The sequence below is a fragment of the Micromonospora sp. NPDC005367 genome, from assembly GCF_040606825.1.
In the GTDB taxonomy this organism is placed as follows: domain Bacteria; phylum Actinomycetota; class Actinomycetes; order Mycobacteriales; family Micromonosporaceae; genus Micromonospora.
On sequence record NZ_JBEXFP010000021.1, the window covers coordinates 1 to 54,034 of the forward strand.

The window sequence follows — 54,034 nt, forward strand, 5'->3', positions numbered from 1 at the left end:
TCTGGTGGAACTCCCGGGCCTTGAGCAGTCGGGTGCGCACCCCGTCGTACTTGGACAGGCCGGTGAAGAGCACGGTGCGGATCGGCACGTTGATGCCGACGCCGAGGGTGTCGGTGCCGCAGATGACCTTGAGTAGCCCGGCCTGGGCGAGGGTCTCGACCAGCCGGCGGTACTTGGGCAGCATGCCCGCGTGGTGCACGCCGATGCCGTGCCGCACCAGCCGGGACAGGGTCTTGCCGAAGCCGGAGGTGAACCGGAAGTTCCCGATGGCCTGGGCGATCATGTCCTTCTCGGCGCGGGTGGAGACGTTGACGCTCATCAGCGCCTGGGCCCGCTCCAGGGCGGCGGCCTGGGTGAAGTGCACGACGTACACCGGCGCCTGCTTCGTCTGCAGCAGCTCCTCCAGCGTCTCGTGCAGCGGCGTCATCGCGTACGAGAAGAGCAGCGGGACGGGCCGCTCGGCCGAGCGCACGACGGCGGTCGGCCGCCCGGTGCGCCGGGTCAGGTCGTCGACGAAGCGGGTGGTGTCCCCGAGGGTGGCGGACATCAGGATGAACTGGGCCTGCGGCAGCTCGATGATCGGCACCTGCCACGCCCAGCCCCGGTCGGGCTCGGCGTAGAAGTGGAACTCGTCCATGACCACCTGGCCGACGTCGGCCTTGGTGCCCTCCCGCAGCGCCAGGTTGGCCAGGATCTCCGCGGTGCAGCAGATGATCGGGGCGTCGGCGTTGACGCTGGCGTCGCCGGTGAGCATCCCGACGTTCTCGGCGCCGAAGACCTCGCAGAGGGCGAAGAACTTCTCCGAGACCAGCGCCTTGATCGGGGCGGTGTAGAAGGTCGTCCGGTCGTCGGCCAGGGCCGCGAAGTGCGCCGCGATCGCCACCAGGCTCTTACCGGAGCCGGTCGGCGTGTTCATGATCACGTTGGCGCCGGAGACGATCTCGATGACCGCCTCTTCCTGGTGTGGGTAGAGATCGAGGCCGCGCTCCTTGGCCCAGCCGGCGAACGCGTCGTAGAGGGTGTCGGGGTCGGCGGTCGCGGGCAGCGCGGCGGTGAGCGTCATAACCCGTCAATGGTGCCTGGATCATGGTGCTCCCCGCCAACCGGGGTGACGGATCGTAAGAAAGCGACCCATCGCCGCGGGGCCGCTCCTCAGCGGCGGCGGTAGATCAGGTCGGCGATCGGGCGGCCCGCCAGCAGGGCGCGCCGTTCGAACTTGGTCACCGGCCGGTGCGCGGGGCGCGGCGCGAAGCCGGCGTGCGGGTTGACCAGTTCCGGGTCGGCGTCGAGGGTCTCCCGCATCGCCTCGGCGTACTCCGCCCAGTCGGTGGCGCAGTGCAGCACGCCGCCCGGCGCGAGCCGGCTGCGCAGCAGGGCCACGTGCGCCGGCTGGATCAGCCGTCGCTTGTGATGCCGGGCCTTCGGCCACGGGTCGGGGAAGAAGACGTGCACCGCGTCGAGCGAGCCGGGCGGCAGTCGGCGTACCAGCTCCAGGGCGTCGCCCTTCGCCACCCGGACGTTGCGCAGGTCGTGCCGTCGCACCAGGTCGAGCAGGTTGGCGATGCCAGGGGTGTGCACCTCGACCGCCAGATAGTCCCGATCCGGATCGGCGCCGGCCATCGCCGCGGTGGTGTCGCCCATGCCCGATCCGATCTCCAGCACGACCGGCGCCGTTCGACCGAAGAGGCCGGTCAACTCGATCGGGGCGCCCGGCCCGTCCGGCACGTCCAGGCCGTACGCGCCGAAGAGCCGGTCCAGCGCATCGGTCTGCCGCCCGGTCATCCGGCCCCGCCGTGGATGGAAGGTGCGGATCGTCCGGACGGGTGGCCGCGCCGCGGCGCGCGTGGGGTCAGGGTCGATGGAGGTCACAGCCGTCCGAGCGTACGCGACCATCCCGCCGGATCGGATGTGATGTTCGCCCAGGAATGAGAGGATCCATCTCGTACGGCAGTCCGGGCAGCCCGCTGCCCATCCGGCCATCCGGCGTCGGGAGGAGGCATCGCGCATGACCCGCGGTGAATTCGTCCTGTCGGCCATGATCGCCGGCCTGCTGCTGGTGGTGGCGGCCGGCCGGGAGGCGGCCGTCGAGGGTCCGCCGCCGCAGGTCGCCGCCTCGCCCGCCGCCTTCGCCGCCCCCGATCCGGGCGACCCCGGGGATGCCGGCCCGCAGCCGGAGGCGGCCGCCGCGCCCCAACCGAACCCGGTCGTGGACGTCTTCGTCGAGGTCAGCCCGAGCACCGTGCAGCCGGGCTACCTGGTCGGCATCAAGGCCAGCTGCCGGGACAACTCGATCCCGGCGACCGTGGTGTCGGACGCGTTCGGGCGGGTCCAGGCGCAGCCGCAGCACGGGTTGCTGACCGCCGCGCCGATGGTGCGCGAGCGGACCTTCCCCGGCAACTACCGCGTCAAGCTCGAGTGCCGTGACGGCCAGACCGCCTCGACGATGCTCCAGGTGGTGAAGTCGGTGAAGCCCAGCCGCGGTCCGGCCACCGGGTTCGGCGGCACCGCGGGCGGCTTCCGCGGTGGCCTGCTGGTGCCCTTCGGAGTGGCGCTGGCCGTTGCCGGGCTGATCGTCGCCCTCGTCACGCTGCGCCGGCCGCGTACCGGGCGTGGCTCCACGAGAGGCTGAGCCGGATGCCGGCCCCGCGCCCCAGCCGTCCGCCGGTCGGATCACCGGCCGACCGTTCGGCGCTCGCCCAGCGGGTCTCCATCACACACGCGATCACCGCGCAGGCGCCTCCGCCGGTACGCCCCGCCGCCGGCCGGGGCACCGGCGTCCGGGCCGCACGGCCCCGCCGCTCGCCCTGGGCCCTGCCGCTGGCCGTGGTGCTGGTGCTGGCCGGGGTCTTCGCCACCGGGATGGGGCTGGGCCGCTCGGTCGAGCCCGGGGAGTGGACCGCCGGCGGTGGGGATCGGCCGGCGGGCGGCGACAACGGCGCGATGCGGGCGAGCCGTCCGGTGAGTCTCTCGATGCCGACGATCAAGGTGTCCGCGCCGGTGGCTCCGGTCGGGCAGGCCCGGGACGGTTCGATCGCGGTGCCGCCGTTGGAGCGGCACAACGAGACCGGCTGGTACGACCGGGGGCCCACTCCCGGAGAGTCCGGCCCGGCCGTGATCGTCGGGCACGTGGACACGAAGGACGGGCCCTCGGTCTTCTACGACCTGGGCAAGCTGAAGCCGGGCGACGCGGTCGAGGTGACCCGGGCGGACGGGTCGGTGGTGGCGTTCCGGGTCGACTCGGTGGAGCGTTTCCCGAAGGACCGGTTCCCGGCCGATCGGGTCTACGGCCACGACGGTCCGCCGGGCCTCCGGCTGATCACGTGTGGCGGTGAGTTCGTCGGCGGCCGCGAGGGCTACGCCGACAACATCATCGCCTTCGCCTCCCTGGCCGCCGCACCCACCTGACCCTCCCTGGCCGCCGCCCCCACCTGACCCTCCCTGGCCGCTGCCCCCACCTGACCCTGTCCGGCCTCCCGTCCCCTTGATCGACCAGAGACAGGGGGTGGGGTCAGGGGACCTGCTGGACCACTTCGAACTCGAGCAGGTTGGCGCCGGTGGCGACGGGGCGTTGCTGCCCGCCGTGCGCGGCGCGGGAGGGGCCAGCGGCCCAGGCCTGGTACGCCTCCTCCGACTCCCACTTCGTGTAGACGAAGTAGCGACTCTCTCCGGCGACCGGACGGAGCAGCTCGAACCCGAGGAAGCCGGGGGAGTTCTCGACGGCGCCGGCCCGGGCCGCGAAGCGCTTCTCCAGCTCCTCACCGGCACCCGGCGGGACGTCGATCGCGTTGATCTTCACAACAGCCATGTCCCCACCCTAACCAGCTCAGAAAGTCTCGACCGCCGGCACCAGTTCGGCGTCGACGACGATCGGTGCGTGATCGGAGGGCCCCTTGCCCTTGCGCGCCTCCCGGTCGACGTACGCGGAGCGGACCGTCCGGGCGAACGGCGCCGAGGCGTACACCAGGTCGATCCGCATGCCCTTGTTCTGGTGGAACATGCCGGCCCGGTAGTCCCAGTAGGTGAACGGGTGCGGCCCCTTCATCGGGGTCGGCACCACGTCGGTGAGACCCAGGTCGCGCAGCGCGGCCAGCGCCGCGCGCTCGGCCGGGGTGACGTGCGTGGAGTGGGTGAACACGGCCGGGTCCCAAACGTCGGCGTCGGTCGGGGCCACGTTGAAGTCACCGCAGACGGCCAGCGGCAGGCCACCGGTGAGCTGCTGCTCCAGCGCGTCGCGCAGCGCGGCGAACCAGGCCAGTTTGTAGGCGTAGTGCGGGTCGTCCGGCGTCCGGCCGTTGGGCACGTACACCGACCAGACCCGCAGCCCGCCGCAGGTGGCGGCGATGGCGCGGGCCTCGGGAGCGGGGAACCCCGGCTCGCCGGGAAACCCGACGGCCACGTCGACCAGCCCGACCCGGGACAGCAGGGCCACCCCGTTCCACCGACCGTCGCTGTGGCTGGCCACGGTGTAACCCAGCTCGCCCACCTCCGCCACCGGAAAGGCGCCGTCCGGGCACTTGGTCTCCTGGAGGCAGACCACGTCCGGCTCGGTGCTGTCGAGCCAGTCGAGCAGCCGGGGAAGCCGGGCTTTCACCGAGTTCACGTTCCAGGTCGCCAGGCGCATGCGTCCAGCCTGCCGCATCAACGGCCGGTACGCCGGTCCGGCACCCGGGTGTCGCGCTTCGCGGGGACGGCGCCACCACCTCCCGGGGTACGGTTCGACCCGTTCGCCCCGCGGTCGGGGGTCCGGATCAGCCGGGACGCCCCGACCTGCCTGATCCGTGCCGCCAGGGTGGACGCGTCTGCGCCCGGCAACCGGTCGGCGACCGGTGTCGGCACCGGGCGTGGATGGCCGGCCGGAGGACCGCGGCCGTCAGTTCCCGGTGTCGTTCGGGCGGCTCTGCTCGGCCAGGAAGCGCTCCAGTTCGGCGGCGAGTTCCTCGGCCGACGGCAGCGAGCCCATCTCCGGCGCGAGCAGGTTCTTCCCGCCCCGGCCCCGGGCGAACGCGTCGTACTGCTCCTCGAGCGCCTGCACGAGCGCCGCGGCGTCCTCGGTCTGCGCGACCTGCCGGTCGATCTCGACCCGGATCACCTCGGCGGCCGAGCGCAGCTCGTCGCTGGGCAGCAGCAGCCCGGTGGCGCGGGACACCGAGGCGAGCAGCACCTCCGCGGCGGCCGGGTACTCGGTCTGCGCCACGTAGTGCGGCACGTGGGCCGCGAAGCCGACCGCGTCGCGACCCAGTTCGCCGAGACGGAACTCGAGCAGGTGGCCGACACCGGCGGGCACCTGCACCCGCTGCAGCCACGGCTCGTGCCCGGCGATCAGCTCGCGGCGCGTGGCGTGGACGGTCACCCCGGTCGGTCGGGTGTGCGGCACGGCCATCGGGATCGAGTTCAGCCCGACGGTCAGCCGGACGCCCAGCCGGGCGCCGAGCCCGGCGACGGCGGCCACGAAGCGCTCCCACTGCACGTCCGGCTCGGGGCCGGTGAGCAGCAGGAAGGGGGTGCCGTCGTCGTCGCGCAACAGGTGCAGCTCGAGCTTCGGCGCGTCGTACGACTCCCAGTGGTCCTCGACGAAGGTCATGATCGGCCGACGGGACCGGTAGTCGAAGAGCTGGTCCAGGTCGAAGGTCGCGATGGGGCGAGACTCCAGCGAGGTGAGCAGCTGCTCGCGGGCGAGCCGGCTCGCGTTTCCGGCGTCGACGAACCCGGTCAGGGCCTGGATGAGGACCGGCTGACCGAGGTCGGGCAGATCGTCGGTGAGCTCGTAGAGCTCGTGTGGGTCGAGCACCGGTGCGGACCTCCCTGAGATGGTGCGTACGGAGTGCCGTCGCGTGCGCGGCACCCGGTTCCGGCAACGTACCCGCCATCCTGGTGCATTCCTTCGCCGGGCGGTCCGTTCTCAGGGAGTGATCAGGATCGGGCGAATGCGCCTATTCCGCCGGGCGTCCGGGGGTGGTCTGCCTGTTCGGGGGAGCATGCCATGGGCCTAACGGCCTAGTTTAGTGATCGTGGGCCGAGGAGCCGGTGACTGCCCGCTTCCGGCCGGGCGGGTTGCGCCTGGGTCGGCCGACCGGTTCGTCCCGGCCGCGAGGTCCGTCCATCGACCGACCGGTGGCTCCCCGGCTGTCCACCGACCCGGCCCGAATCTGTGGCGAGGGCCACGAGATCACCGACGGTAATCATCGGGTACGTCTGCCTAGCCTCGGCTGATGCGTGACGACGGCACCCTCGACGAACCGAACGCCCCCCACGATCCGAATGTTCGTACGGATGACCGGGCATCGGCCGAACGGACGATGATGCTGCGGCGCCTTCGAGCCGCCACCCCGGGCCTGCGGGCCGCCCGCGACCGCGTCGCCGGCTACGCGGCACCACGCCTGCGGTCCGGCTACGACCGGACCCGGCAGTTCGCGACGCCCGGACGGGCCCGGATCCTGCTCGCCACCGGCGTCGTGTGCTGCCTCGGCCTGGCGACGTACGCCCAGGTCAGTGACGACACCGCGGGCGTGGTGGCCCGGGTGGACCCGCTGGCCGCCCGCTCCGAGCTGGTCCGGCGCGCCGAGCAGGAGCACGCCTCCCGGTCCCTCGACCGGTCGGCGAGTGGGCAGCCCACGCCGCCGCCCCCGACCCAGCCGGCTGCCCCCGCCGGCCCGGACGCCGACCCGGATGTGCGGGCGATGAAGAAGCCGGCGGAGCCTGCGCCGGTGGCGGGGCTGACCCGGACGCAGATGAAGAACGCCGAGATCATCGTGCGCACCGGCCGGGGCATGGGAGTGCCGCGCCGGGGGCTGGTGATCGCGGTGGCCACCGCGATGCAGGAGAGCAACCTGTACAACCTCGCGAGCGGCGTGATCCCCGAGTCGCAGCGGCACCCGCACCAGGGGCTCGGCTGGGACCACGACTCGGTCGGGCTGTTCCAGCAGCGGTCGAGCAGCGGTTGGGGACCGGTGGACCGGTTGATGGATCCCGAGTTCGCCACCCGGCAGTTCCTCGGCGCGCTGGAGCGGGTCCCGGGCTGGCAGCAGATGCGGCTCACCGACGCCGCCCAGGCGGTGCAGGTGTCGGCGTACCCCGACCACTACGCGAAGCACGAGTGGCGGGCGAACGAGGTCGTCGACGCCATCCTGCCGACGGAGCGGTAGTCTACGGCCGCAGTGGACGGTTGACTGCCGGGTCGTCCCGGGTACATCCGTTGTCGGTTCCGGGTAGACATGAGTGGGGGCTAACCGACAGGAGGACCGAGATGTCTCTGTTTCAGCGGATCAGCACCTTCCTGCGCTCGCCCAGAGGACAGCAACTCGTCGCACGCGGCCGGCGGGAACTCGCCAAGCCGGAGAACCAGCGGAAACTGAAGGGACTGGCGGCGAAGTTCACCAACCGCCGCTGACCCCTGCCGGCCCTCCGCATCGCCCGCGTCGACCCTCGGGAGTACCCGTGTCAGAACCCGTGCCCGCCGACGGCCAGCCGCCCACTCCCGCGCCGCGGCCGCCCGCCCCGGCGGTGGCCGCCGGCCAGGAGGTCCCCGAGTCGCCGCCCGCCACGCTCTGGGACCGGATGCGTGGCGACCCGCAGTACGCCCCGGAGCACCTGGCGTTGGAGGCGGTGCGCCGGCTCGGGCCGGAGGCGGCGCAGTGGGTCGCGCAGGCCCGGGAGGAACAGCCCGGCATCACCACCGAGGCGCTGGCCGAGCAGGCGGTACGCCGGTTCGTGAACCGGGCCCGGCTGTCCGGCGCGGTCTCCGGCGCCGCCGGGCTGCCCGGCGCGGTGATCGACATCGGCGTGCTGGCCTGGACCCAGGCCCGCATGGTGCTGCACGTCGCGGCGGCGTACGGCGTCGACCCGCTGCACACCGACCGCGCCACCGACCTGCTCGTCCTCCAGCGGGTGCACAAGGTCGCCGAGAGCGCCCGGCTGGCGCTGGGCGTGGCCGCCGGCCGGGAGCGCGCGGGCGCCCTGTTCGGCATGGGTGGGCAGGGCCAGTTGGGCAAGGTCATGCTGCGGTTGGGCGTACGCCTGGCGCAGATGGCCGGGATACGGGTGGCCAAGCGCGTCTTCGCCAAGCTCGTGCCCGGCGCGGCGATCATCCTGGGCACCTGGGCGAACTCGTCCGCCACCAAGGACCTCGCCGAACGCTCCCGGGCGCTCTACCGGCAGCACGCGAGCGGCGTCTCGGGGCCACGCCGCGCCTGACAGGCCTCGTCAGGCGCGGGGACGCGGGAGGCCGCGGTTCAGCCGGCGAGCCCGGAAGCGTCCCAGGCCACGTCGGCGAGCCGGCCCTGACCGGCCGCGTTCGGGTGGAACCAGTCCAGCTGGTTCACCAGGTCGAGCGTGAAACGCACCCGGTGCACCGCGCCGCCGTCGTACCGGCAGCGCGACCCGTACGCCTTGCACGCCGCGGCCAGCTGACTGTTGTAGGCGTTGATCCGGGCGCGGAAGGCGGTCCGGCGGGCCCGGTCTGCCGGGGTGTTCGACGTCGCGTCGGCCAGCAGTGAGGGGCAGACGCCGTGCCGCCAGGCCCGGACCGCTCGCTTGTCGGTGTGCCCGACCTCCCACAGCCGGTGCAGGTCGGGGATGCTCACCACCAGCACCCGCGCCTTCGGGCGGCCCGCGCGCAGCGTACGCAGCGCCCGGTCCACGTCGGCCCGGAACTGCCGTACCGGGGTCATGTCGTCGATGCTGGACCGGCAGGCGTCGTTGGCGCCGATCAGCACCGTGACGTGGTCGACCCGGTCGCGCACCGCGGCCCGGGCCTGTTCCTCCAGGGCGGCGGCCCGCGCCCCGGGCCGGGCGTGGTTGTACGCGCGTTCCCGGACGTCCGGGTCGCGGTCGAGCAGGCGCCGGTAGAGGCTGCGTACCCGTAGCCCGTCCCCCGTCGACCAGGAGTTGCGTTCGCAGGAGGTGAGCACCAGGCACGAGCCGAATCCGGTGCTGATCGAGTCGCCGAGCGCGGCGATGCCGCCGGATCCGCCGGGCTGCGGGGTGCCACGGGTCGGGCGGGGTCCCGCCTCGCCGCCACCCTCGCAGGCGAGGGCGACCAGGGCCAGGAGGCAGGCGACGGTGGTGATCCAGCGGCGAGGCATGATCCCCCGATGTACAGCTCAGAGCGATGGCGCGATAACTCTATGCGCAGGACCGGTTGGGTCGGACTGACGCTGTCGGCTATGCGGCACATCCCGGCCGCTGCTCGGATCGATGTGGTAGCGCCCCGGTGCCGCGTGTCCGGAGCACTCCCGGTCGGCAATCCGGGTGAGCCCGCGGGAAGCCTTGACCTCGCGAGCGCTCGACGTGGAACGCTGAGCCGGACGCGCCGTGGACCACGGCGCCAGGCGGCGGGTTCCGCGCCGTGGCCGGGTGTCGAGTCCCACGGGACCCGGCGTCGTACCCGGTCCGTCCCGCCACGAAAGAGGGTGTGTTGTGAAACTCGGCCTGCACTACTGGACCTTCACCACCCCGCCGGAGCCGGAACTCATCGGATCCACCCTGGCCCGCGCCGCCGGGGTCGCGGAGTCGGGCGGTTTCGCCTCCTTCACCGTCATGGACCACTTCTTCCAGATGGAGGCCGTGGCCGGGGTCGACGAGCCGATGCTGGAGGCGTACACCACGCTCGGCTTCGTCGCCGGCAAGACCCAGCGGATGACGCTCGGTGTGCTGGTGACCGGCGTGATGTACCGGTACCCGGGACTGCTCGCGAAGACCGTCACCACCCTGGACGTGCTCTCCGGCGGTCGCGCCCGGCTGGGCATCGGCGCCTCCTGGTACGAGCGGGAACAGCGTGGCCTCGGCGTGCCGGTGGTGCCGGTGGCCGAGCGCTTCGAGCGGCTCGAGGAGACGGTGCAGATCTGCCTGCAGATGTGGAGCGAGGACAACGGGCCCTTCGAGGGGCGGCACTACCAACTGGCCGAGACCCTCAACTCACCGGCTCCGCTGCGCCGGCCGCGCCCGCCCATCATGATCGGCGGCAACGGCGAGCAGAAGACCCTCCGGCTGGTCGCCCGGTACGCCGACGCGTGCAACTTCTTCGGCGTGAGCGTTGACGAGGCACGCCACAAGTTCGACGTGCTCCGGTCGCACTGCGAGGCCGAGGGGCGTGACTACGACAGCATCGAGAAGACCCTCGCGATGCAGGTTCATCCCCTGGATGACCCGGACGCTTTCCTCGCCGCCGCGCAGGAGTACGCCGCACTCGGCGTGACCGAGCTCCAGGTGACGCCGGACCGGCACCCGGTCGAGTTCGCCGAGCAGGTCGCCGAGCGGATCGCGCCGCGCCTGGCCGAGATCGGCTGACGGCCGGCCAGGCCACCCGCGCTCGGCGCACGACGGCCCGGCCGTGGCGCGAAGCGGGCCGTGCGCCCGGCGGCGGCCACGAAGCCCGTCGTGCGTCCGATCGCGGCGACGAAGCCGGCCGTGCGTCCGATCGCGGCTCGCGGCCGCCCGTGCGCCCGGAAGCGGCGCGCGGCCGACCGCGCCGGTCGACCCGGTTAACCCGGTCCGTCCCGGGGTAGGTCGGGGGAATGACGAGATCGCAGCCCCGGCGCGCCCGTGGCACGGTCGGGCACGCGTACAGCGCGCTGAACCTCCGGCTCGCACTCGCCGGCTTCGGCCTGGTGATCATGGCCATCTTCGCCGTGCTGGCGTTCCTGGCCAACATCGTGTGGCTGGGCGTGGTCTGCGTGCTCCTCGCGCTGGTCGCCGTGGTCGACCTGATCATCATCCAGCGTCGCCGCGCCGCTCGTCGCCGCGAGGAGCCGGGCGCAAAGCACTCACTGTTCGAGTGACAGGAGGCCGAGATGTCCATCGCCACCACCAACCCCGCCACCGGACAGGTGCTCAAGACGTACGACCCGATGTCGACCGAGCAGATCGACGCCGCGATCGGGCGGGCCGACCTGGCGTTCCGGCAACTGCACGGCACCACCGTCGACCAGCGGGCCGGCTGGATGAACGCCGCCGCCGACCTGCTCGACGCGGAGCGCGACGAGATCGCCCGCATCATGACCACCGAGATGGGCAAGACGTACGCGTCGGCGAAGGCCGAGGTGACCAAGTGCGCCAAGGCCGCCCGGTTCTACGCGGCCCACGCCGCCGGATACCTGGCCGACGAGCCCGCCGACGCCGCGGCCGTGAGCGCCACCCGGGCCTTCATCCGCTACCAGCCGATCGGCCCGGTGCTCGCCGTGATGCCCTGGAACTTTCCGCTCTGGCAGGTGATGCGCTTCGCCGCGCCCGCGCTGATGGCGGGCAACACGGGACTGCTCAAGCACGCCTCGAACGTGCCGCAGACCGCGCTGCTGCTGGAGGACGTGTTCCGCCGGGCCGGGTTCCCCGAAGGCGCGTTCACCACACTGCTGGTGGGCTCGGACGCCGTCGAACAGATCCTCAGCGACCCCCGGGTACGCGCGGCCACGCTGACCGGCAGCGAGGGCGCCGGCCGGTCGATCGCGCAGATCGCCGGCCGGGAGCTGAAGAAGACGGTGCTGGAACTCGGCGGCAGCGACCCGTTCGTGGTGATGCCCTCGGCCGACCTGGACCAGGCCGCCGAGGTGGCCACCACCGCCCGCTGCCAGAACAACGGCCAGTCCTGCATCGCCGCGAAACGGTTCATCGTGCACACCGACGTCTTCGACGCCTTCGCGGAGAAGTTCGCCACCCACATGGCGGCACTTCAGGTCGGCGACCCGATGGACGAGCGGACCGACGTGGGGCCGCTGGCCAGCGAACGTGGCCGCGACGAGGTGCACGGCCAGGTCCGCGACGCGATCGACAACGGAGGCACGGTGCTGGTCGGCGGCGAGGTGCCGGACCGGGACGGCTGGTGGTACCCGCCGACGGTGGTCACCGACCTGACCCCGCAGATGCGGATGTGGCGGGAAGAGGTGTTCGGGCCGGTAGCGGGCCTGTTCCGGGTGTCGTCGTACGACGAGGCGATCGAGGTCGCCAACGGCACCGCCTTCGGGCTCGGCTCGAACGCCTGGACCCGGGATCCGGACGAGCAGGCGCGCTTCGTCACCGACCTGGACGCCGGCAACGTCTTCATCAACGGCATGACCACCTCCTACCCGGAGCTGCCCTTCGGCGGGGTGAAGAACTCCGGCTACGGCCGGGAACTCTCCGCGCTGGGCATGCGGGAGTTCTGCAACACGAAGGCGGTCTGGGTGGGCGGCGAGGGCGCCGGCTCGGTCGGGCCGGCCGGCGCGCACTCCGAGTAGCGGACGCGACCCGGCCGCCGCCGGCGGCCGGGTCGCTGCAAGGCGGTCGGCGAACGTCAGCTTTAGCCGGACACCGTCCTGGGTACGGAACGCAGCCATGACGGTGTTCGGCTTCCACGCGTCCCACGAACAGATCCACCCCCGAGCCCTGCTGGATGCGGTGGTCCACGCCGAACGGGTCGGCTTCGACGGCGCCATGTGCTCGGACCACTTCTCGCCGTGGAGCGCCCGGCAGGGGCACTCCGGTTTCGCCTGGTCCTGGCTCGGCGCCGCGCTCCAGGCCACGGGGCTGCCGTTCGGCGTGGTGAACGCCCCGGGCCAGCGCTACCACCCGGCGATCGTCGCCCAGGCGATCGGGACGCTCGCCGCCATGTACCCGGGCCGGTTCTGGGCCGCGCTCGGCACCGGGGAAGCCAGCAACGAACACATCACCGGCGACCGCTGGCCGCGCAAGTCCGTGCGCGCCGCCCGGCTGCGCGAGTGCGTGGACGTGATCCGGGCGCTGCTCGCGGGGGAGGAGGTCAGCCACGACGGGCTGGTCCGGGTGGACCGGGCGCGGCTGTGGACCCGCCCCGAGCAGCCGCCCGCCCTGCTCGGCGCGGCGGTGAGCGTACCGACCGCCCGCTGGTGCGCCGGCTGGGCCGACGGGCTGATCACCGTGAACGCGTCGGTGGAGCACCTGCGTCGGATGGTCCGCGCCTACCGGGACGCCGGCGGTCGGGGGCCGCTGCACCTGCAGGTGCACCTGAGCTGGGCGCCCGACCAGGCCGAGGCGGAGGCCGTCGCGTACGACCAGTGGCGCAGCAACGTCTTCGTCCCGCCGGTGTGCTGGGACCTGGAGACGGCCGAGCACTTCGACGCGGTCTCGGCCGACGTGCCGATGCGGCGGGTCACCCAGGTGGTCAACGTCTCGGCGGACCTCGGCCGGCATGTCGGCTGGCTGGAGGAGTACCTGACCCTCGGGTTCGACCAGATCGCCCTGCATCACGTCGGAAAGGAACAGAGTGCCTTCCTGGACACGTTCGGCGCGGAGGTGCTGCCGAAGCTGCGTGCCCGATGATCAGGCGATACCCGGTGGTTGCCTAGGCTGACATCCCATGGAGGGACTCTTCGAGGTCGTCGTGTTCCTGGCGACCGCGACGATCGGCGCCGCACTGGCCCGCAAGCTCGGCCTGTTGGCGCCGATCGTGCTGGTGGTGGCGGGGCTCGTGCTGTCGTTCGTGCCCGGCTTCCCGCACGTCCGGCTCGACCCGGATCTGGTGCTCGTGGGGATCCTCCCACCGCTGCTCTACGTCGCCGCGTTGGAGACGTCCGTGCCGGCCTTCCGGCACAACCTGCGCCCGATCCTGTGGCTGGCGGTCGGGCTCGTGCTCTTCACGGCGGCCGCGATCGGTCTGGTCCTGCACCTGCTGTTGCCGATGGTGCCCTTCGCCGTCTGCCTGGCCCTCGGTGCGGTGCTCGCCCCACCGGACGCGGTGGCCGCGACGGCGGTGGCCCGGCGCATCGGGCTGCCCCGGCGGGTGGTCACGATCCTTGAGGGTGAGAGCCTGCTCAACGACGCCACCGCGCTGGTGCTGTTCCGGGTCGCCGCGCTGGCCGCCGTCGGTTCGGCGGTCGGCGTGGCCGAGGTGAGCATCGAGGTGCTGCGCTCGGCCGGCGGCGGTGTGCTGGTCGGCGTGCTCGGCGCTGTGCTCTTCGGGTTCGTGCACAAGCGGATCACCGACCCGCTGCTCGACAACGCGCTCTCGCTGATCATCCCGTTCGCGGTGGTCTTCGTAGCCGAGGAGATCCACGCGTCCGGTGTGATGGCGGTCGTGGTCACCGGGCTCGCGCTGGGACACAAGCTGCCGGTGCTGATGACGGCCGCCTCCCGGCTCCAGGTGGGCGCGGTCTGGCGGCTGGTCCGGTTCCTCCTGGAGGGGCTGGTCTTCCTCCTGGTCGGCCTCCAGCTCCCGGACGTGTTGCAGGACCTCGACGAGCCGCTCGGGCGCGTCGTGGGCGTCACGGCGGCGGTACTCGGAACGCTCTTCCTGGCCCGATTCGTGTGGCTGTTCCCGGTCACGTACCTGACCCGGCTCGTGCCGGGCGTGCGGCGGGGCACGGCGCGGAAACCGGTGAAGTATCCCCTCGTCATCGGCTGGGCCGGGATGCGAGGTGTGGTGACCCTGGCCGCGGCGCTCGCCCTCCCGCTCACGGTCGCCGGCGGGCGGGAGTATCCGAGGGAGCTGTTCATCTGGTTGGCCTTCGCGGTGATCGTGGCCACGCTGGTCGGCCAGGGCGCCACCCTGCCGATCGTGGCCCGGCTGCTCAAGCTGCCGCCGGACGACCCGGTGCAGGACGCGCTCTCCGCGGCCGGCGTCCAGCAGCAGGCCGGCCGGGCGGCCCGCGAACGCCTCGACGAACTGGCCGACACCGCACCGGCTCCGGTGGTGGACCGGCTGCGCCGAGGGGTGGAGGAACGCACCAACCTGGCCTGGGAGCGTCTTGGCGGCACCCAGCGGGAGACACCGTCGCAGGCGTACGGGCGGCTGCGACAAGAGATGATCGACGCTGAACGTGAGGTGTTCCGGAACGCGCGGGACACCGGCCGTATCCCGGAGGAGGCGCTGGTGCAGGCCTATCGTGACCTGGACCTGGAGGAATCGTTGCTGCGGCGGGAGGGCGACCGGTGAGCTGCGAACACCTGGCCGAGACGGGCACGGTTGCACCGCGGAACGTGGACGAGTGCGCGGCCTGCGTGTCGATCGGCGAAACCGACTGGGTGCACCTGCGCGCCTGCCTCTCCTGCGGGGAGGTCAGCTGCTGCGACTCGTCGCCGCACCGGCACGCGAGCGTGCACTTCGAGGAGACCGGCCACCCGGTCATGCGCTCGGTACAGTCGGGGGAGTCCTGGCGCTGGTGCTACGTCGACGAGGAGATCGGCTGAGGTGTGGTCGGCAGGCCGGTGGGCGAGCCGATTCGTCGTGGCGACGCCTGACGTGTCCACCGGTGGGAGGGCAGGGTCCAGTGCCCGCCGGGCAGGAGCGGGTGACGGCCTGCCCGGAACTCCGTACGCCAGCGCCGGGTCAGGGCATGCCGCCGGATTCGCTGCTGACGCCCGCACTGGTGGCCTGACTGTCGAGGCCGCCGTACCCCTTGCCCCGGATGGTGCCCCGGTCCCGGACCTGCTGGTCCCGTCGGTTCTGCCGGATCGCCTGCCGGGCGATCTGCAGCGCGGCCTCCCGGCCGACCGGCCGCCGGCGCCGGAGCACCACCACTACCACCACGAGCGCCGTGAGCGTGAGCACCACCGCAGCGCCCGCGAGCCACAGATATGCGTCCATGGCCCTCACGGTAAGCCCGCCGTTCACGTGGTCGACACCCCTGGTGGCGGCCCGACCGGGGCCGCGCCGGACAGTGAGATTCGCCGCGCCACGCGGCGTCACGGTGGATCTCCTAGAGACAACAGAGCCCTTCGCCTGGCAGGCTGCCACCCATGACCCTGAAGCTGCGTTCCGTGGGAACGAGCGACCGTGGGCTGATCCGTAGCGGGAACCAGGACGCCCTGCACTCCGGCACGTGGCTGGTCGCCGTCGCCGACGGCATGGGTGGCATGGCGGCCGGTGACCTGGCCAGCTCGCTCACCATCGGATCGATGGCACCGCTGGACGTGGAGACACCGGAAGACGCCCTGGTCGCCGCGTTGCAGGGCGGGATCGAGCAGGCCACCCAGCGGATCCGGCGGGCGGTCGGCGAGGATCCGGAGCGGCAGGGCATGGGTACGACGTTGACCGCCCTGCTCTTCGCCCGTACCGGTAGCTGCCTGGCGCTCGCCCACATCGGCGACTCCCGCGCCTATCTGTTCCGCGAGGGCGTGCTCAAGCAGATCACCCGGGACGACACCTTCGTGCAGATGCTCGTCGACCAGGGTGTGATCACGCCCGACCAGGCGAGCAGCCACCCACGGCGGGCCGTCGTCACCCAGGCTCTGCAGGGCGAGGACGTCTCCCCGACGTACGCGACGATGGTGCCCGCCGCCGGTGACCGCTGGCTGCTGTGCAGCGACGGCCTCTCCAACGTGGTCCGGCCGGACACGCTGGCCGAGGTGCTGGCCGGTCACCCGGACCGGGCGGAGTGCGCGCACAAGCTCATCGACCTGGCGCTGCGGGCCGGCGGCCCGGACAACGTCACCGTGGTCATCGCCGACGTCGTCGAGGAGTGAGGGTCAGCGCCGGCGGGGGCTGGCGCGCCGGGTCGGTACGGCGGTCGTCGGGTCCTCCGGCCACGGGTGTCGTGGGTAGCGGCCGCGCAGTTCGGCCCGGACCTGCGGGTAACCCACCCGCCAGAAGGAGGCCAGGTCGGCGGTGACCGCGACCGGCCGACCGGCCGGCGAGAGCAGGTGCAGCAGCACCGGCACCCGCCCGCCGGCGATGCGGGGCGCCTCCTGCCACCCGAACGTCTCCTGGAGCTTCACCGGCAGCACGGGTGCCGCCGGATCGGTGTAGTCGATCCGGATCCGCGAGCCGCTGGGCACCGTGAGCCGTTCCGGCGCCACCTCGTCCAGACGCGCCGCCTGTGCCCAGGGCAGGAGCCGGTGCAGCGCGGCGGCGACGTCCGTGCGGGCCAGGTCGGCGCGGCGTCGGGCGGTGGCCAGCTCCGGGGCGAGCCAGGCGGGGGCGGCGGAGAGCAGCGCGTCGTCGCCGACGTCCGGCCAGTCGTCGCCGAGCGCGTGCCGGCAGAACGCCAGCCGTTCCCGTAGCGCGCGGGCGGCCGGGGACCACTCCAGCAACCCGAGGCCGGTGCGGCGCAGTCCGGTCACCAGGGCCGCGCCGACCTCGGCCGGGTCGGGGTGACGCAGGGGGCGCTCGACCAGTTCGATCGCGCCGAGCCGCACCACCTCCCGGGCCACCACGTCGCTGCCCGACCAGCCGACCTCCCGATCCGTACGCAGCAGCGGCCCGGCCGCCTCCCGGGCGGTGGCCTCGTCGAGCGCGGCGGCGATCCGGATCCGGGCGGCCGGCGCGCCGGGGGCGCGGTCGGCGACCGCCACCGCGAGCCACTCGGCGCCGGCCAGGCCCGACCCGGGCGCCAGTTCCCCGGCGGTGCCCCCGGTCATCAGGTACGAGGAGCCGCCCGGTCGCCGGACCCGGGCCAGCCGCTCCGGGTGGGCCAGCCCGACCAGCAGCCCGGCGGCGAGATCGTCGGGCAGCCGGTGTCCCGCCCCGGTGCTCGTACCGGCGGCGGTGGCTTCGGTGTCCAGGAGGCGGCGCAACCGCCGCACCTCGGCGCGCCAACGGGCGGTGGTGGCCGCGTCGGTGCCGGCGCGTAGCCGACGCCAGACAGCGGCGAGGTCGTCGGCCGGGCCGGCGACGGTGTCCTCGGCGAGCATGGCGACCACCTCGGCCGCCCGGTCGGCGCCGACCCGGCCGGCGCCGTCGAGCAGGGCTCGGGCCAGCCGTGGATGGGAGCCGACCGCGGCGATGGCCCGGCCGCGTCCGGTGATCCTGCCGGTGGGGTCGATCGCGCCGAGCGTGGCGAGGGTGTCCCGGGCGACCGCCATCGCGGCCACCGGTGGCGGGTCGGGCAGCGCCAGTCCGGCGCCGTCCGGCTGCCCCCAGGCCGCCAGGTCCAGCGCGAAGCCGGTGAGATCCGCCGTCTCTATCTCCGGCCCGGGCTGGGCGGGCAGCCGCTCGTGGGTCGCCTCGGACCAGCAGCGGTACACATACCCGGGTGCCTCGCGCCCGGCCCGACCGGCTCGCTGGGTCGCGGCGGCCCGGGACACCGGCACGGTGACCAGCGCGCCGAGCCCACGGGCCAGGTCCAGCCGGGGGACCCGGGCGAGCCCCGCGTCCACCACCATCCGTACGCCGGGCACGGTGAGGCTGCTCTCGGCGACCGAAGTGGCCAGCACCACCCGACGCCGGGCCGCCGCGCCCATGTCGGGCGGGGCCGCCGCTCGTGGACGAAGTGCGGCATCCTGCTCCGCGGAGCGCTGACGACCGTGCAGGGGAAGAAGGTCGACGGTGTCGCGCAGATCGGTGAGCCGACCGGCGACCGCCGCGATTTCGCCCGCCCCGGGCAGGAAGACCAGCACGTCGCCGTCGTGCTCGCGTATCGCCCGCCGTACGGTCGCCGCGACGTGGTCGAGCAGGGCCCGGTCGACCGGGCCGGCCCCCGGCGCGGGCACCGGTCGGGGCGGAGGCGCCCAGATCCGGGTCACCGGGTGCAGCGCCGCGTCGGCCCGCACGATGGGGGCGGGGTCGTCGGAGCCGCCGAGCAGCGCGGCGAAGCGGTCCGCCTCCGGGGTGGCGGACATGGCCAGCAGCCACAGGTCGGGGCGGAGGGCACCGCGCGCCTCCACCGCGAACGCGAGCGCGAGGTCGGCGTCGAGGTGGCGTTCGTGACACTCGTCGAGCAGCACCGCCCCGGTGCCGGGCAGGTCGGGATCGCGCAGCAGGCGACGTACCAGCAGACCGGTGGTGACCACCTCGACGCGGGTACGCGCGCCGACGCGCCGGTCCCCGCGTACCGCGTACCCGATCCGGTCGCCGACCCGTTCGCCGAGCAGGTCCGCCATCCGGCGGGCCGCGGCTCGGGCCGCCACCCGCCGGGGCTGGGCGATCACCACCCGGCCGTCCACCTGTTCGGCGACGGCCAGCGGCGCGAGCGTGGTCTTGCCGGTGCCCGGCGGTGCCACCAGAACGCCGGCGCCGGTCGTGCGCAGCGCCGCGACGACCGCCGGCAGCGCGGCGCGCACCGGCAGGTCCAGGCGTACGTCGGAGAGCACGGCTCAGTCTCGCACCGGTGGCGGCGGCGGCCCGGCGCGGCCCGGCGTCCGGCGGACACACCGATGGCCGGGTCACCCGGACCCGGCCATCGGTGCCATCACCCCCTGGATGTCAGTGAACCCCCGGCGGCTAGTAGGTGCCTTCGAGCTGGCCGCGCAGCTTGGTCAGCGCTCGGGCCAGCAGCCGGGAGACGTGCATCTGCGAGACTCCGACCTGCTCGGCGATCTGCGACTGGGTCAGGTTGCCGTAGAACCGCAGGGTGAGGATCTTCTGCTCACGCTCGTCGAGCGTGGCGAGGGCGGGGCCGAGGGCGACCCGCAGCTCGGCCAGCTCGAACTCGCCGTCCTCGCCGCCGAGCATGTCGCCCAGCTCGGTGGCGCGATCGCCGTCGCCGGTCGGAGTGGAGAGGGAGACCGCGTTGTAGGCGCGGGCGCCCTCCAGGCCCTCCAGGACCTCCTCCTCGGTGATCTTGAGGTGGGCGGCGATGTCGGCGACCGTCGGGGAGCGGCCCAGGGTCTGCAGCAGGGTGCTGTTGGCGTCGGAGATGGCCAGTCGCAGCTCCTGCAAGCGCCGTGGGACTCGGATGTCCCAGGTGCGGTCGCGGAAGTGCCGCTTCAGTTCGCCGATGATGGTGGGAATTGCGTAGCCGGCAAAGTCGACACCGCGGGACGGGTCGAACTTGTCGATCGCCTTGATCAGGCCGACCGCGGCGGTCTGCGCCAGGTCGTCGGTCGGCTCGCCCCGGCCGCTGTAGCGGTGGGCGAGGTGGTTGGCGAGCGGCAACCAGGCCTCGATCGCCCGGTCCCGCAGCGCGGGACGCGACGGGTGGTCGGCGGGCAGCGCAGCCATCGTGTTGAGCAGGTCGGTGGCGCTGTCGGAGAGTGGCCGCGGGTCGAGCTTCGCCGCCGTGGTGGACGTGCTCGTCGTGTGCTCAATGGTCGCTGGCGCGGTCATGGGTGGTCCTCCCTGCACCTCGTCCGCGGATGGAGACGTGACGCTTCGTCTTGGCTTCGAATGGGCCGTTCGGTAGTCACACTAACCCGATGGTCCAGCGAAAATCTAGCCGAACGGCTGATGTACTTAAGCGGCTAATTGCAAGAGAACGGGACTATTCGGTCGGACGGGGTGTCGGGCGTGAGGGCGATTACCGGCACGACGCGGGCCGCGGACGCCGGCTGGACGTCCGGTGGGTGTGGGCCGGACGGCAGGAACCCCTCGGCCGGGCGGTCAACTTGAAAGCCGACATCCGGCGGTTACTGTCGACATTCCGTCCTTGTCCCACACACGGGACCGCCGTAGCGTCGGCTGGTAGTCGTCGGATGGAGGCGCCCGTGCTCGACCCTGCTGCTCCTCAGCTAGTCGTGAACAGTCGCTTCCTCCACGTGAGCTGGCTGCCTGCGGATCCGGACGCGGTCTCCGCGCTGGTGCCGACCGGGCTGCAGCCGCACCCGGACCGACGCGTCTTTCTCGGCCAGTGCGTCGTCGACGACGAGAGCCAGACCTCCGGCCTCGGCGCCTACGACCTGACCTACCTGGGCGCGTCACTGGAGGGCGTCGACGCTCCCGGGGGCGCCACCCCGGGAGGCTGGTGGACGCACTACATCACCTCGACCGAACGGGTGCTCGGCTACGTCCGCACGCGCGGCTTCCCCGCGTACCCGGGGCGCACCACCCTCCACGTGCGCGCCGACACCCTGGTCACTGAGACCGAGATGGACGGCGTGCCGGTGATCCGGACCCGGTGCCGGGTGGGGGAGACCGGGCACGTGATCAGCAGTGGGCAGAGCCGCTACTTCACCCGGCGGGACGGCCGGCTGCTCAGCTCGATCTACCCGCACCTCGTCGAGCCGGTGTCGCATTTCGAGGTCGAATCGGTCGAGTTCCTGGAGCCGGAGCACCCGACCTACGCGCTGCGCCCGGCCAACCCGTTCACCATCGTCTCCGGCTTCTACTCGCCCCGGGTCGCCTTCGCCTACCCCGGTAGCGTGACCGAGCATCCCGGGGAGGCGGGGCTGCCGGACGAACAGGTCGGGGGCGCGCTCGCCGCCGCCACGGTCCGGCGACGGGACACCCGGGTCGTGAGCCGCCCGGTGCGCCGGTAACACCCGAGCGGCCGGCCCGGACCGCCGCGCTCACCGCGTACCGCTCGACAGGCTCGGCCGGCCGCGTTCACCGCGTACCGCTCGACAGGCCCGGTGCGGCGGCCAGCCGCCGGGTCGCCCTCCGGCCGGTCCGCCGTGTCCCGACCGGGTCGCGTCGGCCCGGTCGGTCGACGGAGTTCCGCGTCTCCCGCGGCCGGTCGACGGACGTGTCGTGATTTGCCTGGCCGACCAGGTTTCCGGTGGCTCAGACGGGTAACCGTGATCCTGGGTCGGCGAGTTCGGCCGCGGCCGGGCACCACACCTGGATGTCGACCCCGATCTCACGGCAGGACCCCGCCGTGGGCTTCCCACGCCGCCCGGTACCCGGTGCCGTGGCCGGCCGACCTGATCGGCGCGAGACTTCCTGGAGGCCAGAGCATGCCCGGCGAGACGACGAGCCCCCTGACCGAGCACCGCGAGCAGGCGGTGGAGAGCGAGCGGGGCGCGCTGGTGGCGGTGTTGGTCATGGTGCTCCTCGGCCTGGCCGGCATCTTCGCCGTCTCCTGACCCGTACCACCCGCGTGACATTTACCACCCGCGCGACCCGTGACCTCGCGCATGGCGGGGCGGCGAGCCCCGCCATGCGCGACAGGATTCAGGGACGCTCGCCCTGGCCGTCGGTGTGCGGCAGCCGCTGGGCGGGAACGACGCCGAGCCGACCGGCCTGGAAGTCCTCGAACGCCTGGACCAGTTCGTCGCGGGTGTTCATGACGAACGGCCCGTAGTGCGCGACGGGCTCCCGGATCGGCTGGCCGCCCATCAGGAACAGGTCCAGCGCCGGCGTGTGCGAGTCCTGCCGCTCGTCGGCGGTGAAACGCAGCGCGTCGCCGGGGCCGTGCACCGCGAGCTGCCCGATCTGCAGCGGTCGCCGGTCGGTGCCGACCGTGCCGCGTCCGCTCAGCACGTAGGCGAGGGCGTTGAACTCCGGCTGCCAGGGGATGTCCACCTGCGCCCCGGGCTGGATGGTGACGTGGGCGATGGTGATCGGGGTGTAGGTCGAGCCCGGGCCGCGGTGCCCGGCCACCTCGCCGGCGATCACCCGGATCAGCGCCCCGCCGTCCGGGGTGGTGAGCAGCGCCGTCTCCCTGCCCCGGATGTCCTGGTAGCGGGGCGGGTTCATCTTGGCCACGCGGGGCAGGTTGACCCAGAGCTGGGTGCCGTGGAACAGGCCGCCACTGACCACGAGGTGCTCCGGCGGAGCCTCGATGTGCAGCAGGCCGCTGCCGGCGGTCATCCACTGGGTGTCGCCGTTGGTGATGGTGCCACCGCCACCGTTCGTGTCCTGGTGGTCCATGATCCCGTCGATCATGTACGTCACGGTCTCGAAGCCCCGGTGCGGGTGCCAGGGAGTGCCCTTCGGCTCACCCGGGGCGTAGTCGACCTCACCCATCTGGTCGAGGTGGATGAACGGGTCGAGCTCGCTCAGCGGCACCCCGGCGAAGGCCCGCCGCACCGGGAAGCCCTCCCCCTCGAAGCCGCTGGGGGCGGTGGTCAGCCGGCGTACCGGCCGGAAGGTGGTGGACTCGTCCAGCCGGGGCAGCCGGGGCAGGACGAGTACGTCGTCAACGGTGATCGCGGGCATCGGGCTCTCCTAGTTCTTGGCGTGGGTGGTCGAGGCGTCCCGGGCCGCCCGCAGGCGGTCACCGAGGCGCTCGAAGATCCGGGTGAGGCAGGCGACCTCGTCGTCGTCGAGGTCGTCCATCAGGTGGGTACGCACCGAGAGCAGGTGGTGGGGTGCGGCCTCCCGCACGGTGAGCAGCCCGGTGGCGGTGAGCACCGCCTGGCTGCCCCGGCGGTCCCCCGGGCACGGCTCCCGGCTGACCAGCCCCCGTCGCTGCATGGAGGAGATCAGGTACGTCAGCCGGCTGGGTGAGAAGACGAGCCGGCTGGCCAGTTCGCCCATCCGCAGTCGCTGGCCGGGCGCCTCGGAGAGCAGCACCAGCACGTGGTAGTCGGCGAAGCTCAGGTCGCTGTCGGCGCGCAGGTCCTCCTCCAGCTGCGTGAACAGCCGCTGGCTGGACTCGATGTACGCGCGCCAGGCGGCGAGTCGGCTGCTGTCCAGGCTCTCGGTCACGTCGCCCACAGTAGCACTATTTAAAAATTAAACAATCTTGCAGTTGGCTGTACCACTCGACGGAATAAGGTGGCTCCCGGTCAGGTCTTACAGGTTTGAAGAAAGTATCGGCGCCGGGTGCCGCGTTGGCATGGCAGACTTCCCGCGTGGCCCAGATGCAGTTGACCGTCCCCGGCCTGGTGCTTCGCCCCTGGCGCGAGGCCGACGCGTCGGCGGTCCAAGCCGCCCTGAGCGATCCGGACATCGCCCGGTGGAATCCGCAGGGCTGGCCGGTCGACGAGGAGCGGACGCTGAGCTGGCTACGCCGCCGCGCGGACTGGTCGGCCGGAGACCACGCATCGCTCGCGGTGGCCGACGCCATCGGCGGCACGCTGCTCGGCTCGGTGTCGCTGCACGGCATCCACGGCGACGAAGCCGAGATCGGCTACTGGGTGGTCCCGTCGGCGCGCGGTCGCGGTGTCGCGTCCCGGGCCGTCACCCTGCTCACCCACTGGGGTTTCGAACAACTCGAACTGCACCGCATCGAGCTGTGCCACGCCACCGCCAACGCGGCCTCCTGCCGGGTCGCCGAGCGGGCCGGTTACCGCATCGAGGGCACGCTGCGCGAATCCTTCCGGTACGGCGACGGCCGTCGCCACGACGAGCACCTGCACGCCCGCCTGGCCACCGACCCGTGGCCGGTCGCATCGCCGGGGGAGTGACCGGGCCGACCGGCCTGCGGGCCGTGCGCGCGGACTAGGCTCGTCGGGTGAACGACCTCGACCTAGCCGACTGGCGGGAACGGATCGCCCGGCTCTACCTGTCCGACCTCGACCTGGCCGGCTTCCGCGCGGAACGTGACCGTCTCTTCGCCGACCATCCGCAGAGCCCCATTCCGCCACAGGACCGGCCCACCTTCACCGGGGTGCGCTACCACCCGCCGAACCCGTCCGCCGTGGTGGAGGCGCCGCTGCGGCCCGCCGAGGGTGAGATCGAGACCGACACCGGCGGCCCGGACGGCGTGATCCGCTACCGGCGGGTCGCGGTCGCGGAGACGCCGTGGGGCCCGCTCACGCTCTGGTGGATCATGGCGTACGGAGGGGGCCTCTTCGTGCCGGTGCGCGACGCCACCTGCGGCGAGGAGAGCTACGGCGGCGGTCGTTACCTGACCGACACGGTGAAGGGCACCTTCGGGCGGGGACTGACGATGCTGCCCGGCGACCGGGTCCGGCTGGACGCCAACTATCTCTACAACCCGTCGTGCGCCTACGATGACCGCTGGGCCTGCCCGCTCGCCCCGCCGGAGAACCGGGTCGACGTGCCCATCCGGGCCGGGGAGCTGGCCTACTCCGGTTCACACGGCGGTTAGGGCTCGGGCTCGGGCGGCTCAGTCCCGGCCGGGCCGCCCTGACCGGCCACGCGCGGCCGGCTGACGGGTACCTCCCGCTTGCGCTCTATCCACGTGATGAACCGTTCGTACAGGGCGTTCCCGGCCGGGGGGTTGCCGGTGTCCAGCCGCTCGAGATCCGCCATGGCTGCCGCCAGTTGCTGCCCCATGTAGACCGCCAGCCCGGCGAGGTTGCGCCGGTACTCGACAGCCAGGAGCAGCCGGGCGGGCGGGCACGGCCAGTCCATGTCCGGGCACACTCGGCACACCCACCGTGGCCGCCGTGGCAGGTGCGGCCGGTGGGGGTCGAGTTGCGCCGGGTGTCGCTGCGATCCCGGCCGGGGCGGCATCACGTAGGGCCCGGCGTACCCGGAACTTTCGTTGGCGGCTCGTTCCATCCCTCCATGCTGTCGCTAACTGTTGTCGCTGTCAATAGTCTGCGTAGTTGTCGCTGTCGTGACCGCTGCCCGCTGTCATCGTCAACCTATGGACCTGGTTGGCGTGGCGGAGATTCGGGAGATGTTGGGGAACGTCTCCCGGCAGCGTGCCTCCGTGATCGCCAACCAACGAAACTTCCCCGAGCCGGTAGCCGTGCTCGCCATGGGCAAGGTGTGGCGCAAGTCCGATGTTGAGGCGTGGATACGCGAGCACCGGCCGGACCTGGCGGACCGATAGTCGGGGTGCCCGCCGCGGACCCCGGCGGCTCCGGCCGAACCGTGCGGACCTGGTGCGAGAGCCAATTGCGTTCTCGTACCAGGGTCCGGCGTTCCTCCGCCCCGTCAGCGCGACTTCGGCTTCGGCTCGGCTGCGGAGAGATCGAGCCGGCCGATCAGCTGCCGTGCCTGGTCGGCCAGGTTCGCGTCGACGATGACGGCGTACTGGCCGGCCCGCAGGGAACTGGCCGAGGTGAAGTCGCGCTGCCCGCCCGTCATCGCGTGTGCCACCGCGCCGAAGATGGCCCCCCAGATCGCGCCGACCACGAGCCCGACCACGATCACGCCGAGCCAGTTGCCGACCGTGAAGATGCCGAAGAGCAGGCCGATGAAGAGTCCGAACCAGGCGCCGGTGCCGGCGCCGATCAGGGCCGCGCGTCCGGTGTCCATCCGGCCGAGAACCGTCTCCACCAGGGTGAGGTTCGTACCGACGATGGCCGTGTGCTCCACCGGGAACCGGTTGTCCGCCAGGTGGTCGACCACCCGCTGGGCGGACGGGTAGTCCGGATACGACCCGACCGTCACGGTCGGCGGCCCGGTCTCCGGACCGTGCCCGTCGCCGGGCACCGTCGTCCGGCCCGCCGGGCCCGGAAGCAGGCCACCGCCGGGCAGGGCGGACCGCCAGCCGGAGGTCGGTCCCGAAGCACTGGTCATGAGTTCCTCCCTCGTAGGACTCCCCATTTCCCGCCCCCGTCGCCCGGTAACGCCGCACCGGTGCAGTAGCGCCGAGCCGCGCCCGTCCGGCGGTGCCGCGCCGCGTCCGGCAGTGCCGAGCCGCACGCCCGGCAAACGCCGCCGACCGGTGACGGCGCGCCCGACGGGCGACGGCGACATGCCGCCGGCTCCGCGGATGAGAATGGGCGGATGCGTCTGGTCATCACCGCGGACACCCACGTGCCGAAGCGGGCCCGGGACCTGCCCGAGCAGCTCTGGACCGCCATCGAGTCGGCCGACGTGGTGCTGCACGCGGGCGACTGGGTCGACGAATCGCTGCTGGACGCGATGCGGGCCCGGTCCCGCCGGCTGATCGGCGTCCACGGCAACAACGACGGGCCGGCGCTGCGCGCCCGGCTGCCCGAGATCGCCCGGGTGGAACTCGACGGCTTGCGGGTCGCCGTCGTGCACGAGACCGGGCCGCGTACCCGCCGTGAGGAGCGCTGCGCTGCCCGCTTCCGCGACACGGACCTGCTGGTCTTCGGACATTCCCACATCCCGTGGGACACCGTCGCCCCGGGCGGGCTGCGGCTGCTCAACCCCGGTTCACCGACCGACCGGCGAGCCCAGCCGCACGCCACCTACCTGTCCGCCCGGGTGGCCGCGGGGCGGCTCGACCGGGTGGAGCTGCACCGCCTCCCGCCACGCTGAGCCGACCCGACCCGGCCCGGCGGGCGGCGGCGCCGGCGGGCCTTGAGCCGACGCCACCGCGCGAGCCCCGAGACCAGGCGCCACCGCCGGGTTCGCCGGGTTCACTCGCCGCGGCCGGTCTCCTCCTGGAGTTCGTCGATCCGCTTGGACGCCTCCGCCTTGGTCAGCCCGTCGGGCACCTCGGCGTCCGCCTCGCGGGCGAGCGTGGCCAGGTACGACTCCTGGGCCGCGGTGGGTGGCTCCGCCCCGGTCACCCACTCGTCCGGGTCCTTGATCGCGCCCCGCGGATTGGCCTCGTCCCTGCTGCGGTCCGTCATGATCCCCACCTTTCGTCGAACAGGTGTACCAATACCCCGGCTGCCACTCGTTCATGCGCCGGCGGCACCGCCCGGGTCGCGCTCAGCCGGTCGCGCCACTGACCGAAGGCTCGACGGCGCGGTCCGGCGCGGACTCGTCGGTCCGTTCACCGGTCCGGTCCAGCAGTTGCATGACCGGGGTCGCGGCGATGCCGTGTACGAGCACCGAGACGATCACCACCAGCCCGACGGTGGCCCAGACCAGGTCCGCCCCCGCGAAGTCGGCCTTCGTGGTCGCGTACGCGAGGTAGTAGAACGAGCCGACCCCCCGGATGCCGAAGGACGCGATCACCCAGTGTTCGGCGGGCCGTCCCGGTGCTCCGCGCAACGACAGCCAGCCGGCCAGCGGCCGGAGTACGAAGACCAGCGCCAGGCCGACCGCGGCGGCCGGGACGGTGAGCGGGGCGAGCAGTCCACCCACCACCGCGCCGCCGAAGAGCAGCAGCAACAGCACGGTCAGCAGCCGTTCGACCTGCTCGGCGAAGTCGTGCAGCACGGCGTGGTACTCGTGGGTCCGCTCGGCGGCCCGGATCGCCCGGGCGGCCACGAAGACGGCCAGGAAGCCGTACCCCCCGACCACCTCCACGAGCCCGTACGCGAGGAACGTCGCGGCCAGGGCGAGGAAGCCCTCGGCGTGCCGGGCCAGCCGCAACTGCCGCGGGGCGTGGAAGAAGAGCTTGCCCAGCAGCCAGCCGACGAGCAGACCACCGCCGACGCCGATGCCGACCTTCCACAGCACGTCGACCGTGAACCAGCGGGCCAGCCAGTCCCCGGGGGCGAGGCTGGTGCCCGCGACGGCTATCGCCGCGTACACGAAGGGGAAGGCCAGCCCGTCGTTCAACCCGGCCTCCGAGGTGAGGGCGAACCGGACCTCGTCCTCCGAGTCCTCCGCGTCGGTGGGTTCGCCGACCTGGACGTCCGAGGCGAGAACCGGGTCGGTGGGCGCGAGCGCGCTGCCCAGCAGCAGTGCGGTCGCCGGCACCAGGCCGGCCCACCACCATCCGAGCACGGCCACCGCCGCGATGCAGAACGGCATCGCGACGGCCAGCAGCCGCCAGGTGGACGACCACCTCGACCAGCTCAACGGTCTGTCGATCTTCAGCCCGGCACCCATCAGGGCGACGATCACCCCGATCTCGGTGAGGTGCGTGGCAACCTCGGGATACGCCAGCGGGTCCGGCACCGGCAGGCCGGTGGGCAGCAGGAACACCGCCATGCCGAGGCCGAGGAAGGCGATCGGCATGGACAGCGGCCGGCGCTCCAGCAACCGGGGGAGGACGCCGGCGAGCAGGGCGCCGAGCCCCACGACGGCGAAGCCCACGTCCACCGGTTCCACCGCACCACCTCCGACCCGCGCCCGCGCGGCGCGGGCAGGTGGTGACAGACCTTGCCCCGACGGTGCTCCGGCTATGCCTCCGCGCCGGCGCAGGACCGCGCGCGGTTCACTTCGACCGGCTCAGCGGTGAGTCGTCGAGCGTCGCCAGCAGAGCGGCCGGATCGTCGTAGACCGCCACCGCGCCGGCGCCGGCCAGCTCGCCCCGGCTGGTCCCGCCGCAGGTCAGACCGACGCACGGGATGTCCAGCTTGCCGGCGGCGGCGACGTCCCACACCGAGTCGCCGACGAAGACCACCCGCTCGGCGGGCAGGCCGGACTGGTCCAGCGCGGCGACCAGGATGTCCGGGGCCGGCTTGCTCTGCTTCGCGTCCGCCGACGAGGTGACCGCCGCGATGACGTCGTCCGCGTCCAGCGCCCGGCGCAATGCGGCGACCTCGTGCTCGGCGGCCGACGTGGCGAGTACCACCCGCAACCCTCGTTCGGCGCACGCCCGCAGCAGGTCCGCCGCCCTCGGCAGCGGTGTGAGCCGCTCCCAGTACTCGGCGTAGAGGGTGTCGTGCGCGTCGCGCAGCCGCCCGTCGGCGTCGCGGTCCCGCTCGGGGCCGAGCAGGTGGTCGAGCAGCTTGTCCGAGCCCATCCCGATCGCGCGGTGCACGGTGGCCATCGGCACCGGCTGGTCGTTCTGGCGCAGCGCCTCCCACCAGCTCACGGTGTGCAGGTACGTGGTGTCGACCAGCGTGCCGTCGACGTCGAAGAGGACGCCGGCAGGATTGTCGGTAGGCATCGCCGTCCTCCTACCCGCCACGGGCGGGACTGACGCGTGGGCGCGTGCGGTTCACTCGGCGGGAAGCAGGAGCTCGAACCAGACGGTCGAGCCGCGCACCGTCGGGTCGGTGCCCCAGGCGTCGCTCAGCTCCTCGATCAGCCCGAGCCCCCGTCCCCGACTGCTCAACGTGTCGGTCTGTGTCCGGGTGACCGCCCCGCGGGTGCCCGAGTCGGCGACCGAGACGAGCAACCGCTCGGCGCTGAGGTCGATCTCCACCCGGGCGGCGGTACCGGCGTGCAGCAGCGCGTTGGTGGTCAGCTCGCTGGTGCAGAGCACCGCCGCGCCGATCACCGACTCCGGCACTCGCCACTCGCCCAGCTGCGCGGTGAGCCAGCGCCGGACCCGGCCCGGGGCGGTCGGTTCCGCGGGCACCTCGATGCTCGCCGACCGGCTGGGCTTCAACGCGTGCTCCACCGCGAGGACGGCGACGTCGTCCTCAGTGGCCCCGGAAACCGCCGCGCTGGCGACCGCGCAGAGCGCCCGCGGGTCGCCGCTGCCGGCTCCGGCCACCGCCTCGCCGAGCGCGGAAAGACCGGCGCTCAGGCTCTGCCGCCGCCGCTCCACCACACCGTCGCTGAACAGCAGCAGCGTGTCGCCGGGGGCGAACCGGACGGTGGCCACGGCAGGCTGGGCGCCGAGCCCGAGCGGCGCACCGGCGGGCAGGTCGACGTACTCGGCGTGCGACTGGTCGTCCGCGGTGCACCGCCGGATCAGCGGGGCCGGGTGCCCGGCACTGGCCAGGACCAACTCATGCCGGTCGGCGTCGATCACGCCGAAGACCACGGTGACGAAGAGTTCGGGCGTGCCGGCCTCGGCGGCCAGGCTGGCCACGAGCCGGTCCAGGCCGGCGAGGACGGCGTCCGGACGCGGGTCGCTCAGGGCCAACGCGCGCAGCGCCGCGCGTACCTGCCCCATGCGGGCCGCGGCCCGCACGTCGTGTCCGGCCACGTCGCCGAGAACCACCCCGAGCCGGCCGGTGGGCAGCAGGAAGGCGTCGTAGAAGTCCCCACCGGCGGCGTTGCCGTCCACCCCCGGGTCGTAGCGGGCAGCGATACGCAGCCGGGGGAGGTCCGGCAGGTGCTCCGGCAGCATGCTGCGTTGCAGCAGCTGGGCGGTGCCGTGTTGGGTCTCGAACCGCCGGGCCCGCTCGGTCGCCTGCCCGATGAGCTCCGCCGACGCGGCCAGCAGCGCGCGTTCCGCGCCGGACCAGACGCGCGCGGCCTGGTGGCCGACGGAGAGCCCACCGCGTACGACCGACGCGCGCAGCGGCATCGCGGCGAGTGAGACGATCTTCTGGTCGTGCCGGTCGGCGGCGGACTCCCGCAGCGGCTGGCCCGTGCCGATGATGAGCGGGCTGCCCGACCGGGCCGCCTGCACCACCGGATCCGGCCAGTCGGCGGCGGTGCGTCGCCACAGCGGCGGGAGCCGCTCGTCGGCCTCGTCGATCAGCTCGCCCCGGATCCGGCGGACCATCCGCCAGCCGCCGCCCCCCTCGTCCACGGCGAAGGCGACGCGATCGGCGTCGAACGTCGTGAGCGCGTAGCGCAGGCTCACCCGGGCGACGTCATCGAGGGTGAGGGTGCCGGCCAGCGCCGCGGCCACCTCGCCGAGGCTCTGCAACTGCCGGGTGGCGTGAGTGGTCTCGGCCGCCACGGCGAGCACCCCGACGATGCTTCCGCTGTCGTCCCGCACCGGGGAGTAGCCGCAGGTGAAGACCGCCTGCTCGACCACGCCACCGCCGTTGCGGACGAGCGGGCGAGTGCCCTCCTTCTCCAGGACCGTCCCGCCGTCGCGGTAGATGCGCTCCAGCACGTTTCCGACACCCGGCAGATGCCACAGCTCGTGGGACACCTCGGCGGCGGGACGCCCCACAGCCGTCGGGTGGTTCTCACCGATCAGCTCGGCGTAGCCGTCGTTGTAGATCAGGAGGAGGTCGTCGCCGCAGGCGAGGGCCATCGGCACCGGCGAGGCGAGGACGAGGTCGACGACCGCCCGTACCGCCGGGTCCCAGCAGTGGCGCGGGCCCAGTGACGTACCGGCCCAGTCGTGGCCCAAGACGGCGGCTGCCGCCTCGGTCCGGGAGGATGACCCGGAGAGCGGCGCCGGCGGCGTGGGGATGCGCCCGACCGTTCCTGGCATGCCCGCAGCCTAGCCCGAGGAGCGGCCCGCTGTTTCCGATCATGTTCGGTGCGTCGCGGCGGGTGCCACCGGTATTCCTCGCGCCGGCGACGGCCCGCACCGGCCGCGACGCGCCGTGCAACGACCGTTCGGGCTGCTCAGCGCCCGACAGGTACCGGAACCAGTGGTCGGGCCCGAGCCATCCCGGGAGGCGTCGGGGTCGGCTCAGGCCACGTCGAGGGCGCGGGCCAGCGCGTGGACCGCGAGCAGCCGGATCGGCAGCCAGTCCGGATCGGACCAGTCGATCGGGCCGCCCGTCGGCTGCCGGCCGTGCGCCGACGCCGCCGCGAGCACGCCCTCCGCGTACCCGGCGAGCGCGGCCAGGGTCAGCGGGCGCAGGCCGCTGTCGAGACTGTCGCGTACGGCGGCGGCGTGCTGATCGAGCAGCGCCCGCAGGCCGGGGCTCCCGGCCCGGGCGGCGAGCCCGTCGCCGACCGAGGCGGCGAGAGCGGCGAGGGTGGACCGTGCCGAGTCGACCTCACTGGCAGCGACCCGGTTGAACGGCACACGCATGGGGAACGACGCTAACCGAACCCGCTCCCCGGTCGGCCTCCGCCTCCCGCAGTGTGTGGTCAGCCACCGGTCGGTGCCCGAGCGTCCGGCCGGCGAGCGAGCGGATCCGCCCCGAACGGAAACGGCAGGAGTACGGAGGCGCGATGGCGCAGCAGGACGGGCCCGACGAGCGGCACCGACGGCCGCAGGACGTCGGCGACGACACCGTGGCGGCACTGGGCAAGCTGAGCGAGGCGTTGGAGTGCGTGGAACGGGCCCGCGGTCACCTCTACTCGCTGCACCAGCTGATCGGGCACGCCGACCTGATGCTCGACGACGCGGTGGAGATGTTCCGCGACGCCGGGCACCCGGAGATCGCCGAGCGGATCCACACCCAACTGCTGGGGCGCAACGTCATAGCCGGGCGCTGGACGTTCCAGATCGTCGAGGACTTCGACGACGGCTACTACGCACTCTTCCGCGAGCTGGACCGGTACGCCCGCGATCAGTTGGTCGGCGGTCGGCGCCACCTCTACGAGGCGGAGATGAAGGAGCGGCGGCGAACCCGTGGCCTGCCCGGGCACGAGGCGCGCCCGAGCGACAGGGCCTAGTCGCCCGTGCGGGCGTCGGCCGGGCGCCGGCGGGCGTCGTCGGCGATGAGCACCGTGGCCACCATCAGCGCGACGCAGAGGCTGAACAGCCACGAATCGTCGGAGACGAGCCGAGCGGAGACGGGCGCCTGGAGCGCGGCCAGCAGGAAGCCGAGCCAGGCCAGGCGGCGCTGACGCGTGGTGAGGATGCCGGAGCCTTGTCGCATTCCGAAAGTCTTACGCGGTAAGTGGGGATCGCCGTCCCCCGTTCGGCCGATTCTGTATGAGCTGTCCGTTTTTCGGACCGTCCGGGCGTCCCGCCCTGTCGTACGGGGGACCCGGGGCCGAACCGCCGACCGGCCGGAGCGGAGGATGAGCCTCCGTGTCCACCCCCAACGCGCGCCCCCGAGCCGCCCTGCTCCTGCTGGCGTACCTCGCCTTCGTCAGCCTCGGCCTGCCGGACGGCCTGATCGGCGTCGGATGGCCGTCGATCTCGAACGACTTCGGCGTGCCCACCGAAGCGGTCGGCCTGGTGCTCACCGCCAGCACGGCCGGCTACCTGATCTCGAGCGTGCTGGCCGGTTTCACCCTGGCCCGGCTCGGCGTGGGCTGGCTGCTGGCGGGCAGCACGATGCTGGCCGCCCTGGCGTTGACGGGCTACACGGTGAGCCCCGTCCTGGCCGTGGTGATCGGGGCCGCGGTGGTGCTCGGGCTCGGCTCCGGCGCGATCGACTCGGGGCTCAACGCGTACGCCGCCGGCGCGTTCGGACCCCGGCACATGAACTGGATGCACGCGTTCTTCGGGCTCGGCGTGGCCATCGGCCCGCTGATCATGACGGGCGCGCTCGGCGCCGGGCTCAGCTGGCGCTGGGGGTACGGGATCGTGGCCGCCGCGCAGCTCGCCCTGGCCACCGCGTTCGCGTCGAGCGTCCGGGCCTGGCGGCAGCGGACCTCCGCCCCCGTACCGGACCCGCCGGCCGAGCCGGTCGCGGTGGTGGGCGACGCGGTGTCCGGGCCGGTCGGATCGGTCGGGGTGGTGGCGGAGGCGGCCGCGCCGACCGCCGTCCGGCCGGTCCCGGTACGGGAGACACTGCGCCTGCCCGCGGTCTGGCTCGGCGCGCTCGCCTTCGCCGTGTACGTGGCGATCGAGGTGGCCACCGGACTCTGGGCGTTCCTGCTGCTCACCGAGGGGCGGGGACTGACCGACGCGGCCGCGGGGCTCTGCGTGTCGGCCTACTGGGGAAGCCTCTTCGTGGGCCGGGTGGTGCAGGGCGTGGTGGCCGAGCGGCTCGGCGCGGGCCAGGTACTGCGCGCCAGCCTGATCGGCATGGCCGGCGGCGCCGCGCTGATCGCCGTGCCCGCGCCCGCCTGGCTGGCGGTGGCCGGGCTGGTGGTGGTCGGCTTCTCCGCCGCCCCGGTCTTCCCGCTGCTCACCCTCACCACCGCCGAGCGGGTCGGCGCGGCCCACGCCGACCGCACCATCGGGTTGCAGATCGGCATGTCCGCGCTCGGCGCCTCCCTGGTCCCGGCCGGGATCGGTGTGCTCATGTCGCACACCTCGGTGCAGGCGCTCGGGTCGGCGCTGCTCGCGCTCGCCGTGGCGCTGATCGTCCTGCACGCCGCCGCGTCCCGCCGACGCGCGCGCGTCGCCGGCTGATCCGGCCGCCCGCATCGCCGGTGAACCGGCCGCCGGAGGGCGACCGGGTCGGTCGGGCCGGACCTTCTCGTGAAGGCACCCGACCCTCGGGCCGGCCAGCACCACCGCGGCCCGGCCCGTCGGAAGGTCAGAGAGTGTCCGGGCCGGTACGCCCGGTCGTCGACGGGCGGTACGCGCGTTCCGGGTCGGTCGGTTCCCGACCCGCCCCGGCGGCCTGTCCGTCCCGGTCCGCCGCCTCCGGCCCGTGACCGAACGCCGCCTCCTCGCCTGCGTCGTTACCGGTGACGTCGTCGCCCTGCCCATCGATCGTGGAACTCGCGACGGCCCGCTCCAGTTCCTCCAGGGGGGTCCGTTCCTCGTCCCGCCACACCTTGTTCTTGTTCGTCATGCCCTCGCGGTACCCGGGCCCGGTGATCGCAAACGGCGCAGGCCGCGCGGACGGCGACGGCCGCCGGTGAGACCGGCGGCCGTCGGGCGTTCGTCATCCGGGGGTGGGGGTCACGGCTGGGGGCGGTCCACCTTGCCGCGCCAGGCGCCGGTCTCCTGGCCACGCCGCTCGATGTACTGCTTGAACCGCTCCAGGTCGCCCTTGGCACGCCGATCGACGATCCCCATCTTGTCGCCGGCCTGCTCCACCACGCCGCGCGGCTCGAACTCGAGCTGGAGGGTCACCCGCGTGTTGTCCGCGTCCAGCCGGTGGAAGGTCACCACACCGGCCTGCTGCGCGCCGTTCGTGGAACGCCAGGCGACCCGCTCGTCGGGGAGCTGCTCGGTGATCTCGGCGTCGAACTCGCGCTTCACCCCGGCGATCTCGACAGTCCAGTGCGTCATCGTGTCCGACAGTTGCCGAACCTCCTCCACCCCCTCCATGAAGTGCGGGAACTCCTCGAACTGGGTCCACTGGTCGTACGCGGTCCGCACCGGGACGGAAACGTCCACATGCTCGGTAACGCCACTCATCAGGCATCCTCCTCAGGGGCGCCGGAGTCGGTCGAGATCGGGTCCCGCACCGGTCACCAGCGCGTCGTCTCGTTCTTGTTGCCGAGCGCGGCCCAGACCTCGGAGATCGTCTGGTACCGGGTGCCGTCGGGCAGCGTCTGCAACGCGGCGACGATGTCGTCCGGCGCGCCGTTGTCCCGGGCGTTCGCGACCAGCGCCTCCCGGTCGCCGGGCAGCGCGCTCATCGTGATGAACCGTCCGAGCCGGCTGCGCCGCTCGACGTCCTGCGAACTCATCCCCTTCGGGGCTCCGGTTCGCAGCTCGCCGGCGGGCGCCGTCGTCGCCTCCGGCTGGTCCTCGCCCGCGGGCTCCGGCACCCGGGACTCGTCGACCCGGGAACCGCCGGTCCCCGGCCCCTGTACGAGGCCGCTGACCTCCTGGCTCATCTGTTCGTCGATCCTCGGTCCGTGCTTGCTGTTGCCACGCTCCATGCCTTCTGCGCTACCCGACGGCACCGGCGTCAAACCGGCAAGCGGTCACGAACCGACCGGTGCCTTGGGCGGCAGCACCGGTTCCTCGGGCGCCTCCTCGCCGGCCTGCATCCGCCGGCCACGCTGCAACTCGGCGTTGATCTGCACGCCGAGCATCAGCGCCGAGTTCGACAGGTAGAGCCAGACCAGGAAGGCGATGACCGCGCCGAGGCTGCCGTACGTGGCGTCGTACGAGCCGAAGTTCGCCACGTACAGGCCGAAGCCGAAGGAGGCCATGGCCCAGGCCGCCAACGCCACCGCACCACCGGGGGTGAGCCAGCGGAACCGGGGCTGCCGCACGTTCGGCGCGATCCAGAACAGCAGCGACAGCAGCGCCATCATGATGAGGGCGAGCACCGGCCACCGGCCCACGCTCCACACCGTCCGAGCCAGTCCGCCCGCGCCGATCAGGTCACCGACGCCGTCGGCGACCGGGCCGCTGACGACGAGCCCCGTGGCCACCGCCGCGAGCAGCACCAGCGAGATCGCCGCCAGCCCGATCTGCAACGGGCGCAGCTTCCAGAACGGCCGTCCCTCCGGCACCCCGTAGATCGCGTTCGAGGCGCGGGTGAAGGCGCCGATGAACCCGGACGCGGACCACAGCGCGCCGAGCAGACCGAAGCTCAGCAACGCCTTCGCCGAACTCTCCTGCTCGACCACCGTCCGGACCACGCCGACGAAGCCCTCGTTCGCCACCACCGAGCCGGCACCCACCTGGCGGGCCAGCTCCAGCACGGTGTCCACGGTCCGTTCACCGTCGGACACCAGGCCGACGAGGGCGACCACCACGATGGCGGACGGGAACAGCGCCAGCACGCCGTAGTAGGTGAGGGCGGCGGCCCAGTCGGAGCAGTTGTCCCGTACGAAGTTCCGCACGCTGCGGACCAGCACGCCGTACCAGGTCCGCCGGCTCAGCTGCCGTACCCGCCGGGGTAGGCGCGACCCGGATCCCGCCGCGGTCGGGGCGCCGTGCTCCGTCGTCGTCATGTCCCGCTCCCTGCCCGAGGCGTCCGGGACGGCCCCTTGCTGCTGGATCCGGTACGGAGCGGCGCCATTCCGCCTTTCCGCACGCGCTCCGGTACCCGGGTCCGAATGTCGGCAAACGGCGCCGCTCCCGCTGGTGGGCGGCGGTTTGCGCGACCGGCTCGGGGGGAACGGTCAAATGCAGAACAAGTCGACCCATCGACGCGGAGGAGGACGAGATGCCCGGGCGCGAGGTACTGCCCAGCACACTGCGACGCTCCCCGGCGAAGGCCCAGCGCACCTGGGAGAAGACGCACGACTCGGCGGCGGAGACGTACGGCGAGGGGGAGCGGGCGCACCGAACCGCCTACGCCGCGGTGAAGAACGAGTTCGAGAAGGTAGGCGATCACTGGGAGTCGAAGGGCCGCAAGGGTCCGAGCGACCGACAGGCGGCCGGCGGTGGTCCCGAGCGCCGCGCGCCCACCGCAGGCGGCGTGGACGCGAACGCGACCAAGGACCACCTGATGACGGTCGCCCGCAGGCTGGACGTGCCGGGCCGGTCGCGGATGAACAAGCCGGAGCTGGTCAAGGCGATCCAGAAGGCCAACAACCAGAAGACGGCCAAGGCTCGGGGCCGCTGATCAGCCAGGTGTGCGGGGTGGCCGTCCGATCGGGACGGCCACCTTCGCGCGTACGTCACCAGTGGCCGCCGCCCGGCGCCTCGATGTGCACGGCCTTCATGACACTGAACTCGTCGAGGAGTTCCGGCCCGTACCCGAATCCCTGGCCGCTGGCCCGGCGCGGATGCGCGGCGCCGCCGGGTGCGCCGCCGAAGACCGAGTTGACCTTCACGGTCCCGACGGGCAGCTCGCGCCAGGCCCGGTGGGCGTGGCTCATCGATCCGGTGAGCACCGTCGCGGCCAGCCCGTACGGCGAGTCGGCCGCGCAACGCAGCGCCTCGCTGAACGAGTCGACCACCACGACCGGGGCGACCGGCCCGAACGTCTCCTCCCGCACCAGCGGCATGTCGTGGCGGCAGTCGGTGACCACGGTGGCCGGGTAGAACGCTGCCGGCCCGTCGGGCAGTGTGCCGCCGGTCAGGACCCGCGCGCCCTGGGCCACCGCCGCGGTGACCTGCCCGTGCACGTGGTCGCGGTGCCGCCGGTCCACCAGCGGGCCGAGTTCGGTGGCCGGATCCCGCCCCGGTCCCATCCGCAACCCTGCGGCGCGGTCGACGAGCGCGGCCACGAAGTCCTCGGCCACGTCCCGATGGGCGTAGATCCGCTCGACCGCGACGCAGATCTGGCCGGCGTTGGCGAACGATCCGAGCGCGGCCTCCCGGGCCGCCCACACCGGGTCGACCCCGGCGTCCACGATCAACGGATCGCTGCCGCCGTTCTCCAGCAGCACCTTGGCGCCGGTGCGGGCGGCGGCCGCGGCGATCGCCCGACCGGTCGCGGTGGAGCCGACGTGCGCCACCACGTCCACCGGTTGCGCGGCGAGCGCCGCCCCGGTCTCCGCACCGCCGGTGAGCAGTGAGAGGACCCCCGCGGGCAGCGCCTCGTCCAGAGCCTTCGCCAGCAACCAGCCGGTGGCCGGCGTACGCTCGCTCGGCTTGTAGAGCACCACGTTGCCGGTGACCAGCGCCGCGCCGAGCAGTCCGCAGGAGACCGCCACCGGATCGTTCCACGGGGTGATCGCGGCGACCACACCGTGCGGCTGCGGCATCATGAAGTCGATCGCGTGCTGGCCGCCGTGGAGGGTACGTCCGCCGCGCACCGGCGCGAGCTCGGCGTACTGTCGCAGCGTGCCGATTCCCGCCTCGACGCCGCCGCGCGCGTCCGCCAACGGCTTGCCCATCTCGGCGGTGACCGCCGCCGCGAGATCGTCGGTGATCGCCTCGACGGCGTCCGCCGCCCGGTGCAACGCCGCTGCCCGTTCCGCCGGTGGGGTCGACGCCCACTCCGACTCGATCTCACGGGCCGCGCCCACCGCCTTGCCGACCACGTCCGCCGTCGCCACCGGCGCCGAGCTGACCGGCGAGCCGTCGGCCGGGTCGTGTACGACCAGTTCGCCCTCCTCGCCGCCGGCACCCCAGACCCCACCTATCAGCTGCGCAACCGTGTACATGCGGCGCTGGATGCCCCGGCCCCGGCGAGGCAAACGCGTTTCGCCCGGTTGCGGGCGGGGTAGGCGGATCCGATGATTCCCACCGGGGCCGAGAGCGCGGACGCAGTCGTCGTCGGGGCCGGCCACAACGGCCTCGTGGCCGCCAACATCCTGGCGGACGCCGGCTGGGAGGTGGTTGTGCTGGAGGCGAACGGCACGCCGGGTGGGGCGGTCCGTTCGGGCGAGGTGACGGCGCCCGGCTACCTCAGCGACCTCTACAGCTCGTTCTATCCCCTCGGGTACGCGTCGCCGGTGATGCGCCGCCTGGACCTGGACCGGTACGGCCTCACCTGGCGGCACGCACCGGACGTGCTGGCGCATCTGCTGCCCGACGGCCGGGCCGCGGTGCTCAACCGGGACCCGGCCGTCACCGCTGCCTCGCTGGACGCGTTCGCGCCCGGCGACGGCGCGAAGTGGTTGACCGCATACGGCGACTGGATCGATGTCGCCGAGCCGATGCTGGAGACGATCACGACCCCGTTCCCTCCGGTGCGCGGGGGGCTGGCCCTGCTCCGCCAGATGCGGGTCTCCGGCGCGCTGCGGCTGGCCCGACGTCTGGTCGTGCCGATCCGCAAGCTCACCGACGAGTTGTTCGACGGATCCGGTGGGCGGGCGCTGCTGGCGGGCTGTTCGCTGCACACCGACCTGTCGCCGGAGGAGGCCGGCTCCGGGGTGTACGGCTGGCTGCTCGCCATGCTCGGCCAGCAGGTCGGCTGGCCGGTCCCCGAGGGCGGCTCGCAGAAGATCACCGATGCGCTGGTGGCCCGGTTGACCGACCGTGGCGGGCGGATCCTCTACGGCGCACGCGTGGACCGGGTGCTGACCGCGCGTGGCCGGGCGATGGGGGTGCGTACGGCCGGCGGCGCGCTGTGGCGGGCCCGGCGTGCGGTGCTCGCCGACGTGCCCGCCCCGGCGCTCTACCTCGACCTGGTCGGCGCGGCGGCGCTGCCGCCCCGGCTGGTGGAGGACCTGTCACACTTCCGCTGGGACGGCTCCACCCTGAAGGTGGACTGGGCGCTCTCCGCACCGTTGCCGTGGACCAACCCGGCGGTGGCCACCGCCGGCACCGTGCATCTGGGAGCGGACCTGGACGGCCTGACCAGCTACTCCGCGGAGCTGGCCCGCAGGGAGTTGCCGCGGCGTCCCTTCCTGCTGGTCGGTCAGATGAGCGTGGCTGATCCCAGCCACTCGCCGCCGGGCACCGAGTCGGTGTGGTCGTACACCCACCTGCCGTTCCGCCGGAACTGGCGGGCGGAGGAGATCACCGGGCACGTCGAGCGGATGGAGCAGATGCTGGAGGAGGCCGCGCCCGGTTTCCGGAGCTTGATCGTGGGCCGGCACGTGGCCGGCCCGGTCGACCTGGAGAAGAGCGACGCGAACCTGGTCGGTGGGGCGGTGGGCGGCGGTACGTCGGCCGCGTACCAGCAGCTGTTCCTGCGCCCGATCCCCGGCCTGGGCCGCGCGGACACCCCGGTGGACCGGTTGTTCCTGGCCAGCGCGTCGGCGCACCCCGGCGGCGGGGTGCACGGCGCTCCCGGGGCGAACGCCGCACGGGCCGCCCTGGCGCGCGACCGCGCCCTCACCGGCGCCCTGTACGCCTCCGCCATCGGCACGGCCCAACGCGTGATCTACAGCTGATCGGCCGCCCACGGCCGTGATCCGGTGCTCGCGTCACGGAACGTGACCGCACCGGTGCCCAAGGGTAGCCCATTTCGCTGCCCGCCGACGCCACCTTGCGGCAGCCAGGACAGCCCCGTCGCCGACGTGGGGGAGAGCCACGCCGGCGACGGTGGCCGATGCTGCGAAGCGGCGTCAGCGCACGACGTTGCGGTGCTTGCTGCGCAGCTTGAAAGGCATCAGCGCGCTTTCGATCTTGGTGGCGGTGGTCATCTTCGAGGCGCCCTCCCGGCGCTCCTCGAAGCGGATCGGCACCTCGAGGATCGTGTGACCGAGCTTGGTGGCGAGGTAGTGCATCTCCACCTGGAAGCTGTAGCCGTTGGACTGCACCCGCTCGAGACCGATGTCGTGCAGCGCGTCCGCACGCCAGATCTTGAAGCCGGCCGTGAGATCACGGATCCGCACCCGCAACAGGGTGTGTACGTACAGGTTCGCCCAGCCGCTGAGCGCGCGGCGGTACAGCGGCCAGTTCTCGTCCAGCTCGCCACCGGGCACGTACCGTGAGCCGATCACCACGCCGGCCTGCGTCGACAGGAGCGCGCCGAGCATGCCGGGCAGCGCCTCCGGCGGATGCGACAGGTCCGCGTCCATCTGCGCCACGTACTCCGCGCCCCCGTCGAGGGCACGACCGATCCCGTCCACGTACGCCCGTCCGAGGCCCTCCTTGCCCGGCCGGTGCACCACCTCGATGCGGTCGGGGTGCTCGATGGCGAGCTTGTCCGCCACCTCGCCGGTGCCGTCCGGGGAGTTGTCGTCCGCGATGAGGATGCGCAGGCCCGGCAGCGGCAGCGCGAGGAGCCGCTCGACCAGCACCGGGAGGTTCCCCGCCTCGTTGTAGGTGGGTACCACGACGGTCAGTCGTGCGTCGCGCCACGGAGCGGGCAGCTGCACGGGTTCGATCATGACGGACATCCTCGGTTTGCCGACAGGGATTCCTTGAGAGGGTAGCTACTTGCCGTATCGGTGTCGTAAAGGCTCCCCGATCGGGGGTTGCGCGCGCCGGCTCCTCCGCTCTCACGAACGATCCATCACGGTGATCGTCCGGGCGGCTCAGCGTCAGCGCCGGACGTCCTCGTGCCGGGTGGCGATGTCGGAGAGCCGCTTCAGCGTCTCCTCGTTGCGCAGGTGCAGCACCAGGTCGTTGAGCTTGTTCCGGACCCAGCGCAGCGGACCGGCCGCGAAGTCCTCTCCGATCCGCACCCGGGTGGCGCCCGCGCCGACGGGATCGAGGGTGAAGGTGACGATCGCCTCGCCGGCCGGCCAGAGCCCGGCGCGCAGGACCAGTTTGCGCGGCGGTTCGCTGAGCAGCACGGTGGAGGAGTCCTCCAGGGAGAAGGGCCACGGCCCGGCCCGGTGGTGCAGGCTGCTGCCCACCTGCGGCCAGTTGTCGTCCACGTCACGGACGTGCGTGGTGCCGACGACCCAGTCGCTGTACGTCCATCCGTCGGCGAGCACGTCGAAGACCCGCTCCGGGGATGCGTCGATCACTTTCTCCACAATCGCCACTGGTCCCTCATACCCCCGCTCCGGCCGCGGCTAACGGTCGCCACGGGTTAGCTTCTCCGGGGCGACGGGTAAGGCGAGCGCGGGCGCCGCAGGGTGGCTCGTGGGACGCGTGTGCTGCCGCCGCGTCGAGGCTGACGTTTACTCCCCGGGGCGCAGGGAACCCGCCGCCCGTGCGACAGGACCAGGTGGAGCCGGATCAGCGCAGGTCAGCCGAGGTTTATGCCGGTGCTGACCGGGGCGCGTCCGGGCCGGTCCTGTTCGACGCCGTGTTGTTCGACCGGGACGGCACCCTGGTGGAGGACGTGCCGTACAACGGTGATCCGGAGAAGGTGCGGCCCGTCGCGGGGGCCCGGGCGGCGCTGGATCGACTGCGCGCCGCCGGCCTGCGGCTGGGTGTGGTGACGAACCAGTCGGGCCTCGCGCGGGGCTTGTTCACCCCAGCGCAGATGGCGGCGGTGCACACCCGGGTCGAGATGCTGCTGGGACCCTTCGACACCTGGCGGGTGTGCCCGCACGACGACGAGCACGCGTGCGGATGCCGTAAACCCGCGCCGGGATTGGTGCGGGCTGCGGCTCGGGACCTGGGGACGGTGCCGGGCCGGTGCGTCATGGTGGGTGACATCGGCCGCGATGTGACAGCGGCGCTGGCGGCGGGCGCCGCCGGGGTGCTGGTGCCGACGCCGGTGACCCGACCAGAGGAGATCGCCGCCGCACCGTGGGTGGCGACCGACCTGCCAGCGGCCGTCGACGAGATCCTGCGCCGGCAGGCCGCCGTGACGCCCGGCACCGCGCCCTGGCCGACGTCCGCCGGCAGGAGCGGCAGCCGGCCGGAGCGCGGGTCCGGTGGCGCGAACGCTGTCCGACCGGAGCGGCCGGCCGTGGTGGGGTGGACGCCTGCCGACGCGCGTCCCGCGCCGACGGGCCGGCGCGGGACGGTCCTGGTGGTGCGGGCCGACTCGGCGGGCGACGTTCTGGTCACCGGGCCGGCGATCCGGGCCGTCGCGGCCGGCGCCCACCGGGTGGTGATGCTGTGCGGCCCGCGCGGGCGGGCCGCCGCCGACCTGCTGCCCGGCGTCGACGAGGTCGTGGAGCACCGGTTGCCCTGGATCGATCCCGCCCCCGGGACGATCGACCCGCACGACATGCACACCCTGACCGCACGTCTGGCCGCCGTGGACGCCGACGAGGCGGTCATCTTCACCTCGTTCCACCAGTCGCCGCTGCCGCTGGCGCTGCTGTTGCGCATGGCCGGCGTGCCGCGCGTCGCCGCGATCAGCGAGGACTATCCCGGAAGCCTGCTCGACCTGCGGCACCGCGTCCCGGCCGGCGTACCCGAGGCCGAACGTGCCCTCTCCCTCGCCGCCGCGGCCGGCTACGGCCTGCCGGACGGCGACCAGCCGGTGCTCCGGCTGCGTACCGGTGCGGTGCCGCCACCCCCGGCGTGGCTCGGCCCGCCGGGCTACGTCGTGCTGCACCCCGGCTCGTCGGTGCCCAGCCGGGCCTGCCCGCCCGACGTGGCCGTCCGGCTCGGACGGACGCTGACCGACGCCGGGTACCGGCTGGTGGTGACCGGCACGCCGCAGGAACGGGAGCTGACCGCGACGGTGGCCGGAACCGCCGGACTCGATATCGGCGGTCGCACCGGGCTCGCGGAGCTGGCCGGGGTGATCGCGAACGCGGCGGCGGTGGTCGTCGGCAACACCGGTCCGGCACACGTGGCGGCGGCGTGCGGGGTGCCGGTGGTCAGTCTCTTCGCCCCCACCGTCCCGTTCGGACAGTGGGGACCGTACCGGGTGCCCACCGTCCGGCTCGGCGACGCGACGGCCGCCTGCCGGGACACCCGCGCCGCCACCTGTCCCGTCCCCGGGCACCCCTGCCTGTCCGCGGTCGAACCGGCCGAGGTGCTCACGGCGTTGCGCCTGCTCGACGTACCCGCGGACGGCGCCCGGACCACGACGGCCGGCCCGACCACGACCGCGGCCCGGGCCACGACGGCGGGTCCGACCGTGACGGCCGGACCGTACGCGGCCGGCGCGGCGGTGACCGCCCGGGGCGGGAGCAGCTGATGAACATCCTGCTCTGGCACGTGCACGGCTCCTGGACCACCGCGTTCGTGCACGGCCGGCACCGCTACCTCGTCCCGGCCACTCCGGACCGTGGCCCCTACGGTCTCGGCCGTGCCCGCACCTATCCCTGGCCGGACGCCGCGGTCGAGGTCAGCCCCGACGACCTCCCCGACGCCGACGTGGACGTGGTCATCCTGCAACGCCCCGAGGAGTTCGACCTCGCCGAACAGTGGCTGGGCCGCCGCCCCGGCCGCGACGTGCCCGTCGTCTACGTCGAGCACAACACCCCCAAGGACGGCGACGTCCCGCACAGCCGGCACCCCATGGCCGACCGCGACGACCTGCTCGTCGCGCACGTCACGGCGTTCAACCAGCTCTTCTGGGACACCGGCGGAACCCGCACGACCGTGATCGACCACGGCATCGTGCCGCCGACGGTGGAGTACACCGGCGAACTCGACCGACTCGCCGTCGTGATCAACGAGCCGGTACGCCGCTGGCGGGTGACCGGCACCGACCTGCTTCCCCGGTTCGCCGAGATCGCCCCGCTGGACGTCTTCGGCATGAAGGTGACCGGGCTGGCCGAGCACCTCGGGCTGCCGCCCGACCGGGTGACCAGCCACGACGACGTGCCGCAGTCCCGCATGCACGAGGAACTGGCCCGGCGGCGCGCGTACCTGCATCTGTGCCGGTGGACCTCGCTCGGGCTGAGCCTCATCGAGGCGATGGCGATCGGCATGCCGGTCGTCGCGCTCGCCACCACCGAGGCGGTGATGGCCGTACCGCCGGGTGCGGGCGCTCTCGACACCCGCGTCGACACCCTGCTGGAGGCCACCCGCCGGTTCATGACCGAGCCGGCGCTCGCGCGGCAGGCGGGCTCGGTGGCCCGGGCCACCGCCCGCGACCGGTACGGCCTCGACCGTTTCCTCGCCGACTGGGACCGGCTGCTGGAGGAGGAAGTATGCGCATCGCGATGATCTCGGAGCACGCCAGCCCGCTCGCCATCCTCGGCGGGGAGGACGCCGGCGGCCAGAACACGCATGTCGCGGAGCTCTCCGCCGCGCTCGCGGCCGCCGGGCACGACCTGCGGGTGTACACCCGCCGCGACGCCGTGGACCTGCCGGTGACGGTACGCGGCCCCGACGGGTACGACGTCGTGCACGTACCGGCCGGACCGGCGGAGCCGCTGGCCAAGGACGCGCTGCTGCCGCACATGAAGGAGTTCAGCCGCTGGCTGGTCGAGCGGTGGCGGGGCGGCGACTGGGTGCCCGAGGTGATCCACGCGCACTTCTGGATGAGCGGGCTCGCCGCGCTCGCCGCCGGTCGGCAGACCGGTGTGCCGGTGGTGCAGACGTACCACGCGCTCGGCGTCGTGAAGCGTCGCTACCAGGGGGTTCAGGACACCAGCCCGGCCCGGCGGGTGGCCTACGAACGAGAGCTGGGCCGGTCGGTGGACCGGGTGATCGCCCAGTGCCAGGACGAGGTCGGTGAGCTGGTCCGGATGGGCGTGCCCCGGTCCCGGATGACGGTGATCCCGTCCGGGGTGAACCTGAGCACCTTTGCCCCGCTCGGCCCGGCCGCCGAGCGCCAACCCGGGCGGTCCCGGATCCTGACCGTCGGCCGGCTGGTGGAACGCAAGGGCTTCCAGACGGTCGTCCGGGCGATGGCGCTGGTTCCCGACGCCGAGTGCGTGGTGGTCGGCGGGCCGCCGGCCGGGCTGCTCGAGAGTGACCCGTACGCCCGGCGGTTGCGGGCCCTCGCGCGCACCTGCCGGGTGGCCGACCGGGTACGTCTGGTCGGCGCGGTGCCCCGGGAGGAGATGGGTCGCTGGTACCGGTCGGCGGACGTCCTGGTCGCCGCGCCCTGGTACGAGCCGTTCGGGCTCACCCCGCTGGAGGCGATGGCCTGCGGCGTACCGGTGATCGGCACGGCGGTGGGCGGGCTCAAGGACACCGTGGTCGAAGGGGTCACCGGTGACCTGGTCCCGGCCCGGGACCCCCGCGCCCTGGGCACCGCGATCCAGCGGCTGCTCGACGACCGGATCCGCCGTTTCGCGTACGCCACCGCCGCACAGGAACGAGCCCGACTGCGCTACTCGTGGGCGGCGACCGCCGAGCGGCTGGCGGAGGTCTACAACGAGGTGGCCGCGGTGCACCGGCCCACCGGGGTGGTGGCCTGATGGCGACCTCGCTGCTCGACGCCCACCTGGCGAACCTGGCAGCAGCCCTGCTGCCGTACCGGGAGTGCGAGCGGCTGCTCTCCTGCTGGGGTGAGACGCTGGCCCGCCGGCTGGCCGGCGGTGGGCGGCTGCTGGTGGCCGGCAACGGTGGCAGCGCCGCCGAGGCGCAGCACCTCACCGCCGAACTCGTGGGCAAGCTTCGCGACGACCGCCAGCCCCTGTCCGCCATCGCCCTGCACGCCGAGACCTCGGCGGTCACCGCCATCGCGAACGACTACGGCTACGACGAGGTCTTCGCCCGCCAGGTACGCGCCCACGGCCGCGCCGGCGACATCCTCCTGCTGCTGTCCACCAGCGGCGCCAGCCGCAACCTGCTCACCGCCGCCCGGGCCGGCCGCGAGGCCGGCCTGCTCTGCTGGGCGTTCACCGGCCCCGCCCCGAACCCGCTCGCCGAGGCCTGTCACGAGGCGCTCGCCGTCGCCTCACCGGACAGTCAGGTGGTGCAGGAGTTGCACCTGGTCTCCAGCCACGTGCTCTGCGAGTACGTCGACCAGGAGCTGCCCGCCGCGCTCGCCGCCGCGGCCGGCGCACCCGCCGACGAGTCGGTCCGACCGGGCAGTGTGCGCGCCGGGGTGGAGGTGGTGCTCGACGGCGGAGCCGGGCAACAGGTACAGGCGCGAGGATGAGGAGGGAAGCGTGACGGGACCTGTCGTGGTGGTCGGTGACACCCTGCTCGACCGGGATGTCGAGGGAATGGTCAGCCGGCTCTGTCCGGACTCGCCGGTGCCGGTGCTCGACGAGACCGGGTACGTCGACCGGCCCGGCGGCGCCGGCCTGGCCGCGGTCTTCGCCGCCGCTCAGGGCGCCGAGGTGGTGCTGGTGACCGCGCTCGCCGACGATGCCGGCGGGGCCCGGCTGAGCTCGCTGCTGACCGCGGCCGGCGTTCAGGTGTACGCGCTGCCGCTGACCGGCGCCACCCCGGAGAAGATCCGGCTGCGGGCCGGCGGCCGGGTGTTGCTGCGGCACGACCGCGGCGGTGTTCCCGGCGAGCCCGGTGAGCCCACCGACGCGGTGCGGCGGGTCATCGCGAACGCCTCCGCCGTCGTGGTCAGCGACTACGGCCGCGGGGTGGCCCGGCAGCCGGCGCTGCGTGCCGCGCTCGCCGCGACCCGGGCGCCGGTGGTGTGGGATCCGCACCCGCGCGGGCCGGCCGCGGTGCCCGGCGTGCAACTGGCCACGCCGAACGAGTCCGAGGCACGTGAGCTGATTCCGGCGCTGCCCGGGGCGACCCGGCTGGCCACCGCCTCGCGGGCCGCGCAGGGTCTGCGTCGGCGGTGGCGGGCCCGCGCGGTCGCGGTGACTCTCGGCGGGGACGGGGCGCTGCTCTGCCACACCGACTCGACCCCGCTGGTGGTGCCCGCTCCGAGCACCGCCGAGGGAGACACCTGCGGGGCCGGTGACCGGTTCGCGGTCGCCGCCGGCCTCGCCCTGGCCCGGGGTGCGCTGGTGTCCGAGGCCGTCCAGGAGGCGGTCGCCGAGGCGTCCGCGTACGTGGCCGCCGGGGGAGTGGCGGCCGCGCTGCCGCCGCCGGCGAGGAGGGAGCCGGGCGCGGTGTCCGGTCCGGCCGGGGAGCGGATCGGCATCGCCGAGGTGGCCGCGGTGCTCGCCGAGGTACGCGCGGCCGGCGGCACGGTGGTCGCCACCGGGGGCTGTTTCGACCTGCTCCACGCCGGGCACGTCGCGACGTTGCAGGCGGCCCGGAAGCTCGGCGACTGCCTCGTGGTCTGCCTGAACTCCGATTCCAGCGTGGCCGGATTGAAGGGGCCGGACCGGCCGGTCGTGCCGCAGGGCGACCGCGGCCGGTTGCTGGCGGCGCTGAGCTGCGTGGACGCGGTCATGATCTTCGACGAGCCGACGCCGCACGCGGCGCTGTCCTGGCTGCGCCCCGACATCTGGGTCAAGGGCGGCGACTATGCCACCGGCGCCGGGGACGCGCCCGCCCTGCCGGAGGCGGAGATCCTGCGTCGCTGGGGCGGTCACACGGTGGTCGTGCCGTACCTGGACGGTCGCTCCACCACCGACATGATCGCCGCGGCCCGGGCCGGCGGTCAGCCCGCCGGCGCGTGTTGTGCCGCCGCCCGGTCGTCCGAGGGCGACTGGGCCGCCGCGCCGGTGCCGGCCGTGGAGCGTGCGCGATGACGGGCGCTCCGGCCGGAACCGGAACGACGGTCCTGGTCACCGGCGGATCGAGCGGCCTGGGTGCGGCCGTCGTCGCGGCGGTCGCCCGTTCCGGCGGCCGGCCGCTGGTGATCGACCGGCAGGCGCCCGGTGACGGGGTGCCGTGGGTCGAGTGCGACCTGGCCGACACCCGGGCCGCCGAGGCGGCCACCCGGCAGCTCGCCGAGCGGTCCGGCGGCCTGGACGCGGTGGTGACCGCGGCCGGAATGGACGTGCCGGGACGGCTGGCCGACGTGCCGGCCGAGACCTGGGAGCGGATCGTCGCCGTGGACCTGCTCGCCACCGCCGCGGTGATCCGGGCGGCGCTGCCCTACCTGGAGGCGTCCCGCGGCACCATCGTGACCGTGGCGTCGACCCTCGGCGTCAAGGCGGTCAGCGACGCCACCGCGTACTGCGCGGCGAAGTTCGGGGTGGTCGGCTTCACCCGCGCCCTCGCCACCGAACTCGCCGGCACGGTCGGCGTCACCCTGCTCATTCCGGGCGGCATGCGTACCGCCTTCTTCGACGAGCGCGACGAGCAGTACCGTCCCGGTCCGGACGCGGTGCTCAACGATCCGGCCGACACCGCCGCCGCGGTCATGTTCGCGCTGGCCCAGCCGCCCGGCTGCGCGGTACGGGAGATGGTGGTCTGCGCCGAGCAGGAGTCGTCGTACCCGTGATCCTCGTGCTGCGCGCGCTCGGTGTCGGCGACCTGGCCACCGCCGTCCCGGCGCTGCGCGCGCTGCGGGCCGCCCACCCGGACCGGGAACTGGTGCTCGCCGCGCCGGCCTGGCTGGCGCCGCTGGTCGAGCTGGTCGGTGACGTCGACCGGCTGGTCGACACCCCGGGCCTGGGACGGACCCGCTGGACCGGGCCGCCGCCGCAGCTGGCGGTGAACCTGCACGGCCGGGGACCGCAGTCGCACCGCACGCTCGCCGCCGCCCGGCCCGGCCGGCTGCTCGGCTTCGCCAACTCGGAGGCCGGGTTCGCCGACGGGCCCGCGTGGAGCGAGTCCGAGCACGAGGTGGCGCGGTGGTGCCGGTTGCTGGCCTGGTACGGCATTCCCGCCGACCGGTCCGACCTGGCGTTGCGTCGGCCCTCGGCGGCCGGCGTGCCGGTGGGGGTGAGCGTGCTGCACCCCGGCTCGAAGATCGTGGCGAAGCGCTGGCCGTCCGACCGGTTCGCCGCGCTCGCGCGCAGGCTCGCCGCACGGGGCCACCGGGTGGTGCTGACCGGCTCGCCGGACGAACGGGACCTGGCCGCCCGGGTGGCCGCCGCCGCCGGGCTGCCCGTCGCCGCCGTGCTGGCCGGTCGTACGGGGCTGCGTGAGCTGGCCACGCTGGTGGCGTACGCCCGGGTCGTGGTGAGCGCCGACACCGGGGTGGCCCACCTGGCGACCGCCTTCGGGACCCCGTCGGTGGTGCTCTTCGGTCCCGTGCCACCGGCCCGTTGGGGGCCGCCGCCGGACCGGCCACGGCACCGGGCGATCTGGGCCGGCGAGAGGGATTGGCCCAGCTGGGACGGGGTAGGAAGCCATCCGTCATTGACGGTCCTCGGGGTCGACGAGGTGTCGACCGTGGTGGACGAGGTGGAACGGGTGGTGCGGGAGTCCGGTGCGGTTGCGACGTAGCGATCCGGGCCGGCCGGGGTACCGGCGTCGTCGGCGCGGCAAGGGCTGGCTCTTCCTGGACCCGGCCGGTGAGCCGGTGCGGGACCAGGACGAGCTGGCCCGGCTGCGTGCCCTGGTCGTACCGCCGGCGTGGCGCGACGTGTGGATCTGCCCGTGGCCGAACGGGCACATCCAGGCCATCGGCGTCGACGCCGCCGGCCGCAAGCAGTACGTCTACCACCCGAGCTGGCGGGAGAAGCGCGACGAGGCGAAGTTCGACCACGTGCTGGAGGTGGCGCGGCGGCTGCCCGCGTTGCGGGCGCGGGTCGACCGGGACCTCGGTGGCCGGGGACTGAACCGTGACCGGGTGCTCGCCACGGTGGCACGACTGCTGGACATGGGGGCGTTCCGGGTCGGCAACGACCAGTACGCGGCCGGCGACGACCCGACGTTCGGGGTGTCGACGCTGCGCCCCGAGCACGCCCGGTCGCGGCGTGGCTGCGTGCTCTTCGAGTTTCCCGCCAAGGGCGGGATCGAGCAGGTACGCCTCATCGAGGACCCGGAGCTGTGCCGGGTGCTGACGAACCTGCGCCGGCGTCGACGCCTCGCCGAGCGTCTCTTCGGCTACTGGGACGGGCGTGACTGGCGGGACGTACGCGCCGACGAGATCAACGAGTACCTGCGCCACGCCAGCGGCGGGGAGATGACCGCGAAGGACTTCCGCACCTGGCACGCCACCGTGCTGGCCGCGATCGAACTGGGCACGGCGGAGCCGGCCCGGTCCGCGACCGCCCGGAAGCGGGCGGTGGCCGCGGTGATGCGGGAGGTGGCGGAGCTGCTCGGCAACACGCCGACCGTCGCCCGCACGTCCTACGTGGATCCCCGCGTGGTCGACCTCTATCACGACGGCGTCGTGGTGACGGTGGATCCGGGCGAGCCACGCGAGAAGGCCGAGCGGGCGGTGCTGGAGCTGCTGGAGGAGGCCTGATCGGCGCCGCCGCGGTCATTCTCGACCCGCCGACGGCGCTCTGCCGTCCGGCCGGTGCCGCTGTCCCGTCGGTGCCGCTGTCCGGTCAGGCGTTCCTGGCTCGGATCAGGGTTTCGACGCCGTCCAGCAGCCGGTCCAGGCCGAAGACGAATTCGTCGTCCGGTCCGTCGTCCTGGTCGAGCACGCCGGCGCTGATCACCGCGTGCAGCGCCGGGAAGCGGGCCGGGTCGGCCAGCCGGGCGATCAGCTGCCCGTACTCCGGCATGATCTCGTCGATCCGCCGGCCCGACGCGGCGCTGGCCTCCCGGAGCTGAGCGGTGAGTAGCGCGTCGTTCCGCACGTATCCGGTGAGCAGCAGCATCACCGACATCTTCTCGGACTCGCCGAGCCCGGTGCCGGCGAGGCAGCGGAGTCCGTTCTCCAGCCACGAGAGCTGGCCGGGGGCGAGCGGTGGACCGCTGATCGGGACCCGGACCACCCACGGGTGCCGTTGCAGCGCGGCACGTTCGGCCGCCGCCCACCGGGCCAGCCCGGTCCGCCAGTCCGGCCCGGTCCCGCCCGGGGCGGGCGGCTCGCCGTATGCCGCGTCGACCATCAGGGTGAGCAGCTCGTCCTTGGCGCTGACGTACCGGTAGAGGGCCATGGTCGCCGCGCCCAACTCCTTGGCGACTCGGCTCATCGAGACGGCGGCCAGCCCTTCGGCGTCGGCGAGGGCGACGGCGGCGGCCACGATCGCGGGCAGGGCCAGCCCGGGACGTGGCCCCTTGGGCGCGCGTTCCCGTAGCCCCCATGCCGCCGCTACGACCGGCGGCAGCGCCGGGCCGGTCTCGTCGTTTGTCGGCTCCACGATTCCTCCTTGCCGGCCCATCCTAGTTCTGCGTATGGTCTACGCAATTAAGCGTATGACATACGCAGAAGGAGTTCCCATGACTTCCACACCCCGTGCCGGACGTCGCGAGTGGATCGGCTTCACCGTGCTGATGCTGCCCCTGCTCCTGGTCTCGATGGACGTGTCGGTGCTCTACTTCGCCGTCCCCTTCATCAGCGCGGAGCTGAGTCCGACCAGCACCCAACAGCTCTGGATCTTCGACGTCTACGGCTTCGTCCTGGCCGGGCTGCTCATCACCATGGGTGCGCTCGGCGACCGGATCGGCCGGCGTCGGCTGCTGCTCTTCGGCGCGGTCGCGTTCGGCGCGGCGTCGGCACTGGCCGCGTACGCCGACAGCCCCGGCACACTGATCGTGGCCCGGGCGTTGCTCGGCGTCGGCGGCGCGACGCTGATGCCGTCGACGCTGGCGCTGATCCGCAACATGTTCCACGACGAGAAGCAGCGCGGCACGGCCATCGCCATCTGGACCGCCGCGCTCACCAGCGGCATCGCCATCGGCCCCGTCCTCAGTGGCATCCTGCTCGAACACTTCTGGTGGGGGTCGATCTTCCTGATCAACCTGCCGGCGATGGCCCTGCTGCTCCTGCTCGCCCCGGCGCTGGTGCCGGAGTTCCGCAACCCGCACGCCGGGCGCCTCGACGTGCTCAGCTCGGCGCTCTCCCTCGCCGCGCTGCTCCCGGTGATCTACGGCGTCAAGGAACTGGCCCGGGCCGGTTGGGCGACCGGCCCGGCGCTGGCCATCGCCGCCGGCCTGCTGGTCGCCCTGCTCTTCGTCCACCGCCAGCGCCGCCTCGCGTACCCGATGGTCGACCTGGCGCTGCTGTGCCGTCGAGCCGTCGGCGGCGCCATCGGGGTCAACCTGGTGGCCATGTTCGCCATGGTCGGCTTCGCCATCTTCACCACCCAGCACCTCCAGTCGGTGCTCGGGCTCAGTCCGCTGCGGGCGGCCCTGTGGAGCCTGCTGCCGTCGGTGGCGGTCGGCGGGATCGCTCCGGTCGCGGCCGCGTTGGCGCGGCGGATCGACCGGGCCTGGCTGATCGGTGCCGGATTCGTCATCGCGGCCGCCGGTTTCGTGGTGCTCACCCGGGTACCGGCCGACGACGGGCTGCTCACCCTGCTGCTCGGTGCCAGCATCTACGCGGCCGGGTTGGTGGTGGTGATGTCACTGGTCACCGAACTGGTGCTCGGTGCCGCCCCGCCGGAGCGCGCCGGGATGGCCTCGGCGCTGACCGAGTCGAGCAGCGAACTCGGCGGGGCGCTCGGCATGGCGGTGCTGGGCAGCGTGGGCAGCGCCGTCTACCGGCGCGAGCTGGTCGACGGGCTGCCCGACGGGCTGCCCGTCGACGTGGTGGCCTCGGCCCGGGAGACCCTGGCCGGTGGGCTGGGGGTCGCCGAGGGGCTGGCCGGTCCGGCAGCCGCCGCGGTGCGCGACGCCGCCGTGGGCGCGTTCACCGATGGACTGCACCTGGCTGCCGCCGGCGCCGGAGCGCTGATGCTGCTCGCCGCGGCGCTCACCGTGCTGACGTTGCGCGGCGTGGCCGTCGCGGTGCGGCAGGACCAGACCGGTCCCGCCCAGGACGCCGAACCGGCCCCGGTCGACCCGGTTCCCGCCGTGCGTCGCTGAGCGGGTCGGTCCGGCGCGGGTCGAGGTTCAGTCGTTGAGTACGCGGGCCAGCCGGTCGCGGAACCGCCGCTCGGAGTCGCTGATCGCCTCGCCGCCGAGTCCCAGCACACCGCCGCTGGACGCCGCGCCGACCACCTGCTCGGCGATCTCCACAAGCCAGTGCTTGTACGCCCCGGCCTCGCCCTCGTCCGTCCGGGCAGCGAGCAGGGCCGCGGCCTCGCCGGCCCGGCCGAGCACGTCGTCGATCAGCGCCTGCGGGTCGCTGGGGGAGACGGCGGGCAGTTCCTCGCCGGTCTCCGGGTCGCCGACCCGCGTGACGATCTCGCCGGCGACGGCGGCGACCAGCGGGCTGGCCGACTCGCGGCCGGCGGCGATCGTCTCCAGGCCGGCCGCGTTCTCGGCCATGGTGCGGCGCGTGCCGTCGGACTCGGCGGCGCTCGCCGCGGTCAGCACCGACTGCGGCAACCCGACCAGCAGCCCCCACTCCCCGTCGGAGAACCCGAACCCGGTGTACGCCGGTTGTTCGATCACGGCAACGCCCCTTTCCGCCTGTCTGCTCGTGCCCGTCCTCGGGCGCTGCGCCAGCGGCGCGGCGCCCGGCTCAGGCTAGT

Annotated in this window: 57 protein-coding genes and 3 pseudogenes (1 of these 60 cut by a window edge); 31 read left to right on the forward strand and 29 right to left on the reverse strand. The window is 73.4% G+C overall.

From position 1 onward, the window contains the following. Together ABZS42_RS16720 and trmB are read right to left on the reverse strand one after the other, a co-directional pair. Positions 1 to 1,063, reverse strand: a 1,063-nt coding sequence (locus ABZS42_RS16720; protein ID WP_355146096.1) for a DEAD/DEAH box helicase, incomplete at its 3' end; no start/stop codon positions are given. A gap of 89 nt (positions 1,064 to 1,152) precedes the next feature. Beyond that, positions 1,153 to 1,782: a tRNA (guanosine(46)-N7)-methyltransferase TrmB gene (trmB, locus tag ABZS42_RS16725; protein ID WP_355146271.1), complete on the reverse strand. Its 630-nt coding sequence runs from the start codon at positions 1,780 to 1,782 to the stop codon at positions 1,153 to 1,155. 223 nt (positions 1,783 to 2,005) lie between these two features. Here trmB and ABZS42_RS16730 point away from each other — a divergent pair, with 223 nt between their 5' ends. Further along, complete coding sequence (locus tag ABZS42_RS16730) at positions 2,006 to 2,629, forward strand: hypothetical protein (RefSeq protein WP_355146098.1); 624 nt, start codon at positions 2,006 to 2,008, stop codon at positions 2,627 to 2,629. A 5-nt stretch (positions 2,630 to 2,634) separates the two neighbouring features. Beyond that, positions 2,635 to 3,405, forward strand: a complete 771-nt coding sequence (locus ABZS42_RS16735; protein WP_355146100.1) for a class F sortase — start codon at positions 2,635 to 2,637, stop codon at positions 3,403 to 3,405. A gap of 103 nt (positions 3,406 to 3,508) precedes the next feature. Here ABZS42_RS16735 and ABZS42_RS16740 read toward each other — a convergent pair whose 3' ends face one another. The 3 genes from ABZS42_RS16740 to ABZS42_RS16750 all read right to left on the reverse strand — a co-directional run bounded on the left by ABZS42_RS16740 (position 3,509) and on the right by ABZS42_RS16750 (position 5,788). After that, on the reverse strand, positions 3,509 to 3,805 hold the full coding sequence (locus ABZS42_RS16740; protein WP_355146102.1) for an antibiotic biosynthesis monooxygenase: 297 nt from the start codon (positions 3,803 to 3,805) through the stop codon (positions 3,509 to 3,511). Positions 3,806 to 3,823: 18 nt separating this feature from the next. Further along, positions 3,824 to 4,621 (reverse strand): exodeoxyribonuclease III, encoded by a 798-nt coding sequence (locus ABZS42_RS16745; protein ID WP_355146104.1) that lies wholly within the window; start codon positions 4,619 to 4,621, stop codon positions 3,824 to 3,826. 249 nt (positions 4,622 to 4,870) lie between these two features. Next, positions 4,871 to 5,788, reverse strand: coding sequence for a PAC2 family protein (locus tag ABZS42_RS16750; RefSeq protein WP_355146106.1), 918 nt, complete (start codon positions 5,786 to 5,788; stop codon positions 4,871 to 4,873). A 421-nt stretch (positions 5,789 to 6,209) separates the two neighbouring features. Here ABZS42_RS16750 and ABZS42_RS16755 point away from each other — a divergent pair, with 421 nt between their 5' ends. The 3 genes from ABZS42_RS16755 to ABZS42_RS16765 all read left to right on the forward strand — a co-directional run bounded on the left by ABZS42_RS16755 (position 6,210) and on the right by ABZS42_RS16765 (position 8,190). Continuing rightward, positions 6,210 to 7,142 carry a peptidase M23 gene (locus ABZS42_RS16755; RefSeq protein WP_355146108.1) on the forward strand — a complete coding sequence of 311 codons (933 nt, stop codon included), beginning with the start codon at positions 6,210 to 6,212 and terminating at the stop codon, positions 7,140 to 7,142. 101 nt (positions 7,143 to 7,243) lie between these two features. After that, positions 7,244 to 7,387: a hypothetical protein gene (locus ABZS42_RS16760; RefSeq protein ID WP_355146110.1), complete on the forward strand. Its 144-nt coding sequence runs from the start codon at positions 7,244 to 7,246 to the stop codon at positions 7,385 to 7,387. A gap of 47 nt (positions 7,388 to 7,434) precedes the next feature. Further along, positions 7,435 to 8,190, forward strand: coding sequence for an EcsC family protein (locus ABZS42_RS16765; RefSeq protein ID WP_355146112.1), 756 nt, complete (start codon positions 7,435 to 7,437; stop codon positions 8,188 to 8,190). A gap of 38 nt (positions 8,191 to 8,228) precedes the next feature. Here the strand turns inward: ABZS42_RS16765 and ABZS42_RS16770 are convergent, their stop codons facing one another. Further along, complete coding sequence (locus ABZS42_RS16770) at positions 8,229 to 9,080, reverse strand: SGNH/GDSL hydrolase family protein (protein WP_355146114.1); 852 nt, start codon at positions 9,078 to 9,080, stop codon at positions 8,229 to 8,231. Between the two features lie 334 nt (positions 9,081 to 9,414). Here ABZS42_RS16770 and ABZS42_RS16775 point away from each other — a divergent pair, with 334 nt between their 5' ends. The 6 genes from ABZS42_RS16775 to ABZS42_RS16800 all read left to right on the forward strand — a co-directional run bounded on the left by ABZS42_RS16775 (position 9,415) and on the right by ABZS42_RS16800 (position 15,132). Then, a complete protein-coding gene (locus tag ABZS42_RS16775) occupies positions 9,415 to 10,284 on the forward strand; it encodes an LLM class F420-dependent oxidoreductase (protein WP_355146116.1) in 870 nt (289 codons plus the stop codon). A gap of 227 nt (positions 10,285 to 10,511) precedes the next feature. Continuing rightward, positions 10,512 to 10,775 carry a DUF6343 family protein gene (locus ABZS42_RS16780; protein ID WP_355146118.1) on the forward strand — a complete coding sequence of 88 codons (264 nt, stop codon included), beginning with the start codon at positions 10,512 to 10,514 and terminating at the stop codon, positions 10,773 to 10,775. 12 nt (positions 10,776 to 10,787) lie between these two features. Continuing rightward, complete coding sequence (locus ABZS42_RS16785; RefSeq protein ID WP_355146120.1) at positions 10,788 to 12,206, forward strand: NADP-dependent succinic semialdehyde dehydrogenase; 1,419 nt, start codon at positions 10,788 to 10,790, stop codon at positions 12,204 to 12,206. Between the two features lie 97 nt (positions 12,207 to 12,303). Then, positions 12,304 to 13,266 (forward strand): TIGR03885 family FMN-dependent LLM class oxidoreductase, encoded by a 963-nt coding sequence (locus ABZS42_RS16790; RefSeq protein ID WP_355146122.1) that lies wholly within the window; start codon positions 12,304 to 12,306, stop codon positions 13,264 to 13,266. 37 nt (positions 13,267 to 13,303) lie between these two features. Then, positions 13,304 to 14,878, forward strand: a complete 1,575-nt coding sequence (locus ABZS42_RS16795) for a Na+/H+ antiporter (protein WP_355146124.1) — start codon at positions 13,304 to 13,306, stop codon at positions 14,876 to 14,878. After that, positions 14,875 to 15,132, forward strand: coding sequence for a UBP-type zinc finger domain-containing protein (locus ABZS42_RS16800; protein WP_355146126.1), 258 nt, complete (start codon positions 14,875 to 14,877; stop codon positions 15,130 to 15,132). Before ABZS42_RS16795 ends, ABZS42_RS16800 begins: the two co-directional genes overlap by 4 nt. A 139-nt stretch (positions 15,133 to 15,271) precedes the next feature. Here ABZS42_RS16800 and ABZS42_RS16805 read toward each other — a convergent pair whose 3' ends face one another. After that, positions 15,272 to 15,529, reverse strand: a complete 258-nt coding sequence (locus ABZS42_RS16805) for a hypothetical protein (protein WP_355146128.1) — start codon at positions 15,527 to 15,529, stop codon at positions 15,272 to 15,274. Positions 15,530 to 15,681: 152 nt separating this feature from the next. On the opposite strand from ABZS42_RS16805, the gene ABZS42_RS16810 reads away from it, so the two are divergent. Next, entirely contained in the window at positions 15,682 to 16,407 is a 726-nt protein-coding gene (locus ABZS42_RS16810) for a protein phosphatase 2C domain-containing protein (RefSeq protein WP_355146130.1), read from the forward strand. A 3-nt stretch (positions 16,408 to 16,410) separates the two neighbouring features. Here the strand turns inward: ABZS42_RS16810 and hrpB are convergent, their stop codons facing one another. Next, on the reverse strand, positions 16,411 to 18,972 hold the full coding sequence (hrpB, locus tag ABZS42_RS16815; RefSeq protein WP_355146132.1) for an ATP-dependent helicase HrpB: 2,562 nt from the start codon (positions 18,970 to 18,972) through the stop codon (positions 16,411 to 16,413). Positions 18,973 to 19,102: 130 nt separating this feature from the next. Further along, positions 19,103 to 19,822: a SigB/SigF/SigG family RNA polymerase sigma factor gene (locus ABZS42_RS16820; protein ID WP_355146273.1), complete on the reverse strand. Its 720-nt coding sequence runs from the start codon at positions 19,820 to 19,822 to the stop codon at positions 19,103 to 19,105. 533 nt (positions 19,823 to 20,355) lie between these two features. On the opposite strand from ABZS42_RS16820, the gene ABZS42_RS16825 reads away from it, so the two are divergent. Both ABZS42_RS16825 and ABZS42_RS16830 read left to right on the forward strand, forming a co-directional pair. Beyond that, on the forward strand, positions 20,356 to 21,075 hold the full coding sequence (locus ABZS42_RS16825) for a hypothetical protein (RefSeq protein WP_355146134.1): 720 nt from the start codon (positions 20,356 to 20,358) through the stop codon (positions 21,073 to 21,075). A gap of 417 nt (positions 21,076 to 21,492) precedes the next feature. Then, the gene (locus tag ABZS42_RS16830) at positions 21,493 to 21,621 is read left to right on the forward strand and encodes a hypothetical protein (protein WP_355146136.1); all 129 of its coding nucleotides are present in this window, start codon (positions 21,493 to 21,495) and stop codon (positions 21,619 to 21,621) included. Between the two features lie 88 nt (positions 21,622 to 21,709). Here the strand turns inward: ABZS42_RS16830 and ABZS42_RS16835 are convergent, their stop codons facing one another. Further along, positions 21,710 to 22,696, reverse strand: coding sequence for a pirin family protein (locus ABZS42_RS16835; RefSeq protein ID WP_355146138.1), 987 nt, complete (start codon positions 22,694 to 22,696; stop codon positions 21,710 to 21,712). A gap of 9 nt (positions 22,697 to 22,705) precedes the next feature. Continuing rightward, positions 22,706 to 23,188, reverse strand: coding sequence for a MarR family transcriptional regulator (locus ABZS42_RS16840; protein WP_355146140.1), 483 nt, complete (start codon positions 23,186 to 23,188; stop codon positions 22,706 to 22,708). Between the two features lie 155 nt (positions 23,189 to 23,343). Between ABZS42_RS16840 and ABZS42_RS16845 the strand changes: the two genes are divergently transcribed. Both ABZS42_RS16845 and ABZS42_RS16850 read left to right on the forward strand, forming a co-directional pair. Beyond that, on the forward strand, positions 23,344 to 23,889 hold the full coding sequence (locus ABZS42_RS16845) for a GNAT family protein (RefSeq protein ID WP_355146275.1): 546 nt from the start codon (positions 23,344 to 23,346) through the stop codon (positions 23,887 to 23,889). 47 nt (positions 23,890 to 23,936) lie between these two features. After that, on the forward strand, positions 23,937 to 24,536 hold the full coding sequence (locus tag ABZS42_RS16850; RefSeq protein ID WP_355146142.1) for a DUF1684 domain-containing protein: 600 nt from the start codon (positions 23,937 to 23,939) through the stop codon (positions 24,534 to 24,536). Here ABZS42_RS16850 and ABZS42_RS16855 read toward each other — a convergent pair. Further along, positions 24,533 to 24,802, reverse strand: coding sequence for a hypothetical protein (locus ABZS42_RS16855; RefSeq protein ID WP_355146144.1), 270 nt, complete (start codon positions 24,800 to 24,802; stop codon positions 24,533 to 24,535). The genes ABZS42_RS16850 and ABZS42_RS16855 overlap by 4 nt on opposite strands. 238 nt (positions 24,803 to 25,040) lie before the next feature. Between ABZS42_RS16855 and ABZS42_RS16860 the strand changes: the two genes are divergently transcribed. Beyond that, entirely contained in the window at positions 25,041 to 25,229 is a 189-nt protein-coding gene (locus ABZS42_RS16860; protein ID WP_355146146.1) for a hypothetical protein, read from the forward strand. 104 nt (positions 25,230 to 25,333) lie between these two features. On the opposite strand, the gene ABZS42_RS16865 is transcribed toward ABZS42_RS16860, so the two are convergent. Beyond that, positions 25,334 to 25,921, reverse strand: a complete 588-nt coding sequence (locus ABZS42_RS16865) for a general stress protein (protein ID WP_355146148.1) — start codon at positions 25,919 to 25,921, stop codon at positions 25,334 to 25,336. A gap of 210 nt (positions 25,922 to 26,131) precedes the next feature. On the opposite strand from ABZS42_RS16865, the gene ABZS42_RS16870 reads away from it, so the two are divergent. Further along, positions 26,132 to 26,632 carry a metallophosphoesterase gene (locus tag ABZS42_RS16870; protein WP_355146150.1) on the forward strand — a complete coding sequence of 167 codons (501 nt, stop codon included), beginning with the start codon at positions 26,132 to 26,134 and terminating at the stop codon, positions 26,630 to 26,632. Between the two features lie 101 nt (positions 26,633 to 26,733). Here ABZS42_RS16870 and ABZS42_RS16875 read toward each other — a convergent pair whose 3' ends face one another. The 5 genes and pseudogenes from ABZS42_RS16875 to ABZS42_RS16895 all read right to left on the reverse strand — a co-directional run bounded on the left by ABZS42_RS16875 (position 26,734) and on the right by ABZS42_RS16895 (position 31,841). Continuing rightward, positions 26,734 to 26,949, reverse strand: a complete 216-nt coding sequence (locus ABZS42_RS16875) for a DUF3072 domain-containing protein (RefSeq protein ID WP_355146152.1) — start codon at positions 26,947 to 26,949, stop codon at positions 26,734 to 26,736. 82 nt (positions 26,950 to 27,031) lie between these two features. Next, on the reverse strand, positions 27,032 to 28,324 hold the full coding sequence (locus ABZS42_RS16880) for a cation:proton antiporter (protein WP_355146154.1): 1,293 nt from the start codon (positions 28,322 to 28,324) through the stop codon (positions 27,032 to 27,034). Positions 28,325 to 28,430: 106 nt separating this feature from the next. Continuing rightward, a complete protein-coding gene (locus tag ABZS42_RS16885; RefSeq protein ID WP_355146156.1) occupies positions 28,431 to 29,108 on the reverse strand; it encodes an HAD family hydrolase in 678 nt (225 codons plus the stop codon). 51 nt (positions 29,109 to 29,159) lie between these two features. Next, a complete protein-coding gene (locus tag ABZS42_RS16890; protein WP_355146158.1) occupies positions 29,160 to 31,289 on the reverse strand; it encodes a SpoIIE family protein phosphatase in 2,130 nt (709 codons plus the stop codon). Positions 31,290 to 31,426: 137 nt separating this feature from the next. Further along, a pseudogene (locus tag ABZS42_RS16895) lies at positions 31,427 to 31,841 on the reverse strand (DUF6401 family natural product biosynthesis protein). A 143-nt stretch (positions 31,842 to 31,984) separates the two neighbouring features. Here ABZS42_RS16895 and ABZS42_RS16900 point away from each other — a divergent pair. Then, positions 31,985 to 32,431, forward strand: coding sequence for a hypothetical protein (locus tag ABZS42_RS16900; protein WP_355146160.1), 447 nt, complete (start codon positions 31,985 to 31,987; stop codon positions 32,429 to 32,431). On the opposite strand, the gene ABZS42_RS16905 is transcribed toward ABZS42_RS16900, so the two are convergent. Further along, positions 32,428 to 32,637 (reverse strand): hypothetical protein, encoded by a 210-nt coding sequence (locus ABZS42_RS16905; protein ID WP_355146162.1) that lies wholly within the window; start codon positions 32,635 to 32,637, stop codon positions 32,428 to 32,430. The two genes, ABZS42_RS16900 and ABZS42_RS16905, sit on opposite strands and share 4 nt — an antisense overlap. A gap of 155 nt (positions 32,638 to 32,792) precedes the next feature. Here ABZS42_RS16905 and ABZS42_RS16910 point away from each other — a divergent pair, with 155 nt between their 5' ends. Further along, positions 32,793 to 34,067: an MFS transporter gene (locus tag ABZS42_RS16910; protein ID WP_355146164.1), complete on the forward strand. Its 1,275-nt coding sequence runs from the start codon at positions 32,793 to 32,795 to the stop codon at positions 34,065 to 34,067. A 127-nt stretch (positions 34,068 to 34,194) separates the two neighbouring features. Here the strand turns inward: ABZS42_RS16910 and ABZS42_RS16915 are convergent, their stop codons facing one another. The 4 genes from ABZS42_RS16915 to ABZS42_RS16930 all read right to left on the reverse strand — a co-directional run bounded on the left by ABZS42_RS16915 (position 34,195) and on the right by ABZS42_RS16930 (position 36,523). Further along, the gene (locus tag ABZS42_RS16915) at positions 34,195 to 34,455 is read right to left on the reverse strand and encodes a hypothetical protein (RefSeq protein WP_355146166.1); all 261 of its coding nucleotides are present in this window, start codon (positions 34,453 to 34,455) and stop codon (positions 34,195 to 34,197) included. Positions 34,456 to 34,565: 110 nt separating this feature from the next. After that, on the reverse strand, positions 34,566 to 35,027 hold the full coding sequence (locus ABZS42_RS16920) for an SRPBCC family protein (RefSeq protein WP_076470195.1): 462 nt from the start codon (positions 35,025 to 35,027) through the stop codon (positions 34,566 to 34,568). 53 nt (positions 35,028 to 35,080) lie between these two features. After that, complete coding sequence (locus tag ABZS42_RS16925) at positions 35,081 to 35,497, reverse strand: DUF2795 domain-containing protein (RefSeq protein WP_355146168.1); 417 nt, start codon at positions 35,495 to 35,497, stop codon at positions 35,081 to 35,083. Positions 35,498 to 35,542: 45 nt separating this feature from the next. Beyond that, the gene (locus tag ABZS42_RS16930; RefSeq protein WP_355146170.1) at positions 35,543 to 36,523 is read right to left on the reverse strand and encodes a YihY/virulence factor BrkB family protein; all 981 of its coding nucleotides are present in this window, start codon (positions 36,521 to 36,523) and stop codon (positions 35,543 to 35,545) included. 215 nt (positions 36,524 to 36,738) lie between these two features. Between ABZS42_RS16930 and ABZS42_RS16935 the strand changes: the two genes are divergently transcribed. Next, positions 36,739 to 37,140, forward strand: coding sequence for a ChaB family protein (locus tag ABZS42_RS16935; RefSeq protein ID WP_355146172.1), 402 nt, complete (start codon positions 36,739 to 36,741; stop codon positions 37,138 to 37,140). 55 nt (positions 37,141 to 37,195) lie between these two features. Here the strand turns inward: ABZS42_RS16935 and ABZS42_RS16940 are convergent, their stop codons facing one another. Then, positions 37,196 to 38,629 carry an aldehyde dehydrogenase family protein gene (locus tag ABZS42_RS16940; RefSeq protein ID WP_355146174.1) on the reverse strand — a complete coding sequence of 478 codons (1,434 nt, stop codon included), beginning with the start codon at positions 38,627 to 38,629 and terminating at the stop codon, positions 37,196 to 37,198. 72 nt (positions 38,630 to 38,701) lie between these two features. Here ABZS42_RS16940 and ABZS42_RS16945 point away from each other — a divergent pair, with 72 nt between their 5' ends. Further along, positions 38,702 to 40,306, forward strand: coding sequence for an NAD(P)/FAD-dependent oxidoreductase (locus ABZS42_RS16945; protein ID WP_355146175.1), 1,605 nt, complete (start codon positions 38,702 to 38,704; stop codon positions 40,304 to 40,306). A gap of 174 nt (positions 40,307 to 40,480) precedes the next feature. Here ABZS42_RS16945 and ABZS42_RS16950 read toward each other — a convergent pair whose 3' ends face one another. Next, complete coding sequence (locus ABZS42_RS16950) at positions 40,481 to 41,248, reverse strand: polyprenol monophosphomannose synthase (protein ID WP_355146177.1); 768 nt, start codon at positions 41,246 to 41,248, stop codon at positions 40,481 to 40,483. Positions 41,249 to 41,401: 153 nt separating this feature from the next. Next, positions 41,402 to 41,833: an SRPBCC family protein gene (locus tag ABZS42_RS16955; RefSeq protein ID WP_355146179.1), complete on the reverse strand. Its 432-nt coding sequence runs from the start codon at positions 41,831 to 41,833 to the stop codon at positions 41,402 to 41,404. 284 nt (positions 41,834 to 42,117) lie between these two features. Between ABZS42_RS16955 and ABZS42_RS16960 the strand changes: the two are divergent. The 8 genes and pseudogenes from ABZS42_RS16960 to ABZS42_RS16995 form a co-directional block, all read left to right on the forward strand. Beyond that, a pseudogene (locus ABZS42_RS16960) lies at positions 42,118 to 43,785 on the forward strand (HAD-IIIA family hydrolase); the annotation flags it as partial. Between the two features lie 131 nt (positions 43,786 to 43,916). Beyond that, positions 43,917 to 44,894, forward strand: a complete 978-nt coding sequence (locus tag ABZS42_RS16965) for a glycosyltransferase (RefSeq protein WP_355146181.1) — start codon at positions 43,917 to 43,919, stop codon at positions 44,892 to 44,894. Next, positions 44,879 to 46,096 carry a glycosyltransferase gene (locus ABZS42_RS16970; protein ID WP_355146183.1) on the forward strand — a complete coding sequence of 406 codons (1,218 nt, stop codon included), beginning with the start codon at positions 44,879 to 44,881 and terminating at the stop codon, positions 46,094 to 46,096. The genes ABZS42_RS16965 and ABZS42_RS16970 overlap by 16 nt, the downstream gene beginning before the upstream one ends. Next, a complete protein-coding gene (locus ABZS42_RS16975) occupies positions 46,096 to 46,782 on the forward strand; it encodes an SIS domain-containing protein (protein WP_355146185.1) in 687 nt (228 codons plus the stop codon). The genes ABZS42_RS16970 and ABZS42_RS16975 overlap by 1 nt, the downstream gene beginning before the upstream one ends. A gap of 10 nt (positions 46,783 to 46,792) precedes the next feature. Then, the gene (locus ABZS42_RS16980; RefSeq protein ID WP_355146187.1) at positions 46,793 to 48,295 is read left to right on the forward strand and encodes a PfkB family carbohydrate kinase; all 1,503 of its coding nucleotides are present in this window, start codon (positions 46,793 to 46,795) and stop codon (positions 48,293 to 48,295) included. Then, positions 48,292 to 48,993: an SDR family oxidoreductase gene (locus ABZS42_RS16985; protein WP_355146189.1), complete on the forward strand. Its 702-nt coding sequence runs from the start codon at positions 48,292 to 48,294 to the stop codon at positions 48,991 to 48,993. Before ABZS42_RS16980 ends, ABZS42_RS16985 begins: the two co-directional genes overlap by 4 nt. Further along, positions 48,990 to 49,943, forward strand: coding sequence for a glycosyltransferase family 9 protein (locus tag ABZS42_RS16990; protein WP_355146191.1), 954 nt, complete (start codon positions 48,990 to 48,992; stop codon positions 49,941 to 49,943). Before ABZS42_RS16985 ends, ABZS42_RS16990 begins: the two co-directional genes overlap by 4 nt. After that, positions 49,927 to 50,910: a DNA topoisomerase IB gene (locus ABZS42_RS16995; protein ID WP_355146193.1), complete on the forward strand. Its 984-nt coding sequence runs from the start codon at positions 49,927 to 49,929 to the stop codon at positions 50,908 to 50,910. Before ABZS42_RS16990 ends, ABZS42_RS16995 begins: the two co-directional genes overlap by 17 nt. An 85-nt stretch (positions 50,911 to 50,995) precedes the next feature. Here the strand turns inward: ABZS42_RS16995 and ABZS42_RS17000 are convergent, their stop codons facing one another. Continuing rightward, entirely contained in the window at positions 50,996 to 51,757 is a 762-nt protein-coding gene (locus ABZS42_RS17000) for a TetR/AcrR family transcriptional regulator (protein ID WP_355146195.1), read from the reverse strand. A 79-nt stretch (positions 51,758 to 51,836) separates the two neighbouring features. Between ABZS42_RS17000 and ABZS42_RS17005 the strand changes: the two genes are divergently transcribed. Continuing rightward, positions 51,837 to 53,423, forward strand: coding sequence for an MFS transporter (locus tag ABZS42_RS17005; RefSeq protein WP_355146197.1), 1,587 nt, complete (start codon positions 51,837 to 51,839; stop codon positions 53,421 to 53,423). A 27-nt stretch (positions 53,424 to 53,450) separates the two neighbouring features. Here ABZS42_RS17005 and ABZS42_RS17010 read toward each other — a convergent pair whose 3' ends face one another. Continuing rightward, on the reverse strand, positions 53,451 to 53,954 hold the full coding sequence (locus ABZS42_RS17010) for a hypothetical protein (RefSeq protein WP_355146199.1): 504 nt from the start codon (positions 53,952 to 53,954) through the stop codon (positions 53,451 to 53,453). A gap of 75 nt (positions 53,955 to 54,029) precedes the next feature. Beyond that, a pseudogene (locus tag ABZS42_RS17015) lies at positions 54,030 to 54,034 on the reverse strand (recombinase RecQ) (its annotated part continues 169 nt past the right edge of the window); the annotation flags it as partial.

Excerpts from the sequence above, each read along its gene's own strand:
- ABZS42_RS16905 (WP_355146162.1), bottom strand. The coding sequence starts at position 32,637 with ATGCGACAAGGCTCCGGCATCCTCACCACGCGTCAGCGCCGCCTGGCC.
- ABZS42_RS16855 (WP_355146144.1), bottom strand. The coding sequence starts at position 24,802 with ATGGACTGGCCGTGCCCGCCCGCCCGGCTGCTCCTGGCTGTCGAGTAC.
- ABZS42_RS17005 (WP_355146197.1), top strand. The coding sequence starts at position 51,837 with ATGACTTCCACACCCCGTGCCGGACGTCGCGAGTGGATCGGCTTCACC.
- ABZS42_RS16975 (WP_355146185.1), top strand. The coding sequence starts at position 46,096 with ATGGCGACCTCGCTGCTCGACGCCCACCTGGCGAACCTGGCAGCAGCC.
- ABZS42_RS16920 (WP_076470195.1), bottom strand. The coding sequence starts at position 35,027 with ATGAGTGGCGTTACCGAGCATGTGGACGTTTCCGTCCCGGTGCGGACC.
- ABZS42_RS16925 (WP_355146168.1), bottom strand. The coding sequence starts at position 35,497 with ATGGAGCGTGGCAACAGCAAGCACGGACCGAGGATCGACGAACAGATG.
- ABZS42_RS16780 (WP_355146118.1), top strand. The coding sequence starts at position 10,512 with ATGACGAGATCGCAGCCCCGGCGCGCCCGTGGCACGGTCGGGCACGCG.
- ABZS42_RS16795 (WP_355146124.1), top strand. The coding sequence starts at position 13,304 with ATGGAGGGACTCTTCGAGGTCGTCGTGTTCCTGGCGACCGCGACGATC.
- ABZS42_RS16940 (WP_355146174.1), bottom strand. The coding sequence starts at position 38,629 with ATGTACACGGTTGCGCAGCTGATAGGTGGGGTCTGGGGTGCCGGCGGC.
- ABZS42_RS16885 (WP_355146156.1), bottom strand. The coding sequence starts at position 29,108 with ATGCCTACCGACAATCCTGCCGGCGTCCTCTTCGACGTCGACGGCACG.
- ABZS42_RS16760 (WP_355146110.1), top strand. The coding sequence starts at position 7,244 with ATGTCTCTGTTTCAGCGGATCAGCACCTTCCTGCGCTCGCCCAGAGGA.
- ABZS42_RS16735 (WP_355146100.1), top strand. The coding sequence starts at position 2,635 with ATGCCGGCCCCGCGCCCCAGCCGTCCGCCGGTCGGATCACCGGCCGAC.
- ABZS42_RS16845 (WP_355146275.1), top strand. The coding sequence starts at position 23,344 with ATGCAGTTGACCGTCCCCGGCCTGGTGCTTCGCCCCTGGCGCGAGGCC.
- ABZS42_RS16835 (WP_355146138.1), bottom strand. The coding sequence starts at position 22,696 with ATGCCCGCGATCACCGTTGACGACGTACTCGTCCTGCCCCGGCTGCCC.
- ABZS42_RS16950 (WP_355146177.1), bottom strand. The coding sequence starts at position 41,248 with ATGATCGAACCCGTGCAGCTGCCCGCTCCGTGGCGCGACGCACGACTG.
- ABZS42_RS16900 (WP_355146160.1), top strand. The coding sequence starts at position 31,985 with ATGGCGCAGCAGGACGGGCCCGACGAGCGGCACCGACGGCCGCAGGAC.
- ABZS42_RS16970 (WP_355146183.1), top strand. The coding sequence starts at position 44,879 with ATGCGCATCGCGATGATCTCGGAGCACGCCAGCCCGCTCGCCATCCTC.
- ABZS42_RS16965 (WP_355146181.1), top strand. The coding sequence starts at position 43,917 with ATGAACATCCTGCTCTGGCACGTGCACGGCTCCTGGACCACCGCGTTC.
- ABZS42_RS16770 (WP_355146114.1), bottom strand. The coding sequence starts at position 9,080 with ATGCCTCGCCGCTGGATCACCACCGTCGCCTGCCTCCTGGCCCTGGTC.
- ABZS42_RS16890 (WP_355146158.1), bottom strand. The coding sequence starts at position 31,289 with ATGCCAGGAACGGTCGGGCGCATCCCCACGCCGCCGGCGCCGCTCTCC.
- ABZS42_RS16945 (WP_355146175.1), top strand. The coding sequence starts at position 38,702 with ATGATTCCCACCGGGGCCGAGAGCGCGGACGCAGTCGTCGTCGGGGCC.
- ABZS42_RS16865 (WP_355146148.1), bottom strand. The coding sequence starts at position 25,921 with ATGACCAGTGCTTCGGGACCGACCTCCGGCTGGCGGTCCGCCCTGCCC.
- ABZS42_RS16915 (WP_355146166.1), bottom strand. The coding sequence starts at position 34,455 with ATGACGAACAAGAACAAGGTGTGGCGGGACGAGGAACGGACCCCCCTG.
- ABZS42_RS16810 (WP_355146130.1), top strand. The coding sequence starts at position 15,682 with ATGACCCTGAAGCTGCGTTCCGTGGGAACGAGCGACCGTGGGCTGATC.
- ABZS42_RS16935 (WP_355146172.1), top strand. The coding sequence starts at position 36,739 with ATGCCCGGGCGCGAGGTACTGCCCAGCACACTGCGACGCTCCCCGGCG.
- ABZS42_RS16930 (WP_355146170.1), bottom strand. The coding sequence starts at position 36,523 with ATGACGACGACGGAGCACGGCGCCCCGACCGCGGCGGGATCCGGGTCG.
- ABZS42_RS16985 (WP_355146189.1), top strand. The coding sequence starts at position 48,292 with ATGACGGGCGCTCCGGCCGGAACCGGAACGACGGTCCTGGTCACCGGC.
- ABZS42_RS16785 (WP_355146120.1), top strand. The coding sequence starts at position 10,788 with ATGTCCATCGCCACCACCAACCCCGCCACCGGACAGGTGCTCAAGACG.
- ABZS42_RS16755 (WP_355146108.1), top strand. The coding sequence starts at position 6,210 with ATGCGTGACGACGGCACCCTCGACGAACCGAACGCCCCCCACGATCCG.
- ABZS42_RS16820 (WP_355146273.1), bottom strand. The coding sequence starts at position 19,822 with ATGGCTGCGCTGCCCGCCGACCACCCGTCGCGTCCCGCGCTGCGGGAC.
- ABZS42_RS16730 (WP_355146098.1), top strand. The coding sequence starts at position 2,006 with ATGACCCGCGGTGAATTCGTCCTGTCGGCCATGATCGCCGGCCTGCTG.
- ABZS42_RS16870 (WP_355146150.1), top strand. The coding sequence starts at position 26,132 with ATGCGTCTGGTCATCACCGCGGACACCCACGTGCCGAAGCGGGCCCGG.
- ABZS42_RS16830 (WP_355146136.1), top strand. The coding sequence starts at position 21,493 with ATGCCCGGCGAGACGACGAGCCCCCTGACCGAGCACCGCGAGCAGGCG.
- trmB (WP_355146271.1), bottom strand. The coding sequence starts at position 1,782 with ATGACCGGGCGGCAGACCGATGCGCTGGACCGGCTCTTCGGCGCGTAC.
- ABZS42_RS16805 (WP_355146128.1), bottom strand. The coding sequence starts at position 15,529 with ATGGACGCATATCTGTGGCTCGCGGGCGCTGCGGTGGTGCTCACGCTC.
- ABZS42_RS16860 (WP_355146146.1), top strand. The coding sequence starts at position 25,041 with ATGGACCTGGTTGGCGTGGCGGAGATTCGGGAGATGTTGGGGAACGTC.
- ABZS42_RS16745 (WP_355146104.1), bottom strand. The coding sequence starts at position 4,621 with ATGCGCCTGGCGACCTGGAACGTGAACTCGGTGAAAGCCCGGCTTCCC.
- ABZS42_RS16790 (WP_355146122.1), top strand. The coding sequence starts at position 12,304 with ATGACGGTGTTCGGCTTCCACGCGTCCCACGAACAGATCCACCCCCGA.
- ABZS42_RS16740 (WP_355146102.1), bottom strand. The coding sequence starts at position 3,805 with ATGGCTGTTGTGAAGATCAACGCGATCGACGTCCCGCCGGGTGCCGGT.
- ABZS42_RS16875 (WP_355146152.1), bottom strand. The coding sequence starts at position 26,949 with ATGACGGACCGCAGCAGGGACGAGGCCAATCCGCGGGGCGCGATCAAG.